This is a genomic window from Glutamicibacter sp. 0426 (assembly GCF_001906485.1).
Lineage (GTDB): Bacteria > Actinomycetota > Actinomycetes > Actinomycetales > Micrococcaceae > Glutamicibacter > Glutamicibacter nicotianae.
On sequence record NZ_MPBI01000008.1, the window covers coordinates 1 to 55,669 of the forward strand.

A 55,669-nucleotide genomic window follows, 5' to 3' on the forward strand; every position below is an offset into this window, starting at 1 on the left:
GGGAGAGTAGGTCACCGCCGGACTTAACCTAGAAGAGGTTTGAGGCTCTAGCCAGTGATGGTTGGAGCCTCACCTGTTTAACCAGAGTATTTAAGCCGTGCGCGCATCGGCATCCCTCGCTCTTCTTATCTTCATGGAAGTGGATAAGGTGTGTAGTAGACATAACAAGATCTTCTACGCGAGGGGCTTTCCTTGACCACCGAGACCACGAGTCCACTGACATACCGTGACGATTCAATTCGTCCCCAGGACGATCTCTACCGCCATAGCAATGGCAAGTGGTTCGAGACAGCCACCATTCCAGGAGATCAGGGAATCTACGGTTCCTTCATGGAGCTTCGCGACCAGGCCGAAGCCGCCGTTCATGGAATCATTACCGAAGCTGTTCAGAAGGTTGCTTCCGGTGCAGAAACGGACGATGCTACCCGCCGCATTGCCCACCTCTACAGCTCGTTCATGAATGAAGCCGTGATCGAAGAACGTGGTGCTGCTCCGGTAGCTGTCTTCCTGAACACCATTGCGGATATCCAGAGCACCGAGCAGCTGCTCGAGGTTTGCGGTTTCTTCCAGCGCAAGGGCATCAGCGGCTTCATGGATGTCGGCGCGATGAACGATGCCGGCAATCCTGATCGGAACCTGCTGACCTTCCTGCAAGGTGGTCTGGGCCTGCCTGACGAGTCCTACTACCGCGAAGAGCAGTTCGCTGAAACCGTAGCCGACTACCAAGAGCACCTCGGCCGGCTGCTGGGTCTTGGCAGCATTGCCGGCGCTGAAGCAGCCGCAGCCAGCGTCGTGGAGCTCGAGAAGGCGATCGCCTCTCACCACTGGGACCGGGTCAAGGTCCGCGACGCCCAGGCACGCTACAACCTGCTGTCCGGAGAAGAGCTCGCCACGCTGTTCCCAGGGGTGACCACCTGGCTGGCGGGAGCCGGTATCGAGCAGAAGTACTACAACGAGGTTGTCGTGTGGCAGCCAAGCTACCTTCAAGGGCTGGCGGGTCTGATCGACTCCCAGCCGTTGGATGCCTGGAAGAACTGGCTGCGGATACAGGTCCTGCGCTCGTTCGCACCCTACCTGTCCAGCGCCTTCGTCAACGAGAACTTCTCCTTCTATTCCGCAAAGCTCGGTGGCGTAGAGCAGCTCAAGGAACGCTGGAAGCGCGGTGTCGCATTCACCGAGGGTGCAGTAGGCGAAGACATCGGCCAGCTGTACGTGGCCCAGCATTTCCCGGCAGAGGCCAAGGACGCCATGGACGCGCTGGTCCAGCGGCTCATCGAGGCGTACCGCATTTCGATCAGCGAACTGTCCTGGATGGGACCGGAGACAATCGAGAAGGCACTGGACAAGCTCTCCAAGTTCCGCCCGAAGATCGGCTACCCGAACCAATGGATCGACTACTCCGCGATCAGCACCGACGAGCTGGATGTCATCGCCAATCTTGCCTCGGCGAACGAATTCGAGTTCGCTCGTGAACTGAAGAAGATCGATGACGGGGTGGATCGCGAACTGTGGTTCATGTTCCCCCAGACGGTGAACGCCTACTACCACCCGCTGCTGAACGAAATCGCGTTCCCGGCTGCCATCCTGCGCCCGCCATTCTTCGACGTGAACCGCGACATCGCCTCGAACTTCGGCGGCATCGGCGCGGTCATCGGCCACGAAATCGGCCACGGCTTCGATGACCAGGGCTCGCAGTTCGATGGCACTGGCCAGCTGACCAATTGGTGGACCGATGAGGACCGGGCTTCCTTCGAGAAGCTGACCGCCAAGCTGGTGGACCAGTACAACGCGCTGTCCCCTTCAGAAGCCCCGGAACACAACGTCAACGGTGCACTGACCTTGGGCGAGAACATCGGCGACCTCGGTGGATTGGGCATTGCCTACAAGGCCTACAAGCTCGAGCTGGCGGCCCGCGGCATCCAGGAAGATGAAGTGATCGACGGTATCACCGGCGACCAGCGCTTCTTCTACTCCTGGGCCGAATGCTGGCGCACGCTGATCCGTCCGGAAACCGCGGTGGTGCGCGTGACCACGGACCCTCACGCACCCGGCGAATTCCGTTGCAACCAGGTGCCGAAGAACCTGGATTCCTTCCACGAGGCCTTCGGCACCAAGCCGGGCGATGGCATGTGGCTGGATCCGGCCGACCGCGTGGAAATCTGGTAAACCGCATCACCTAATGGATGGGGCAGGGGCAAAGCAGGCTTTGCCGCTGCCCCATCCTGCGTTGCGGGCCAAGATCACTGTGTAAGGCTGATCATGAAGGGCTTCAACTGCGCGCCATGACACGTAGAATGGACTATTGTGACTTCCGAAAATAATTCCGCACCGGCCCCAAATCCAAACGACCAGCGACAGGTGCGCACCGATAAGCGCAACCAGCTGCTGGCCAAGGGCGAGGAAGCCTACCCGGTAGGCATTGCCCGCACCCACTCGTTGCAGGAAATCCGCGACAAGTACGAGCACCTCGAAGCCGGCGAGGAGACCGAAGACGTCGTCGGCGTCGTCGGACGCATCGTCTTCATGCGCAACACCGGCAAGCTGTGCTTCGCCACCTTGCAGGAGGGCGGCCAGAAGGGCGAAGGAGTTCGCCTGCAGGTCATGCTCTCGCTGGCCAACGTCGGCGAAGAGCGCCTGGCGCAGTGGAAGTCGCTCGTCGATTTGGGCGACCACGTATTCGTGACCGGCAAGGTCATCTCATCGCGCCGCGGCGAGCTGTCCATCATGGCCGATGCCTGGGAGATGGCTTCCAAGGCCTTGCGCCCGCTGCCGGTGCTGCATGCCGATCTGAACGAAGAGACCCGCGTGCGCCAGCGCTACGCCGATTTGATCGTGCGCGACGAAGCCCGCGAGATGGTCTACAAGCGTGCCGCGATCATCCGCGCCGTGCGCAATACCCTGGAGAACCGCGGCTACGTCGAGGTTGAGACCCCGATGCTGCAGCTGGTTCACGGCGGCGCATCGGCCCGCCCGTTCAAGACCCACCTGAACGCGTTCGACCAGGAAATGACCCTGCGCATCGCCACCGAGCTGTACCTCAAGCGCTGCGTCGTCGGCGGCGTCGACCGCGTCTTCGAGGTGGGACGCATCTTCCGCAACGAGGGCGTCGACTCGACCCACTCGCCGGAATTCACCACCCTGGAATCCTACGAAGCCTATGCCGACCAGTACGTCATGGCCGACCGCATCAAGGAAATCATTCTCAATGCAGCTGACGCCATCGGCGCTGGCCGCACCATCGAAACTCCCAAGGGCACTGTCAACCTGGACGGCGAATGGCGCTGGGTCAGCGTCTACCCGGGCTTGTCCGAGGCTGTCGGCGTCGAGATCACGCCGGAAACGGACGCATCGGTGCTGCGCGAGATCGCCGCGAAGCACGAAGTGAAGATCGACCCGGCCTGGGGAGCCCAGAAGCTGGTCATCGAGCTGTTCGGCGAAATCGTCGAGCCGACCTTGATCGACCCGACCTTCGTGTGCGACTACCCGCCCCTGGCACAGCCGCTGGCGCGTCCGCACCGCTCGAAGCCGGGCGTTATCGAAGCATGGGACCTGATCATCGGCGGCATGGAGCGCGGCACCGCATTCTCCGAGCTGATCGACCCGGTAATCCAGCGCGAGCGCCTGACCGAGCAGTCCCTGATGGCTGCCGGCGGAGACCCAGAGGCAATGCAGCTTGATGAAGACTTCCTGCGTGCCCTGGAATACGGTGCACCGCCAATGGGCGGCATCGGTTTGGGCATCGACCGTCTGGTTATGCTTTTCACCAACGTCGGTATTCGTGAAACTATTCTGTTCCCACTGCTAAAGCCGGAGGCATAAGAATGCCATATATTGAGGCGATCGTCCCGACAATCTGCCTGGCGCTGCTTTTCTGGTACGTGATGAAAGCTATTACAAACGCGGATCGAAAAGAACGCCAAGCTGAAGCTGAAGCTGATGCGCTAATTCAAAATGGCTCGGATTCAAATAATCCAGTAAACGGGAATTAGTCGTTCCTGATAGAACCTTGTGAATTCTGATGATAATTAGAATTTAGCGTGCCTATTTGTATATGCTTGTTGTTTGAAATGGACTGATGGCTGAATGCCGATCTGTCCAGTACATTCAAGCTCGGAGGAACCCCTAAATGGCACGTCAGGTTCAAATTGCCCTGATCGACGATATTGATGGTAGCGAGGCAACTGAATCAATCGCATTCAGCGTCGCTGGTCAGCATTTTGAAATCGACCTGAACGACGAGCACGCTGCTCAGTTCCATGCAGCCATCGAGCCGTACATCGAAGCGGCTCGTTCGTCGAAGCAGACTGCAGCGAGCGAAGCTCCAGCAATCCGCGCATGGGCGAAGGAAAACAACATTAGGGTCAACGCACGCGGACGCCTTAATGCAGAGGTTGTAGATGCCTACAACGCTGCAATGCGAAAGGGTGGTCGAGGCCGCGCGAAGTAATTCGCGAGGTTTTGCACAAGTCTCAAATATGAGCCGGCACGCAATGCGTGCCGGCTCATATTCTTATAACGATGTTCGTTATTCACGATGCATTTTCATTGAAGATCGCAATATTGGTGAACCAAGTAATTCTCATTATGAATTGCACGCCTATTACTGATTCCCGGTAACGGGGAGCCGTTTCGGTTATCCCTGTGGCGAACAAGGGAGCATTGCGGGCGCATGGTGCGTAGCATCGAATTATTGGTAAGCAAGGAGTGTGCCGAAGATGTTTGAGAGATTTACCGACCGTGCCCGCCGAGTTGTCGTGCTCGCCCAAGAAGAGGCGCGCATGCTCAACCACAACTACATCGGCACCGAGCACCTGTTGCTCGGTCTAATCCACGAAGGCGATGGCGTCGCCGCAAAGGCGCTCGAGTCGCTGAACATTTCGCTGGGTGCCGTTCGTGAGCAGGTTCAGGAGATTATCGGCAAGGGCCAGCAGGCGCCTTCCGGTCATATCCCGTTCACTCCTCGCGCCAAGAAGGTCTTGGAGCTCTCGCTGCGCGAAGCGCTGCAGCTGGGACACAACTACATTGGTACCGAGCACATCCTGCTCGGCCTGATCCGCGAGGGCGAGGGCGTCGCAGCCCAGGTTCTGGTGAAGCTTGGCGCCGACCTCGGTCGCGTGCGCCAGCAGGTCATCCAGCTGCTCTCGGGCTACCAGGGCGGCAAGGAGACCGCGTCCGCTGGCGTCAGCTCGGGCGGACAGCAGGAAGGTACCCCTGCAGGCTCGGCAGTGCTCGACCAGTTCGGCCGCAACCTGACCGCAGCCGCCCGCGAAGGCAAGCTCGACCCGGTGATCGGCCGCGAGCATGAGATGGAACGCGTCATGCAGGTCCTCTCGCGCCGCACCAAGAACAACCCGGTACTCATCGGCGAGCCCGGCGTCGGCAAGACCGCCGTAGTCGAGGGCCTGGCCCAGGCCATCGTGCGCGGCGACGTGCCGGAAACCATCAAGGACAAGCAGCTGTACACCCTGGACCTCGGTTCGCTGGTGGCCGGCTCCCGCTATCGCGGCGACTTCGAGGAACGCCTGAAGAAGGTCCTGAAGGAAATCCGCACCCGTGGCGACATCATCCTGTTCATCGACGAGATCCACACCCTGGTCGGCGCCGGTGCCGCCGAAGGCGCCATCGATGCCGCGTCGATCCTCAAGCCGATGCTGGCCCGTGGCGAACTGCAGACCATCGGTGCCACCACCTTGGACGAGTACCGCAAGAACATCGAGAAGGACGCCGCGCTCGAGCGCCGCTTCCAGCCGATCCAGGTCAAGGAACCGTCCGTCGAGCTGACCACGCAGATCCTGCGTGGCCTGCGCGACCGCTACGAGGCGCACCACCGCGTGACCATCACCGACGGTGCGCTGCAGGCTGCCGCCCAGCTGGCCCACCGCTACATTTCCGACCGCTTCCTGCCGGACAAGGCAGTTGACCTGATCGACGAGGCCGGTGCACGACTGCGCATCCAGCGCATGACCGCGCCACCGGCACTGAAGGAAATGGACGAGGAAATCGCCACCGTGCGCCTGGAGAAGGAAGCCGCGATTGACGCGCAGGACTTCGAAGGTGCAGCCTCGCTGCGCGATAAGGAATCCAAGCTGATCGAGGCCCGCAACGAGAAGGAGAAGTCCTGGCGCAATGGCGACATGGACGAAATCTCCGAGGTGACCGAGGACCTCATTGCCGAGGTGCTTGCCAACTCGACCGGCATCCCGGTAGTGAAGCTGACCGAGGAAGAGTCCTCGCGCCTGCTCAACATGGAAGAAGAGCTTCACAAGCGCGTTATCGGCCAGGATTCGGCCATCAAGGCCATCTCGCAGGCGATCCGCCGCACCCGTGCCGGCCTGAAGGACCCGAACCGCCCAGGCGGCTCGTTCATCTTCGCCGGCCCGACCGGCGTGGGCAAGACCGAGCTGGCCAAGGCGCTGGCGGAGTTCCTCTTCGGCGAAGAAGACGCGCTGATCACCCTGGACATGTCCGAATACTCGGAGAAGCACACCGTTTCGCGCCTGTTCGGTGCCCCTCCAGGATACGTCGGCTACGAAGAGGGCGGTCAGCTGACCGAAAAGGTCCGCCGCCGTCCGTTCTCCGTGGTGCTCTTCGACGAGGTGGAGAAGGCCCACGCGGACCTGTTCAACTCGCTGCTGCAGATCCTGGAAGACGGCCGCCTGACCGACTCCCAGGGCCGTGTGGTGGACTTCAAGAACACCATCATCATCATGACCACGAACCTCGGTACCCGTGACATCTCCAAGGGTGTGATGACCGGCTTCCAGTCGGCCGCGGATACCAAGACCGGTTATGAGCGGATGCAGGCCAAGGTCCAGGAAGAACTGCGCCAGCATTTCCGCCCTGAGTTCCTGAACCGTGTTGACGACACCGTGGTCTTCCCGCAGCTGAACCAGGAGGAGATCGAGGAGATCGTCGACCTGTTCATCGCACGCCTGGCCAAGCGCCTGAAGGAACGCGATATCACCATCGAGCTGACCCAGGCTGCACGCAGCCTGCTGGCCCAGCGCGGCTACGATCCTGCAATGGGTGCCCGTCCGCTGCGCCGCACCATCCAGCGCGACATCGAGGACCAGCTCTCCGAGCGCATCCTCTTCAGCCAGATCGTGTCCGGCCAGAAGGTCACCGTGGACGTCGAGGGCGAAGGCGAGAGCCGCAAGTTCGTCTTCCACGCCGAAGGTGGCAACGGCCAGCTGGAAGGCGAGCCGGCACCGGCAGCCCTGGAAAGCTGAGCCGTTAGCGGAATCACCACTAGCCGTGGAACTGGGAAATCCAGTTCCACGGCTATTGGCTTTAATCCGTCCATGTCGCAGGCTCAACACATGAAGATGCGAAGCAAGGGGCAGCAGATGATTGCCGCATCCTGCCTCGCCGTCATGGCCTATTTGGCCCTGTACCTTTTCCTGCGGCCCGAGCTTCCTGAGCGGCTGGTGCGCCACGCAGGAGCCGATGGTGCCGGATACAGCCCGACATGGCTGGTGGTGCTCGTAATCGGCGCTGCGGCCACGCTCAGCATTGCCATCGGCATCATCGCGTACCGCGACTTCACCTCACTGGGGCACTGGAATCCCGGGCCGAAATCCATTGTGGTCTGCTTCGTGGCAGCTGGCTTCGGAATCCTCGGACTCGGTGCCGCCATGCTGTTCACCGTCTTAGGTCAAGACGCCGCCCAGCTGGGATCCTTGCCTGTCGGCATGGGGCTGATCGGCTTGCTCGGGGTCTTCGCGCTTTCTGCCGGGTTGCTGGCCAGGGCCCTGCCCAGGGCAGAGCAAGAGGCCCTCGACGCCTGAGAGGCGATCGAGGGCCGCCTTGCCAGCCGGACTTAGCGGCCTACCGCCTTGGCGACCAGCGCGGCAAGCTTTTCCTCCAGCTGCTCATCAAGCGCGGTAATGGCGAATGACGTGGGCCAGAGCGTGCCCTCATCGAGCTGCGCGACATCGTTGAACCCGAAGGTCAGGTAGCGGGTGCCGAACTTCTTGGCATCCTGCATGAAGCACAAGATCTTGCCGTCCAGGGCGTAGGCGGGCATGCCGTACCAGGTTTTCGGTTCCAGTCCAGGAGCCGTGGAGGTGACGATCCGGTGCAGCTTCTCGGCGAGAACCTTATCGTTCCCCTCGAAGGAAGCAATCTTCTCTTCAACTTCCCTGCGCGCCTGCTCGGCCTTCTCGGCCTTGGTCATGCGCTTCTTCGGAGCTCGCACCTCGGCTGCGCGCTCTTTCATCGCGGCCTTCTCAGCGGCCGAAAAACCCTCTTGTTCCGTACTGCTCATGCTTCGGCTCCCTATGCTGATTGGTTGATGCGGACCATATTTCCCGAAGGGTCGCGGAATGCGCAATCGCGCGGACCCCACGGCTGGTCCATCGGCTCCTGCAGGACTTCAGCGCCCGAGGCGCTCACGGTCTCGAACACCTGGTCCAGGTCGGTAGTGGAAAGCACCAGCGGACCGATGGTTCCCTTGGCTACCAGCTCGGCCAGGGTCTGCGCATCGGCGTCGGAGCGGCCGGCGCCCGGAGCCGAAAGCACCAAGCTGGTGCCGGTGCCATCGGAGCCCGCAAGCGAGACCCAGCGGAAGCCGCCGTTGGCGACATCTGAAATTACCGTGAAGCCCAGCGCATCGCGGTAGAACGCGAGCGCCTCATCTACATCGAGCACGGTCAACGGGACATGATTGATTGAAATATTTGCCATGGCTCCAGCCTAGGCAGTGCCGCGCAGCGCGCGCTTCTTCAAAACTGCTCAGAATCTCTCGGGACGCAAAAGGATCTTGGCAATGCAGGCAGGGATCTGCTCCGTGGCAGAATGATCCCGTTCCCGGTAGGCGGACGGGGTTTCCCCCACCACTTCGGTGAAGCGTGTGCTGAAGGAACCCAGCGAAGTCCAGCCCACTTGCATGCAGGCATCAGTGACCGAGACTGACGCGCGCAGCAGATGCATGGCACGCTCAATGCGGCGGGTAAGCAAATAGGAATGCGGCGTCTCGCCATAGGCCCGCTTGAACTCCCTGGAAAAGTGCGCAGGAGACATGGACGCCCGCTGGGCCAATGCCGGCACATCCAAAGGCTCGGCATAGTTCCGATCCATCAGGTCCTTGGCACGGCGCAAATGCGCCAGTGCCTTCAGCGCTTCGGCATCCACTGGCTAACCTCGATTCCTGGCCCGCAGCACCAGGATTGCACCGAGCGCGGTCGAGCACAGGTAGATCCCGATGACCGCGATCCAGCCCGCGGTGAATCCACCGGCCGATCCCACCAGCAGGCCCATGGCCAGCGGCCCGACGGTGAATCCGCCGAACTGGCCTGCCGAGACGATTCCGCTGGCGCTGCCCAAGCGGCTTGCCGGGATCGCACGCAACAGGCCCGCCATGAGCACCACCGAAACTCCCAGGGCCGAGGCGCCATGCAGGGCAACCGCCAGCCAGAGCAGCGCCACCGAATGCATTTGCTGGGCCAGAAGGAAGCTGGCTCCGCCCGCAGTGGCCAGCGATGCCAACAGCAGCAGGAGCTTGGGCGCTGAAACCCCGCGGGCCATCATCTGCCCCCAGCCGACGCGGGCACTGACCCCAATGACTCCGGCCACCGCAGCGGTCAGGCCGCCGGCCACCAAGGAGAAATCCAGTTCGCGGACCGCAAAGAGCGCCAGATAGACATTGGTTGCCTGCACTCCGACGCCGTTGATGAAACCGAACAGGGCCAGCGCGAAAATGACGAACTTCGTCGAGGGGGCTGCCGCGGCGATCGGCTTGTCCGCATCCGTCTTCGGCTTTTTCGGTGCAGGCACGCTGAGCATGGGGGTGGTGCGGACAACTCGTACGGCGATGAGCGCGAGCACTGCGGCGAGTACCGCGCCAGCCAGCGACGCGCCATGCCAGCCGATGAACGCCGCCAGCAACGGGAACCCCACGCTGCCTACGAGCTGTGAAACCTGCACGCCTGACTGCTTGATGCCGGTCCACGTAATGCGCTGGGCGCTGGGAACCCGCTGGGCAAGAATGCGGTTGGTGACGCCGTTGGGGAATGACTGGGCCAAACCGGCAAGCCCGGATGCCACCAACAGCAGGACGTAGCCGGCGGGAATTGCCGCCAGGCCCAGCGCAACCGCGGTGGTGCCAAAAATCAGCAGCATCAGCCTGGTATCCGGTTGCCTGTCCGAGAACTTCCCGAAGACGGCGTTGCCCAGTGCGGCGCAGCCAAAGCAGACCGTCGCCAGCAGGCCGAACTGGGATTCGGTGATTCCCAAATCCCTGATGACCAGGTCGCTGGTGGCGCTCAACCCGTAATTAAGCAGGGGAGCGATGCCCACTGCGGAGAGCAGGATGGCAAGCAACCCGAATCCGGGGCGTGCTGTTCTAGCTGTCATCCGCATCCTTGCTCCCGGGGGCTTCAATGTTCAAGCTTATTGTGGCAGTTCTGCGTGCAGGATGTTCCTTCCATGACATATCCAGCGACTTCTTCGAATCTGCAAACTGGGAGGCATAGGATCTAAACGTGAACTCTTTTACCGTCCGCCCAGCCAAGACCAGTGATGTCAACGCAATCCGCAATCTGGTGCGCCCCCTGGCCGAGGAACGAATCCTGCTGGATAAGGAAGCGGTCACCTACTACGAGTCCATCCAGGAATTCCTGGTAGCCGAGGATCCGGAGGGCAGCGTTGTCGGCTGCGGCGGCTTGCACGTCATCTGGGAGGACATCGCCGAAATCCGCACCCTCGCCACCTCCGATACGGTCCGCGGCATGGGGGTCGGGCACCTTTTGCTGGGAGAACTGCTCAAACGCGCCAAGGCTGTCGGGGTGTCGCGTGTTTTCTGCCTGACTTTCGAAGTTGCATTCTTCGAACGCCAAGGCTTCAAGGTGATGGCTGACCAGAGCGCCGTGGACCCCGCGGTGTACCAGGAGATCCTGCTCTCCCGGGATGAAGGCGTCGCTGAATTCTTGGACCTTGCACGGGTGAAGCCGAATACCCTGGGCAATACCCGCATGATCATTACGCTGGACTGATATTCCTACTCCATCCGGTCATAGCGGGCGCGGAACATCAGGAAGACCGCGTAGCAAACCAGGCCAGCACCGATGGCAATCAAGGCAACGGGCCCGAAGGGCTGGTCCTGGATGGCCTTCAACGCGCCATCGATGCCGCTGGCCTCTTCCGGGTCGCGCTGCACCGTGGCCACGATGAACAACAGGCCAACTGCACCCAGGACTGCGCCCTTGGCCGGGTAGCCGAGCATGCCTGAGAACTTCACCGCGCGGGAAACCTCCTTGTTTCCAGAACCCCGCAGATCCTCCAGGAACTTCTTGGCGGCTCCCTTGTAGATGTAATAGCCGGCCATGACCAGCATGCCGAGGCCGATGGCGATCAGCAAGGCCCGGCCAAGGCCTGTCTGCATCAGTTCGCCGCTGAAGCTGCTGGCGGTCTTTCCCGAATCGCTGGGATTCCCCGCGGCGAATCGTCCAAAGGTGAATCCGACAGCCAAGAACGATATCGAAGTAGCCGCGGACTTGAGCCTTTCCTTCAGCTTCTTCTCGGGCAAGAAGGCCTGCGCCATGGACCACAGGCCCAGCAGCAGGGCGCCGATTGCGCAGATCCACAGCAGAACCATGCCGAAGGGCTGGTTTGCCAGTGCGCCCATGGCTCCGCCCTGGTCGGCTTCCGCCTTGCGGCCGGCGGCGACAACAACTGCAAGGACTCCCAGGGTCGCATGGAGAATCCCGTTGGCGACGAATCCCAAGCGGGCGGCGCCCTCGAACCATGGATGCTCGGCTACGTGGCGAACCGTGCCGGCAGGGTCAACTGAAGCGTTCATGGGCTAAGCATAGGTACGCGCTGGCAGAGAAAGCCAGCAGGTACCCGCGTGTTCTTTGCCGGTCTCAGGAAGGCAGGCGGATGCGGTTATCCTCGGCGATCGCCAGGCCATCTTTCAGCAGCCCGGCCAGCGCGCGTTCACGCTGATCCAGCGGAGACTGCAACCGTGCAAGTGCCACATATCCTGCGTGCGATTCCTGGGCCAGATCGGCCAGGAATGACTGCTGCGGCACCGCCTCCTCATGTTCGCGCAGAATCGCCATGATGGCCCCGCGGACCTGGCGATCGGTACCCTTCCAAGCTTGGCCTTTCGGGGTGTAGTGCGGTGCCGGCTGCCCGCCGGCAACCCATGCGCACTGCTCGAACACCGGGCATTGCCCGCACTTCGGGCTGCGTGCAGTGCATACCAGCGCGCCGAGCTCCATCACGGAGACATTCCACAGATTCGCCGTCCGGTCATCTTCGGGCTGGACTTCCCTGGCCCGGGCGAACTCGCTGGCGCGCGGGCTTGGTTCGGGCAATGCCGTGCCGCCAAAGAGCCGGGCATGCACGCGGCGGATATTCGTGTCCACGACGACGGTGCGCTCGCCGAAGGCGAAGCAGGCAATGGCGGCTGCGGTGTAGTCGCCGATGCCGGGCAAGGCCAACAGCTGCGCTTCGGTGCGCGGGACTTCGCCGTTGTATTCGGTGGTGATCTCCACGGCGGCGGCATGCAAGCGCTGCGCGCGCCGCGGATAGCCAAGCCGTCCCCAGGCCTTCAAAGCCTCGGACAGCGGTTCCGCGGCCAGATCCTGCGGCCGCGGCCAGCGGCGCATCCATTCTTCCCACACCGGCAGGACACGAACCACGGGGGTCTGCTGGAGCATGAACTCGCTGACCATGACTTCCCATCCGCTCACGCCAGGACGGCGCCAAGGCAGGTCGCGGGCGTTCTCTAGGTACCAGTCGTTGATGGTGTCGTGGATTTGCTGCACCCCACCACTCTAGGCCAGCGCACGGAAGACCCGGAATCCGAGGGAAAGCAGTGGGGAACGCGATGCACCCCGGATCCTACGCCATTACCGGGTTCGGGCAGTGCAATGAATTAGCCTTAATCCATGAGCAACGCATCAGGGGGGAAACCATCGGCCAGCGTCTACCGGCGCCGGCGGATTACCGTGGCAGTACTTGCCCTGGTGCTCATCGGCCTGATCGTCTGGGGCGTCGTTGCCCTGGTGGGGGTCTTTGCCCCCGATGAGCAGGAAACTGCGGGCAATGAACCGACCGCCCAGCAGACACAGCCGGTCCCTTCGCCATCGTCCGAACCGGAAGAGGATGAAGATTCGGGCAAGATGTGCAGCGGCGACGAGATCGAGGTTACCGCGACGACCGATGCGAAAAGCTACGCCTCGGACAAGAAGCCGACATTGATTCTCGGCATCGAGAATGTCTCCAAGCGCGAATGCGAGGTGAACGTCGGAAGCACGCAGCAGGAGTTCCTGGTTTCCAGCGGTTCTGACCGCATCTTCTCCACCGTCGACTGCCTCGAGAACGCAGAGGACGTAATCCTGGCCTTCAAGCCAGGGCAGAAGGAGAACTCGCGCTTCACCTGGAACCGCGAGCGTTCGGCTCCCGGCTGCAAAGCTGTCAGCGTGCAGCCGCGTCCGGGAACCTACAAGTTCACCGCGGCTGTCGGCGACTTCGTCTCCGAGCCGGTGACCTTCACCCTGGAGTGAGCGCCTAAATGTAGCGGTCCAGCAGCGAGGACTCGGCCATGCGTGCGAGCCCTTCGCGGATGGAGCGTGCACGCTGCTCGCCGACGCCTTCAATTTCCATAAGCTGGCTGGTGGACGCGGACATCAGCAGCTGCAAGTTGTCGAATGCCGCCACCAGGCGATCTCCCACCACCTTGGGAACAGTGCGGATCTGCGAGAGCAGGCGGTATCCCTTGGGGGTCAGCTGGTCGTCCTGGCCAATGCTGGAGTGCGGGAACAGGATCTTGGTCAGCCCGTCGAGCTCGACCAGCTGCGCGTCGGACACTTCATGCAGGGTCTCCAAGGCGTGCTCGATATCCAGCTCCTGGCCCTCGGCGTCGGAATAGTCCCGCAGCAGCAGCTCGTTATCTGCCTGGATGCCGGAGAGCAATTCGGCATGCTGGGCTGCCAGCAGGCGCCCGTCGATGCCCAGCTCCAGCACGTAGCGGGAGATTTCCTCGCTGGTGCGGCGCAGCATCTCGGTGCGCTGCAGCACTGCCAGCACCTCCCGCGCAGTGGCGACATCCTCGATCTCCGCCGCTGACAGGGCGCTGGTGACCTGGTCCAAGCGGTGGCGGTAGCGTTCCAGGGTGGCAATGGCCTGGTTGCCGCGGGCCAGCAGGCGCTCGGCAGGCTCGAGCACATGGCGCTCGCCGTCGGCATAGAGGGTGATGGTCTGCATCGACTGCGACACCGAAATCGTCGGGAACCCGGATTGCGCGGCCACGCGTTCCGCGGTGCGGTGGCGGGTGCCGGATTCCTGGGTTTCAATCTGCGCATCCGGCATCAGCTGCACGCCTGCCTGCAGGATCTGGCGGCCGGTTCCGTCCAGGATGATCGCACCGTCCATCTTGGCCAGTTCGCGGATGCGGGTCGGCGTGTATTCGGTGTTGATCCGGAAGCCGCCGGAGCTGATCGACTCGACGAGCTTGTCGTGGCCGAGCACGATGAGGGCGCCGGTGCGGCCGCGCTGGATCCGCTCCAGGCCCTGGGCGAGTTCGGTACCCGGGGCAATCTGGGCCAGAACGGCAAGGAATCCGGGGGTGGGGTGCGCTTTCAACTGGCGTCCTTTCGGCGGGCGGCAATAATCAAGTTTATCGCGTTGGCTTCTGCCGCTGGTTGAAGGCGATATCCAGGGCCTGGGCGATATTCTCCACCTGGAACACGCGGATGCCCTCGGGGATGTTCTTCAACGGTTCCGGGGTAGCCGGGGCCATTGCGAAGGAGAATCCCAGGCGCTGGGCTTCGATGATGCGCCGCGAGATCTCGGGCACTTGCCTCACCTCGCCGGCCAAGCCTACCTCGCCGAAGGCCACGAAGTCCTGCGGCAGCGGGAACTCGTTCATCGACGAGGCCAGGGCCAGCGCGCAGGCCAGATCCGATGCCGGTTCGGCGATCTTGACGCCGCCCACCGTGGCAATATAGGAGTCCATGGACGACAGATCCATATGCGCGCGGGCCTGCAGCACCGCCACGACCATCTGCGCCCGTGCCGCATCCAGGCCGCTGGTGGCCCTGCGGGCGGCCGGGGCATTGCTGCGGGAGAGCAGGGTCTGCACCTCGGCCACCAACGGCCGGCGGCCTTCGAGGGTGACGGTGATGCAGGTGCCCGGAACCGGGTTGCGGGTTCGCGTGACGAACAGCTTGGAAGGATCGGTCAGCGATTCGATGCCGTCCTCATTCAGGTCGAAGCAGCCCACCTCATCGGTGGCGCCATAGCGGTTCTTCAGCGCGCGCAGGATGCGCAGCCGCGAATGCTTCTCGCCATCGAACTGGCAGACCACATCCACCAGGTGCTCGAGCAGCCGCGGGCCGGCGACCGACCCTTCCTTGGTGACGTGGCCGACCATGATGGTGGACATGGCCCGGGTCTTGGCCGCGTTGATGATCGACGCGGCGACCTCGCGCACCTGGGACACGCCGCCGGCCGCGCCGTCCACCTCTGCCGAGGAGAAGGTCTGCACCGAGTCCAGGATCAGCAGCTGCGGATCGATCTCCTGGATCTGCCCCAGCGCCAGGGCCAGGTCGGTTTCGGCGGCCAGGAACAGCGTATCGGCGATGGCGTTGATGCGTTCGGCGCGGGACTTGACCTGCGCGGCCGATTCCTCGCCGGTCAGGTAGAGCACGCGCAGGCCGGTCTGCGCCGCTTTCGCTGCGACGTCCAGGAGCAGCGTGGACTTGCCTACGCCGGGTTCTCCGGCGAGCAGGATCGCGGCTGCCGGGACCAGTCCGCCACCGAGCACGCGGTCCAGCTCGGACACCCCGCTGGGGCGGAAGGCGGCTTCGGAGCCGTCGATCTGCGCGATCGGCTTGGCCGGGTGGGCGACTTTGGCCGCGGCCACGGTGCGGGCGGAAACGACACCCACTTCTTCGACGGTGCCCCAGGCCTGGCATTCGCCGCAGCGGCCCACCCATTTGATCGTGGTCCATCCGCATTCGGAGCATTTGAACGATGCGCTGGATTTGCTGCGGGTGGAAGTTTTGGCCATGGCTCAATGCTATCGAGCCATGCGGACATTTTTGTTCAGGAGAGCTTGGGCAGCACTTCGATGGCTTCCTCGTGCACGCGGCCGGCTGCCTCGAGCAGATCCACCACCATCGGGCGCAGCAGCAGGACAAGGCCTTCGCCCTGGAGCCCTTCGACTCCCAGTGCGCGCGGATCCAGCTGGGCGGCGACTCCTTCCAGCTGCAGCTGTGCGGACTTCTCGTATTTGCGCTGGCCCGCCACCGTTGTCTCGCGCACCGAGTGCGCCAAGGTGTTGACCGCTTCGGACAGCTCGCGGATCAGCGGAGCCAGGGTTTGCGCGCCTTCCGGGGTCAGCGCGCTGTTACTGAGCACGGAAGCCAGCCGCCGGGCGAAAACCCGCGAGTTGCGGGCGGCCCAGTCGTAGTGGTTGAAGCGCTTGGACAGCCGGTTCAGCTCGTGGCGGTGGCGCCGCCCGGCGGGGGAAATCGTGGCGATTTCCTTGGACGCGCGGAAGGCGGCTGGCAGCTTGTCCAGATGCTTCTGGGTGCCGCGTGCCTTGATCAGCGCGTGGAATGCGGAGCGCCGGTCATCGTCGCGGATGGCCCAGGAGCATTCCAAAAGCGCTTCGGAAAGCTCCTTGAACAAATCCGATAATGCGGAAACCGGACTGCGCCTCGGGTCGGTGGGCCAGAAAATAATGACCAGCAGGGCGAGCAGGGAACCGGTCAGGGCATCGATGGAACGGGCAAATGGGCCGTCGGCGCTGATCGGCAGCAGCACCACCAGTGCCGATTGCATACCCAGCTGGGTGGAGAAGATTGCACCTGAATCCAGGTAGCGGGCTATGACCAGGCTGAGCGACATCACCAGCGCGGCCTGCCAGATACCCTGCCCGAACCAGTGCATGAGGGTATCGCCCAGGGCCACGCCCAGGGTGCATCCCAGGGCGACCTCGGCGGTTTTGCGCACCGTGGTGGAGGCGCCGAAGCCCAGCGAAACCAGCGCGCTGGTGGCCGCGAAAATCGGCTGGGAGTGCCCCCAGATGCTTTCGGCGATCCAGAATGCGCCAATGGCGCCCAGGGTCATGCGCAGGATTCTGGGCAGGGAATTGCGCGAGCGTATCAGCCCGGCGCGATTGCGCTGCGCCAAGAATCCGAATAGTTGCGCTGGCATGCGCTTCACTTTCCGCCCAGTTGCCATGGCTTCAGTCTTCCATGGGTTGGGCGGGCGGCGGCAGAAGCTGCCGGGATATTGCGCTGGTGAGCAGGATCACCTGCCTGTGGACAAGTTGTTAACCTTCTGTTCACCTTCGCCGGGGGAGCTGGTTACTTTCGATCTTTAACGTCGTAGATGAAGCGGAGAGAAGCCGCTGAAAGTTTTACATCGATCTACCAACATGGGGAGTAAATCTCGTGAAGCTCAACCGCTTTGGCAGCGCAGCTGCCGTTCTTTCCGTCGCAGCACTCGCACTGACCGCCTGCGGCTCGGATAACCCAACCGCCGCTGCCGGTTCCGAAGGCGCAGAGACCTCTGCTGCATCCGGTGTCACCGGTACACTGACCGGCATCGGCGCATCCAGCCAGAACTCGGCCATGGAAGCATGGGCCACCGGCTTCAAGGCTGCCAACCCGGACGCCAACGTGCAGTACTCGCCAGACGGCTCCGGCGCAGGCCGCGAAGCATTCCTGGCAGGCGGCGCGCAGTTCGCCGGCTCGGATGCCTACCTGAAGGAAGACGAGGCCGCCAAGGCCAAGGAAGTTTGCGGCCCAGAAGGCGCATTCAACATCCCGGCTTACGTCTCGCCGATCGCGATCGCCTTCAACCTCGAAGGCGTTGAAGAGATCAACATGGACGCAGCCACCATCGCCAAGGTGTTCAAGAAGGAAATCACCAAGTGGAACGATGAGGCCATTGCCAAGCAGAACCCGGACGTGGAGCTGCCTGATACCGCAATCACCGTTGTGCACCGCAACGACGAGTCCGGCACCACCGAGAACTTCGTCGAGTACCTGAAGGCCGCAGCGGCTGATGTCTGGACCTACGATGTCTCCGGCGACTGGCCAAGCGACATCCAGTCGGAGAACGCCAAGGGCACCTCCGGCGTGGTTTCGACCACCACTTCGACCAACGGCGCCATCACCTACGCTGACTTCTCCGCAGTGGGCAACCTGTCCACCGTGAACGTCAAGGTTGGCGATGAGTACACCAAGATCTCCGCCGAGGCAGCTGCCAAGGCCCTCGAGACCGCAACCCCGGTTGAAGGTGCGGCCGAGAACGACCTGGCCCTGGATCTGGAGCGCGACACCACCGAAGCGGGCACTTACCCAATCGTCCTGGTTTCGTACCACATCTTCTGCAGCAGCTACAAGGACCAGGCAACCGCTGATCTGGTCAAGGCCTTCGGCAACTACGTCATCTCCGAAGACGGCCAGAAGACCGCCCAGGCTTCGGCAGGCAACGCCCCAATCTCGGCATCCATCGCCGAGAAGGCCAAGAAGTCGATCGACGGCATCACCGTCGCCGAGTAGTACCCCGCCGGGCAACCGGCAACAGGTGCGGGTGGCCGAACTCAACCACCCGCACCAGCAGTACCCCTCCACCCCCGCAGTGAAAACTGCATCACCCCCCGTTTCGTAAAGGCTCTAGCCATGACTACCAATGCTTTGACAAGCAAGTCATCGACTTCCGGCCGCGCTGGTGACAAGGTCTTCTCCGGCGCCGCACTGGCTGCCGGTGTCCTGATCCTGATCACGCTCTTCGCGGTCGCGGTCTTCTTGCTGATCCAAGCCCTGCCGACGTTCTTAGCCGATCCGGCTGAGATTTCCGGTGGCGAAGGATTCTTCGCCTACATCTGGCCGATTGTCATCGGCACCGTTATCGCAGCGGCTATCGCGCTGCTGATCGCCACCCCGATCGGCATCGGCGTGGCACTGTTCATCTCGCACTTCGCTCCACGCAAGGTCGCCGGCCCGCTGGGCTACCTGATCGATCTGCTCGCCGCGATCCCCTCGGTGATCTACGGCGCATGGGGCTACATGGTGCTCGCTCCGGCTCTGGTTCCAGGCTACGAATGGCTGGCCAAGAACCTGGGCTTCATCCCGCTCTTCGAAGGCCCGGCCAGCCAGACCGGCAAGACCATGCTCACCGCCGGCATCGTGCTGGCAGTGATGGTCCTGCCGATCATCACCTCGCTGAGCCGCGAAATCTTCCTGCAGACTCCGAAGCTGCACGAAGAGGCCGCCCTCGCCCTGGGTGCAACCCGCTGGGAAATGATCACCACCGCGGTGATACCCTTCGCCCGCCCGGGCATTATCTCCGCCGTCATGCTGGGCCTGGGCCGCGCCCTGGGTGAAACCATGGCCGTCGCGCTGGTGCTGTCCACCGGCAACCTGATCCCGTCGCTGATCAAGACCGGCAACCAGACGATCGCCGCGGAAATCGCCTTGAACTTCCCTGAGGCCTTCGGCCTGCGCCTGGCAGAGCTGATCGCCGCCGGCCTGGTCCTGTTCCTGATCACCCTGGTCGTGAACATGATCGCTCGTGGAATCATCGCCCGCCACAAGGAATTCTCGGGAGCCAACTGATGAGCACCATGACAACCAACCAGAACAGCACCTCGGGCAACCTGACTCCTCCGGTGCGCAAGCGCAACTCCCTGGCCAAGGGCAAGCTGCCGAAATGGGCCATCTGGGCCATCGCCGCAGGCTCCATCATCATCGGCGCGGCAGCGTCCACGCTGACCGGCTTCAACGTGGCCTCCTTCGCCATCTACTCCGCGATCATTTTCCTGGTGGCCGCCTCGGTAATCACCACCGTTGCCGAAGGCAAGCGCCGCGGCAAGAACGCGATGTGGACCTACCTGATCTACGCCGCCTTCATCGTGGCAGTGATCCCGCTGGTATCCGTGCTCTACACGGTGCTGGAAAAGGGCATGCCGGGCATGAACAGCCACTTCCTGTTCAGCTCCATGAACGGTGTGACCGGCGCGGTGGACAACGAAACCGTCGCCAATGGCACCCCGGTGGTCGGCGGCGCGTACCACGCGGTGATGGGCACCTTGCTGATCACCCTGTGGGCTACCCTGATCTCCGTTCCGGTTGGCATGCTGACCGCTGTCTACCTGGTGGAATACGGCCAGGGCAAGGCGCTGTCCAAGGCGATCACCTTCTTCGTCGACGTGATGACCGGCATTCCCTCGATCGTCGCCGGCCTGTTCGCGGCGGCCTTCTTCGGCATGATCCTGGGCCCGAACGCCCGCATGGGCATTGTCGCAGCGGTCGCGTTGAGCGTGCTGATGATCCCGACGGTGGTCCGCTCCACCGAGGAAATGCTCAAGATCGTCCCGAACGAGCTGCGCGAGGCATCCTACGCACTGGGCGTGCGCCGCTGGCGCACCATCTTGAAGGTGGTCATCCCGACCGCGATCTCCGGTATCGCCTCCGGTGTCACTCTGGCCATCGCCCGCGTGATCGGCGAGACCGCACCGATCCTGGTCACCGCCGGCATCGCAAGCAACATCAACCTGAACGTCTTCGCGAACTGGATGTCCACGCTGCCGACCTTCATCTACTACCAGATCCTGACCCCGACCAGCCCGACGAACATCGACCCGTCGGTGCAGCGTGCCTGGGCCGCAGCCCTGCTGCTGATCCTCATGGTGATGGCGTTGAACCTCCTCGCCCGCCTGGTCGCTTCGATCTTCGCCCCAAAGAAGGGCCGTTGAGCCTAGGCTCCGGTCCGGACAAACCCAAACTTTTTCAAGGATTACATCATGGCAAAACGCATCGACGTCAATGACCTGAACGTCTACTACTCCAAGTTCCTCGCCGTTGAAGGCGTCTCGATCAACATCGAGCCGAAGTCGGTTACCGCATTCATCGGCCCATCGGGTTGCGGCAAGTCCACCTTCCTGCGCACCCTGAACCGCATGCACGAGGTCATCCCCGGAGGCCGCGTCGAGGGCCAGGTCCTGCTGGACGGCGACGACCTGTACGGCGCGGGCGTGGACCCGGTGACCGTGCGCAGCCAGATCGGCATGGTCTTCCAGCGCCCCAACCCGTTCCCGACCATGTCCATCAAGGACAACGTGCTGGCCGGCGTGAAGCTGAACGGCAAGAAGATCTCCAAGTCCGACGCCGACGCGCTGGTGGAGAAGTCGCTGCGCGGCGCAAACCTCTGGAATGAGGTCAAGGACCGCCTGGACAAGCCGGGCTCGGGCCTTTCCGGCGGCCAGCAGCAGCGCCTGTGCATTGCCCGCACCATTGCGGTCAAGCCCGACGTGATCCTGATGGACGAGCCGTGCTCCGCACTGGACCCGATCTCCACCCTGGCCATCGAGGACCTGATCAACGAGCTGAAGAACGACTACACCGTGGTGATCGTGACCCACAACATGCAGCAGGCCGCCCGCGTGAGCGACAAGACCGCGTTCTTCAACATCGCCGGCACCGGCAAGCCGGGCAAGCTCATCGAGTACAACGACACCGCAGCCATCTTCTCCAACCCGGAGCAGAAGGCCACCGAGGATTACGTCTCCGGACGCTTCGGATAAAGATTTCGGCTACCGCCGCTCCTTGAGCGGATGGTAGACGGACCGGAAGGGGGGTCTTCCGGGGATCCTGGAGGGGATCACCGCCAGCGGCGCACCGATTGCGGTGCGCCGCTGCACTTTAACCATTCACGTAAAGCTCCCTTGACTGTAAAGCGACCTTGTCAGTAAAGTGAGGTTTACATTTATTGGAAAGGGGGCAGTGGTGGATTCAAAAGAGTCAGTTGGCCAAAGCAAATGGGGTCGTTCGCGATTCGGCGGATCGACAGCCCTGCTGATCATCCTGTCACTGCTCGGGGGGCTGGTGCTCTGCGCTGCCATGGCGCTGATCTGGTGGACATTCGGCCCCGAAGCCGATCAGCAGCGCAAGATGCTGTCCGGACTGGTCTTTGCACTGCTGATGCTGCCCGCTGCGTCCGCCTTGTGCTGGGTATTCATGCTGGACAGGGATACTCTGGCCGGAGCCGTGCGGGATCCGGAATCATCCATCGAGGGAAAATGGTACGAGAAGGCGGTTTTCGGAGCATTTCATGATCTGATCGCCCTGTGCGGATTGGGCGCCATGGCGCTGGGTTTGCTGCGCATTGACGTAGAACCGGTGATGCTGCTTGTCGGGGTCGTTCTGCTGGCTGCCGTAGACGTGCTCGTGCGCTACCTGGTGATCAAGAAGGTGGAAGGCTGATGCACAAGCGCGATTCCGATTCCCGCGCCGTAGCATCGGCCCGCTCGCGCTTCGTGCAACCGAGTAAGCGAGCCGAAAGCTAATGGAGAACAATCTCAGTGAATACCGCAGGGAACGCGGGTTCTCCCAGCAGGCATTGGCGGACCTGCTCGGCGTCTCGCGCCAAACTGTCATCTCGCTCGAAAAGGGCCGCTACGATCCGTCATTGCCGCTGGCCTTCAAGCTATCTGCGGTCTTCGGCTGCAGGATCGAAGACCTCTTCGTTCCGGGCGAAAACTAGGCGTTGCCCAGCAGCGGATGCACCGCCAGCGTGAGGATCGCGCCGCAGGCAACGCAGACCACCGGGGTCAGCACCCAGTGCAGCAGCACCTTGGTGACATTGCGCCACACCACCGATTCGAAAGCCTGGTTATTGCCGGCGCCGACGATGCCGCTGGTGACCGCCTGCGTGGTGGACAGCGGCAGGTGCAGGACCAGCGAGCCGAGGAACAGCATGGCCGCGGCCACGCCTTGGGCGATCATGCCGCGCAGCGGATCGAAGTTCACCAGCCGGCGGCCGAGCGTGTAGGTGATGCGCCATCCGCCTAGGAGCACGCCGAGGCCCAGCGACGTGCCGGCGGCCAGCTGGATGGCCCAGGTCACGGGTCCCGGGTCCATCGCATGCCCGGTGATCAGCACCAGTGCGATCATCGCGCCGGTGCGCTGGCCATCTTGCAGCCCCAGCCCCAGCGCTACCGCACAGGCGGCAATGGCTTGGCCTGCGCGCGAGCCGTTGTTGACCGAACCCGAGGAATTATGGCGCATCAGCCAGGTCGCCGGAATCACCAGCACGTAGGACAGCAGGTAGGCAATCACCGGGGTGATCAGCAACGGCAGAAGCACCGAGCCGAGCAGCAGCCCCCAGGCACCGGACATCGGCAGGTCGCCCATGAAGGCCGAGGCGCCGCTGGCGCCCACCAGTCCGGAGAACAACGCGTGGGTGGAACTGACCGGCAAGCCGCGCCACCAGCAATACAGTCCCCAGGCGCCGGCGGTCAGCAGGCCGCAGATCAGCAGCTTCAAGCCGACGACGCCATCGGGGACGTTGAAGTTCAGCTTGTCCACCAGCGCCACGCTCAGCCCCGAGGTGGCTAGGGTGCCGAGGAAGGCGAATACTGCCGCCACGGAGACCGCTATGGCCGGGCGCAGCGCCCTGGTGCGCACCGAGGCCGCAACCGCGGTGGAGGCATCCCTGAAGCCGTTGAGCACGCCATAGCCCAGCGTGAGGACGATCGCGATTCCGGTGAGGACCGAAAGGATGGTCATGTCCCTAGGACTCCTTCACCAGCACGCGACCGAGGTGGTCGGCAAACTGGCGCAGGGTGTTGGCCGTGAGCATCAGGTGGTCGGCCACGCGCTGGTGGCGGTGGATCGTGCCTGCCTTGGCGAACTTCGAGATCTCGTTGACCCACACCAGGTGGGTGCGCGCCGCGCGCTTGGAGAACTGCAGCATCTGCAGCCAGTTGTCTTCCAGGTCATCGAGGTTGTGCAGGCGCTGGACCGAATCGGAGGCCAGTTCGGCCAGCTGCGAAATGAGTTCAAGCTGTTCCGAGGAACGCTCGGAGAGCGGGGTGGAGCCAACGGTCATGATCAGCTCGCCGGTGCCGCGCAGGTGTTCCATGGTCTCGTGCAGCAAACGCGAGAGGGTGTACATGTCTTCGCGGGGAAGCGGGCTGATATAGCTGGTGCGCAGGTGGGTGAGCACCGCGTGCACCAGGTCGGAGGCCTCGGCTTCCGCGGCAGCCAAATCCCGCAGCTGATCTGCACGGGTGTCGGGTGAGCCGATCATCTCGGCGACATTGGCAACGGAGGAGCGAATGGTCGTGGCCAACCCGCACAGCAACTCGATGCCGCGCGAGGCGGAGGGAAAGATCTGGAACTTCACTTTTCGGCGCACCATTCGATTCGACTGTTATTGGTACCAACGCAGAACAGTTTACGACGCGGAAGTTAACGCCGGTTACTTGATGGTGCCGGACCGGGAACGCCTCTCGGCGGAAGGCCGCTCGAAGCGGCAGAATTTTGGAGCCCGGGGTTACCAGCAGCCCGGCACCGTTATCTAGTGTTCTCGCCTGACCGGTGCGCTGTCAACCGCCGGGGTGGTGCTCGTGCGGTTTCTCACGCTACCGGCGCAGGCCCTTTTCCGCTCCGCTCAAGCAGAGCAGTGCGCAGCAGAACCAGATCGCGCCCGCAGGACCCAAGCCGGCGGCGACAGTACTTGAGATAACCGGCAAAGCTACTTGTCCGACGCGGTTTCCCATGAGCCTGACGGCCAATGCCGCGCCGCGGTCCACCGCCGGCACCGACGTGGAAATCATCGTCATGGTCATCGGCTGGCCCAGGCCCAGGAAGAAGCCGCCGACCAGCAGCGCCGCACCGGCAGCCCAGAGCGAATCGATGAACGCCGGAGCCAGGGCGATGGCGATGCCCGAAACCCACAAGCTGGTGACCAGCAGGTGATTGCGCTCGAAGTGGGCCGAGAGCTTCGGAATGAACAGCCGCGAAATAACCGAAGCGAAACCTCGAATGGCCAAAAGCACACCAACATTTTCCGGTGTGACGCCATGTTTCTCCGCCACCAGCGGCAAGAATGCGGTGAGGATGTCCAGCATCGCCAGCAGGGTCATCGAGGCGAACATGTGCGAGGCCATGCCCCTGATGCGCAGCACCGAGGGAATGGAGGCCTTGGACTTCGGCGGACGGGTCTGCGACGCCGATTTGGAGATCTTCGGCTGCCAGCTCGGAAGCAGGAAGGGGACAGCCAGCAGCGAGCACCCGGCGGCAATCCACAGCGACAGGCTGATATCGGCAACACGCTCGGCGGAGAGCGCGTCGGTGCCGGAGCCGAGCACCATTCCGCCGATCAGCGGCCCGATAAATTGCCCAGCGGCATACGCCGCAGTGAACCAGCCGAACCCCTTGTCCAGATCGCTGTCGGGGAAGAACCGGGCAATCGACGATTGCCCTCCAATGGTGAACATCAAGTGCCCAAGCCCCAGCACGGCGCTGGCCAGCGCCACGGTCAGCGCATTCGGCGAGAAATTGATGCCGATGCCGCCGGCGGCCAGAAGAGCGACGCCGGCAACCATCAGGAAGCGGATCCTGCGGATGCGCGAACTGACCCGGCCCAGCATCATCGCGGTGAACAGTGGAAGGATCGCATAGGCGGCAGTCACCACGCCGACGGTAAACGCGCCGGAGCCGAAGGAGATGAGCTTGTAGGTGGTGACCGGCCGGATGAGGTTCAGCGCTGTTTGGGATAGCAGCGCCGTCGCGATCAAGATCAGCAACCAGCGTACGAGTCCTGAAGAGTTGGTCCTCGATGCGGCGCCCACACCCACCTGCCTAGAATTGAGGGGTAACTTCCTCAATCCATCCTAATGGCGCGGGAGCGCCTTTCAGTCCAATGCGTCCTGGCGCCACAACCGGGCGCAGACTTCCAGATCAGCGGCCGTAGCCGTCAGCGCCTTGGCCTGCTGCGTCAGCTTCGTTCCCCGGTCGCTGTTGGAGAAATCTGCGGCATCGGCATGCTCGGTCATGCCCAGGGCCACGACCCGGCAATAGGCGGCAGTGCGTTCCAGGGCGTGGGCGAAGTCTCCGTTGAAGGCGCCGGAGAGAATCGACCCGGTCATCTTCTTCATTTCTTCGGCGGTCGGCGGTTCGGCCACCCCGGCGACGATGCGTTCGACCTGGGCACGGTGGGCTCCGGCCTGGAACCGTGCCGCGTGCACTTCCGGCTTGCCCATGGTGGCCGCGCGTACCGCATACAGGCGCCACAGCGCGCCGGGCAGGGAGTGGGCGGGAGCTTCGCTCCACAGCTCAGCGAGCACCTCCAAGCCCTCTTCCTCGGCAACGGCGATCAGCCGGCGTGAAACTTCGGGGTCGTTGTTGGCAATGCCTCGTTGCACGAAAGCCTGGGCAGACAGATGAGCGGCCTCGGAGACGCGCGCCGGGTCAGCGCCTCCTTCATAGGGCTCGAAATCTGCCGGGGCGAAGGGGCGTGGCTTGTGATGGCGGAACCCCGCATCCTGGGCTACTTTTGATCCTGCACGTGCACCTCTCATGCGCTCCAGAATACTCGCTGAACCTGAGTTCTCCGCCAACAGGTGATTTAGCTTGCAAACCCCAAGATCAAGCGGGAATTACGGGCTGCCACGGTGCGGATTACGCCGATTAATGATCATGCCGGTCCATCGGGTAGTATGGATTTTGGCCTTGTGCCGTGCGCCTTTAGCTCAGCTGGTAGAGCACTGGACTTTTAATCCATTGGTCGCGGGTTCGATCCCCGCAGGGCGCACAGAGTGAACCGGACCCGGCTTGCAGACGCAAGCCGGGTCCGGTTTTTCAATTCATTGTCCAGCATGGAACCGCCGGGCTGCCCCTCCTGCTAAAGTAGCGCTCCAGGAATTTGATGATGCGCTCCATCACCAATGCGCGAGCTTCCGGGGCATGCGAGCGCAGCGAGCTGTCGGTGAACAGGTGCTTGTCGCCAGGGTAGGTGAACAGCTCGGCGAGCCCTGCGCCCTCATTGCTGACGAAGCGCTGCGCTGCTTCCAGATCGCCTTCCTTCGCGAAGAACGGATCCTGGTCCATGCCGTGGATCTGCACCGGCACGCCTTCCGGCCACGGCCCGAAGCTCCACTCGGCTTCCAAGTCCACAAAGGATTCCAGCAGGACCGCGGCGACGGCGCCGGGGCGTTGCTGCGCGCACTGCTGGGCCAGCGCGGCACCCCACGAAGTGCCGATGTATACCAGCTCTTCGGGCAGCTTGGCGAAGAGCTTGTCGACGCGTTCCTGGATCTTGTCCTCGGTCATCTTGCCCGCCATGCGCATGCCCGTGTCGAAATCCTTGGGCAGCTTGCCGGCGTACAGGTCCACCGGGTGCACCGTGTGGCCGGCCGCGCGCAATTCAGCGGCCATCTGCTGCACCCCAGGGGTCAGGCCCTGGACGTGATGGAAAAGAACGATCGTAGCCATGGGTGCTCCTATTGGTTGCTAGCGTTCGTCGACCAGGTTCTCAATGCGCCGCGGCAGGTGCTCAATGGCCACGTCCCAACCGGGCATCTGGCTATTGATTTCCACGCTGTAACCCTCAACCAGCATGAATTCTGCGCAGGTGAGCGCCTCCTGGCCGGAACCCGTTTCATAGATGAAGGCTCGTTTGATGTCCTGCCAGAGCAGGGTCGCGGACTGGTCGATCACGAGGCCGGTGTTGACGACTTCGACGGTGCGCTGGGGATAGGACATGTTCAACTTGCTTTCGGGGTCCTTGGCGGTGTGCTTTGAACAAGTCTAGACCGGCAGCGCACCGCCGTGGGGTTATCAAACCGGATCCGGATAGGATTTCGCCAAGGTTCCCCCGGGGCCGGTTTCCAGCAAATAGTCCAGATCCAGCTGCGACAGGAAATGCTGATCGTGGCTGACTACAAGCAACGCACCCTTGTAGGCGCCCAGTGCCTCGCTGAGCTGGCGCACGCTGTCCACATCCAGATTATTCGTGGGCTCGTCGAGGATCAGCAGCTGCGGTGTGGGTTCGGCCAGCAGCAGCGTCGCCAGGTAGACCCTGAAGCGCTCGCCGCCGGAGAGCGCCGCCAAGGGACGGTCGGCGCTGGCACCGCGCAGCAGCAGCCGGGCAAGCATCTGGCGCACGTCGTTTGCGGTTGCCGTTGGAGCCACCGACGCCACATTCTCCATGGCGCTCAGCTGGCCGTCCAGGCCTTCCAGGCGCTGTGGCAGATACCCGACCCGGTCCACGAAAACCTTTCCGCCCAAACCGCTGCCCGGAGCAACGCCTGCGAGCATCTGCCTGAGCAGCGTGGTTTTCCCCGAACCGTTGGGTCCGACAAGTCCTACGCGTTCGGCTCCCTGGATGATGAACGGGTCTTGCGCTGAACCCAGCACGGCAACCTGCTTGCCGGCGGGCAGCTTCGGATCTGGCAACTCGATATTGATGTGCTCGACCTGGCGTACCCGCTGATCGGCTTCGTCGAGCCGTGCTTGGGCGGAATCGACCTTGCCATCCAGGTGCGATCGCATTTTCCCGGCGTTTGCCTCGGATTTCTGGCGAAGATGGTTCGCCAGGATCTTCGGCATGCCCCCGGAAAGCTGGGTGGCCCGCCCCTTGCGCTTGGCACGGGCCAACTTGGTTTCGGCTTCGAAGCGCTGGCGCTTTTCCACCTTCAGCGAGGCCTGGGCGGTTCTGGCTGCCTGCTCGGCTGCCAGCTGCTCGGTTTCCAGCTGCTCGCGATATGCGCTGTAGGGCCCTCCGTAAACGCTGAGCGTCCCATCGTAGAGCTCCACAGTGTGCTCCATGAGCTCGAGCAGCTCGATATCGTGGCTCACCACGACCAGCGTGCCCTTCCACGTGCGGACCAGCTCGTAGAGCAATTCGCGGGTGGGACGATCGAGGTTATTCGTCGGCTCGTCGAGCAAGGTGATGGGTGAATCGGCGATGCGCAGCCCGGTCACTGCCAGCAGCATCGCTTCGCCGCCCGATAGCGTGGATGCCTTCCGGCCCAGATCCAGGCCGCCGAAACCCAGCGGCTCCAGCTCGGCGCGGACCCGGGCTTCCACATCCCAGTTGGCACCCACCGCGTCGAAATGCGCTGGGTCCACACTGCCGGATTCGATAGCCTCCAAGGCTGCCAGGATCCGCTGTATCCCCAGCAGTTCGGCGACGGTTGGGTCCTGGTCCAGAGCCAGCGTTTGCGGAAGGTAGCTCAGCGCTGCGCTCGTTTCCGCCGTTCCGCTGGTTGGGTGCAGCTGCCCGGCGATCAGTTTCAGCAACGTCGATTTGCCGCTGCCATTGGCGCCGATCAGCCCGGTCCGCCCGGAGGGAAAAGTGCCGTCCAAGTTGGCCAGGGCGATTTCTCCCGAGGGCCAGGCGAAGCTGAGATGGTTCAGGATAATGGGTGGTGTCAAAGGCATGCAGGTTCCTCCCGCTAATGCGAAGGGGCTGCCGACTTGGGGGATCACAGAAATGGCTCAACCTCGAAGAGGGGCCGGAAAAGAAAAGGATACCGAAGCCGGTAGCCGAAATGAACAAGTTGCACCGTACAGAATCGGTGCAGGGTCATCGGCTGACTTAGTAGGTATCCATGCCAAAGAGTGTAGCAGGGAGGAAAACAGGAATTAACCCCTCAGCGCAAGAAGACTGGCATCCACTCCCGGTTGTGCGCGTGGACCAGCGTTAGGAACAGGGCAAGGTCGACGGTAGGGAACAGGCCCCAAAGTTCTAGATCTCAAACGTTCGGATCACCCTGTCGCTGAGCAAGACCTGGTAGGGCATCTGCTTCAATCTTGCAGCATCAATATCGATACCACGTCGTTGGGCCGCAGCGGCAATTTCATCCCACGGATGATCCCCGGACCTTTCCGGGTCATCGATCCGCACCAAATCAAGAATCTCGGCAATCAGCTCATCTGACGACCGCCTCCACCTGGCGGGCCCGGGCCCATGGGATATGGCTGTGAAGCCACGATCCAGATCCAAACTGATCATCGACCCATCGCTCATCAAAATGCATTGCGTGATTTTCACGCTGATGCTTGGCCTCAAATTGTCCGTCAGGGTCTCATCCATGTCGCAGACCGCTGCAATCGACATTGCATTCAGAGTGCTAACCATCGTATGCGGCAGCACGGGAAAAGTTCCAGACTCGTACTCGCCGTGCAGCGGCGCGTAGTGGAATCCCTTTTCGTCGAAATCACTCATAGCCGATCCGCCCTTAGAGGTCCTGGGCGCCTATTGGCGGGCAGCAGTTTCCCGTGGATCGTGCAACGCGGCGATCCGCTCGTGGTCTGGCTCACGGTCGCAGGGGAGCCGGAATAAGGATACCGAAGCCGGTAGACGAAATGAACAAGCTGCGCCGTTCAGAATCGGTGCAGGGGCATTGGCTGGCTTGGCAGGTGTCCATGCCAATGCGGGTAGCAGGGCGGAAAACAGGAATTAGCCCCTCAGTACATGAAGACCGGGAGCCATTCCCGGTTGTGCGCGTGGACCAGCGCGAGGAACAGGACAAGGTCGAAGATCAGATGCACACTTACGACATAGGACAAGGACTTCGTCAGCTTGAAGGTATAGCCCTGCAGCAGGGCGAAGGGGAAGGTCAGCAACGGGCCCCAGGATTGGTAGCCGATCTCCCACAGGAAAGAGGAGAAGATCACCGCTTGCAGGATATTGGCCTGCCAGTCGGGAAAGTGCTTGCGCAGCAAGGCGAATGCCGTGCAGATGAAGAACAGCTCGTCCCAGATGCCCACTGAGTTGACTCCGATGAAGAGCCGCCAGAAGATCGCTGGGTCCGAGGCGTCTGGCCAGTTCTGATAGACGCCGGTGCTGATCAGATACACCGGCAGAACGAGGAAGCCCAGCGCCACCACTGCCAGCAGATACAGTTTCGCTGCCAACGGCCACTTGCGACCGGTGTTCACAGGGAACTTGATAATTTGCTCCCGCAAGGCGAATCGCGAAATCAGCCAGGGCAGCAGGACCGCCGCTGCCAGCGCCGTGCCCATCTGCGCCATGTGGCCCAGGCTCAGGTCCGCGTTGAGCGGAACCAGGCTGATGATCACCAGCCCTGCCGCGATCATTGACAGATGCTGGGCGAGCCTGCGGTCGATGAGAGCTGCGCACAGCAGGCTCAGCGCCAGCAAGCCGTAGCCCGCAGGGCCGTTGCCGGCGCCGAAGAGCAGCGCTGCGGAGGCCGAGAGCAAGGCGGCGGGCAGCAGCTTCCAGCTCATCGCGCAATGCCGCGATTCGGTCGAGGTCCGGCTCACGGACTCAAGCATGCCAGCTGGACTGGAAGAATAACACCACCCGCGTTCGCGGGTCAGGCACTTAAAGGCTTTTGGCCCGCATCCGGTGGATGCGGACCAAGAAGAAATTCTGCGGAAGCCCTACTTCCAGGCGCGGTGAACGGCGACGATGCCGCCGGTCAGGTTCCGGTATTCCACGTTCTTCCAGCCGACGTTGACGAACTTGGCGCCCAGCTTTTCCTGGTCTGGCCAGGCGGCAATGGACTCAGCCAAGTAGGCATAGGCGGAAGGGTTAGGCGACACCAGGTAGCCCAGCGCAGGGATGACGCGCGGCAGGAACTGCTGGTAGGCCACCTTGACCGGGGTGACGGTCGGGGTGGAGAACTCGGCGACGACGATTCGGCCGCCGGGCTTGGTCACGCGGCGCATTTCCGACAGCGCCTTCTCGGTGTCATCGATATTGCGCAGGCCATAGGAAATGGTCACCGCGTCAAAGGTGTCATCTTCGAAAGGAAGCTCATGGGCGTCGCCGTACACGAAGTCCAGCTGCGGGTAGCGCTTGCGGCCCTCGGCGAGCATGCCGTTGGACATGTCGCAGGCGGTCACCTTTGCGCCGGCTTCGGCCAGCGGGACCGAGGAAGTCCCGGTACCTGCAGCCAGGTCGAGAATGCGCTCGCCGGGCTTCGGCGCGATCGCCTCGGTGGTGATCTTGCGCCAGTAGTTCACGATGCCGCCGGTCATCAAGGTATTGAGCAAGTCGTAGCGAGGAGCCAGCTTGTCAAACATGTCCTGAACCTGATCGGCCTGCTTATCCAGGCCTGCGCGCGCATTCTGAGAACTCATGGGTCTAAGTCTTTCATATATGCGCGCGCCAAGGCGCCGGATGTGGGGCGAATCGCTTAGAGAATCGATTCCAGCCGGGCGTAGCTGGCTTCCATGCCATCGGCCATTCCGGTGGCGAGCATCGCGTCGCGAGCGGCCTTGTCGCGGTAGGTGACCAACGTGGTCACCAAGGTGCCGCCGGTGGTGCTGGTGAACGTCAGCTGGTTGACGGATCCGGGCACGCCGGAACCGAGCATTTCCTCTCCGCCTTCGAGCTGCTCGGTGCTCGCTTCATAGTGGCCCTCAACGCGTTCGAGGATCTTTCCGCTGAATCCGAATCCCTTGCCGCCATCGTCAGGGGCCCACCACAGCAGGTAGCTCTCGCCGACGCCGGCGGCCAATTCGCATTTGGTCATCTTCCAGCCATCGGGACCGTATTGCCAGCGCTTGACCAGTTCCGGGTCGTGGTGGGCGTCCCAGACCTGCTGGCGGGTGCCGCGGACCAGGCGGCTGACGCGAACCTGCGTGTCGTTGAGCAGTTCGGCTTCGGTGGCAAAGTTCTGCGCGTAGTCCCGCAGGTCGATGAGCACCTGCTCGATCTGGCTCATGGCCGAGCGTGTTCCGTCGATCATTCCCATTGCGACGACCTGTTCCAGGTCCGCCGCCGAAGCGTAGGTTCCGGTGACCGTGAGCTTCGTGCCTTCGGGCAGCGGGTCGAAGGTGAAGACCAGCCGCGAGGTGGGCAACTCAGCGTTCGGGCTGCCGTCATTGTTCGCGAAACCATCGATGACCTCGAAGAATTTCTGGTCGACCACTTCCTGCCAGTGCCAGTATCCGTGGAACTGTTCGCCTTCGGGCGAGGTCATGTGATAGTTCGAGTAGCCTCCGGCGGCGGCGTCGTGGCGAGTGAAGGTGGCCGGGTACTCTACCGGGCCCCAGAACTTCTCAATCTGGCGCGGGTCGAGGTAGGCGTCCCAGAGCCGGGCCACGCTGACCGGGAATTCTGCGTGGACGGTGAGCGTCAAGGACTGGACATCTTTATCAATGGACGTGACGGGCATGGGAATGCTCCTTAGGTGTCCTCGGAGGCAAGGAAATCGTCGAGCCGGCTGATGCGCTGGCGCCAGATTTCCTCCAAGGAAGAAAGTAGTTCTTGTGCGTGCCGGATGGTGTCCGGCTGGCCGCGGACTATGCGTTCGCGGCCACGTGCGATTTTCCTGACCAGGCCTGCGGCTTCCAGGGCGGCAACGTGCTTCTGCACTGCTGCAAAAGACATGTCGTAGCTTGCCGCCAGATCCGAAATGCTGATCTCGGCGTGAAGCGTCCGCCGCACGATGTCCCTTCGTGTGGCATCTGCCAAGGCGCGGAAGACCTTGTTTACCTGTTCTTCGCTCAGCTCATATACAACCATTTGGTTGTATATTACTCTCTCCCTCGCAGCAGGTAAAGGGGCATTCGGGAAAAGATGGAAAACATTCTGGTTGACTTTTCACCCCCTTTTCCAGTCAATAAGGTGAATTGTCCACTATCAATCTTTGTGCGGCAGCGGGGACTCTTCTCAAGGCACCGCCCGTCGCCTAGGCTTGTGGGAACGGCGGAAATCGAGCCTTGCTAGCGAGGAGATTGCATGAGTGGGTTCTCCATTGATTGGCCTGGCGCATCGCGTCGCGCCCAGCATGCTCATGAGCTCTTGGGCTCCAGCGGAGCCGGCGTTGCCGATCTCCCATTGCGTCAGGATGTGCGGGATTCCTGGAAGCGATCATTGGAAAGCTCCGCTGACCTGCGTGTCCCGTCGGTACTGAGCGATGACCATTTGCGTCTGGCGCGCGAACGAAGCGAACTCCAGCGGATCTGGCCAGTTTTCGAAAAACTCCTGGTCCCGTCCGCCATGGACGCCAATCTCCTGGTGGCCCTTGCTGATGCAGGCGGAACCTTGCTGTGGGTAGCGGGTGGAAATGGCGCCATGAGCCAAGCCGAAGGCGTGGGATTCATGGCAGGTGCCGACTGGGCCGAGAAGAGCGTGGGCACGTCCGCGCCGGGGATGGCGCTGGCAACGGGCGCCGGTTCGCAAGTCTCTGGTGCTGAGCACCTCTACGAGCAGGCCCACCGCTTCAGCTGCTCTGCGGTGCCGATTCGCGATCCGCGCACGGGTCAGGTCATTGGCGCAATAGACCTGACCGGCGGCCCGGAGGCCATTGCCACGCACTCGCTGCCGCTGCTGCAAGCCGCGGTCATGGCCGCGGAAACGCAGCTGCTCCTGCCCGGCGCCGGCGTCGTGGCCGACCCCGACTACCTGGACTTGGGGCGCAGTGACGGGGCCCACCTCGGCTCGACGCCCGTATCCCTGCGCCATGCGGAGATCCTGACGCTGCTGGCGCATTACCGCGAAGGCCTGAGCACCGCGCAGCTGGTCGAGGAGCTGTTCGAGCGCCCGGATGCCGCGGCCGAAGGCACCGTCCGCGCCGAAATCGTCAGGCTGCGCAAGGTGCTTGCGGGTTCCCCGGGCCGCAACCTGACCTCGCGCCCCTACCGCCTGCAATGGGACCTGCAGACGACCTTCGGCCGGCTCAGGCAAGCACTGGAAGCCGGCGAACTCGAAGCCGCCCTGCCGTTGTACTCGCCGGGACTGCTGGCCCGCTCCCAAGCACCTGGCATCGTGGCACTGCTGCACCGGATGGAAGCGGCGCTGCGCGAAATGGCGCTGGACCGCGGCACCGCCCGGCAGCTGCTGAACCTGGGCCGCCAGCTGGCCGACTCGGACCTGTTGCGGGCAGCCCTGCGCGAGCTTCCTGCGCAGTCGCCGGCGCGCTCGTTGATCGTTGCCGAGGTCCAGGAACTCGAATCCTGAGGTCCCGGATTATCGCAGTTCGCGCATCTTCTGCAGCACCAGGGCCAGTGCCGGCCACGCGCTGCGTCCGGCACGCGTCCGGGCGAAGGCCCGCAGCCGCAAATCTGGCCGGTGCAGCGGCAGGATCGACAGCCCTTCGCGTGCGGGACGGTTCTCGGGCAGCAGCCCTACCCCCATCCCGGCGAGGACCAGGTCCTCGACCAGGTCGAGGCTGTCGGCGTGGTGGCGCACCCGCGGGCTGAAGCCGGTCATCGAAGACAGCAGGCGCAGCACCGCCTCGTCGGCGATATTGCGCGAGTTGCCGATCCAATCCCGTTCCCGGAAGGCTGCCAGCACGCCAGCCGCTTCCGGCAGCGCTCCCGCGCCCAGGCGCGCTGCATCGGCCGCGGGAACACCCAGTCCCCAGGGGGTGCTCCACAGCTGAAGGCTGTCGACTTCCGGGCCGATCGTGTCCGGGGCCAGGTTGTAGTCGTAGGTCAGGGCCAGGTCGATGTCGTCGGCGGCCAGCCGTTGGAGCGCCTCGGCAGGTTCCAGCTCAAGCACCACGATCTGCACCGCCGGGTGGTCGCTGGCCAGCTGCTGGATGATCGGCATCAAGGTGGTGCGGATGGCCGTGGCGAAACCCGCAACCCGCACCGTGCCCGACGGCGCAGCCTCGGGATCCAGATCCAGCCGGGCGGCATCCACTGCACTGAGGATGCCGCGGGCATGCTCGGCGAGCCGGCGGCCGGCTGGTGTCAACCGCACCCCGCGGCCGTCGGGTGCCAGCAGCTTGACGCCGACCTCCCGTGAGAGCTGTGCGATTTGCTGGGAGACCGTTGAGGTGGTGGTGCCCAGCACGTCTGCCACCGCCCGCATCGAACCGGTGCGGGACAGCTCGTACAGGTATTGCAGGCGGCGGGTTTCCATGGAGAACATTGTCCATGAATCTTGAACGATATGTCGATAATTCTCGCGTGGACATGGATGGCCTGGGTGGTCTCTACTGGATCCATGACTTCAACCCCTGTGCGCGCCGTGAATTCAGCTGGTGCCGGATCACTGATGGCCGTGGCCTCGATGAGCTGCGTCCAGCTCGGGCTGGCTGCCTCCATCGGCCTGGCCGCAACTCTGGGCTCCGACGGCGTGGCATGGCTGCGGCTGGCCTGGGCTGCGGTGATCCTCGTGGCCTTCGCCCGGCCCTGGCGGCTGCGCTTCAGCCGCTCCACGCTGGTGATGTGCGCGCTGCTGGGGCTGGCTACCGCAGGCATGACGCTCTCCTTCATGCGTGCCGTCGAGACGATCCCGCTGGGCACCGCCAGCGCCCTGGAATTCACCGGGCCGCTGGCCGTGGCGCTGGTCCAGGGGAGGGGTGCCGGGCGCTGGTGGGCCTTGGCCGCGGCGGCCGGGGTGCTGGGCCTGACCGAACCCTGGAGCGGATCGGCCGACCTGGTCGGCGTGCTCTATGCCCTGGGCGGGGCCGTCTGCTGGGCGGCATATGTGCTGCTGACCCAGCGCGCCGGAGATGCGGTGGACGGGGTCGGGGCCCTGTCGGTATCGATGCCAGTCGCGGCCCTGGCCGCCACGCTGGTGGTTGGCCCAGGGGTAGCGGGGCGGCTGGATCTGCCGGTGCTGGCCATCGGCCTGGGCTTGGCCCTGCTGCTTCCCGTCGTGCCCTTCTGCCTGGAGCTGCTGGCCCTGCGCCGCCTGGCCGCCTCGGCTTTCGGCACCCTGATGTGCCTGGAACCGGCAATCGCCGCCACCGTCGGCGTGGTCTTCCTGCACCAAGTGCCCAGCATGGCGGCCCTGGCCGGGCTTGTGCTGGTGATCGCCGCAGGCATCGGAGCGGCGCGGACCGGGCGGCGCGATCCGGCTGGCGCCGAGCGCGAACTGCAGCCGGCAGCGCCGGCTCGCCAGCCCGGCTGAGGCCCGTTCCGCCGGCCCGGAACGCTGCAACCTTCCTGCAACCTTTGGGTGACTAGAGTCACATTCAAGGTTCCGCGATGAGGCAATCGCGGCCAGGACATCCGATGAAGGAGACGTGGAGCAATGGCGGTTTACGCAAATCCGAATACCGATGGGGCGCTGGTAGATTTCAAGCCACGCTACGAGAACTACATCGGCGGCGAATGGGTGGCCCCGGTCAAGGGCATGTACTTCGAGAACATCACCCCGGTCACCGGCAAGGTCTTCTGCGAGGTGGCCCGATCCACCGCAGAAGATGTCGAAGTCGCGCTGGACGCGGCGCATGCGGCGGCACCGGCCTGGGGCAAGACCAGCCCGGCAGAACGCGCAGTCATCCTGAACAAGATCGCCGACCGCATCGAGGAAAACCTCGAAATGCTCTCCGTGGCCGAGACCTGGGATAACGGCAAGGCGATCCGCGAGTGCCTGAACGCCGACCTCCCGCTGGCGGTGGACCACTTCCGCTACTTCGCCGGTGCTATCCGCGCACAGGAAGGCAGCCTCTCCCAGCTCGATGAGGACACCACCGCGTACCACTACCACGAGCCGCTGGGCGTGGTCGGCCAGATCATCCCGTGGAACTTCCCGCTGCTCATGGCCGTCTGGAAGCTCGCCCCGGCCCTGGCCGCCGGCAACGCGATCGTGCTCAAGCCAGCCGAGCAGACCCCGGTCTCGATCCTGGTGCTGATGGAGCTGATCGGCGACCTGCTGCCGGCCGGCGTGCTGAACGTCATCAACGGCTTCGGCGTGGAATGCGGCAAGCCGCTGGCATCCAACAAGCGCATCCGCAAGATCGCCTTCACCGGCGAAACCACCACCGGCCGGCTGATCATGCAGTACGCGTCGGAGAACCTGATCCCGGTCACCCTGGAGCTGGGCGGCAAGTCCCCGAACATCTTCTTCGAGGACATCGCCGCCAAGGACGACGCCTTCTACGACAAAGCGCAGGAAGGATTTACCCTGTTCGCGCTGAACCAGGGCGAAGTCTGCACCTGCCCATCGCGTGCGCTGGTCCAGGAAAGCATCTACGACCGATTCATGGGCGACGTCGTGGCCCGCACCAAGGCCATCAAGCAGGGCCACCCGCTGGATACCGAGACCATGATGGGTGCCCAGGCATCCAACGACCAGCTGGAGAAGATCCTCTCCTACATGGACATCGGCAAGTCCGAGGGGGCCAAGGTGCTGCTCGGCGGCGGGCGCGCAGATCTGGGCGGGGAACTCTCGGGCGGCTACTATGTGCAGCCGACCATCTTCGAAGGCACCAACGACATGCGCATCTTCCAGGAGGAGATCTTCGGGCCGGTGGTCGCGGTGACCAAGTTCAAGGACTACGACGACGCGATCTCCATCGCCAATGACACGCTGTACGGCCTGGGATCGGGCGTGTGGAGCCGCAACGGCAACGTGGCCTACCGCGCCGGCCGAGCCATCCAGGCAGGCCGCGTGTGGGTCAACCAGTACCACGCCTACCCGGCGCACTCCGCCTTCGGCGGATACAAGTCCTCGGGCATCGGACGGGAAAACCACCTGATGATGCTGGACCACTACCAGCAAACCAAGAACCTGCTGGTCTCCTACTCGGAGGACAAGCTCGGCTTCTTCTAAGCCGGGGAAGCACCATTCCACCCGAACCGCCCGGTTCGGAAATCCATCCCACGAACTTCAAAGGCGCGCGGTCCGCCCAGGACCGCGTCCGGGGCACGATTGGCCTCATTTCCCGGACCCGCAAGGGTGTCGCGCGCCTTTGAAGCCATGCAAAGGACAACGTACATGAGTACCATGAAAGCCGCAATAGTCGAGAACTTCAGCGATGAACTGACGGTCGGGGATACCCCGATCCCGCAGCCCGGACCGGGCCAGGCCCTGGTCAAGCTCATCGCCTCCGGCGTCTGCCACACCGACCTGCACGCCGCAGAGGGCGACTGGCCGGTCAAGCCGAAGCTTCCGCTGATCCCCGGGCACGAGGGCGTGGGCACCGTCGTCGCCGTCGGCGAGGGCGTCACCGAGGTCGAAGAGGGCGATGTGGTCGGCAACGCCTGGCTGGCCAGCGCCTGCGGCAGCTGCGAATACTGCCGCACCGGCTGGGAGACGCTGTGCGAATCCCAGTCCAACGGCGGCTACTCGATGGACGGCTCCTTCGGCCAGTACATGCTGGTGGACGCGAAATTCGCCGCCCGCATTCCCGAGGGCTCCGACCCGCACGAGATCGCCCCGGTGCTCTGCGCGGGGGTGACCGTCTACAAGGGGTTAAAGATGACCGGGGTGCGCCCGGGCCAGTGGGTCGCGATCTCCGGCATCGGCGGGCTGGGGCACATCGCGGTGCAGTATGCGGTGGCCATGGGCATGCGCGTGGTCGCGATCGACGTGGCCGACGACAAGCTCGCGCTGGCCACCAAGCACGGGGCGGAGCTGACGGTGAACGCGTTCGCGCAGGACCCTGCCGCGGTGATCCAGGAGAAGATCGGCGGGACCCACGGGGTGCTGGTCACAGCGGTGCACCCGGCAGCATTCGGGCAGGCCATTGGCATGACCCGGCGCGGGGGAACGATCGTGTTCAACGGCCTTCCCGCCGGCGACTTCCCGGCACCGATCTTCGACATCGTGCTCAAGGGCCTGACCATCCGCGGCTCGATCGTCGGCACCCGCCAGGACATGATCGAGGCACTGGACTTCTATGCGGCCGGCAAGATCAAGCCGACCTTCCACACCCGTCCGCTGGAGGACATCAACGCCGTATTCGACGAGATGCGCCACGCCAAGATCGACGGGCGCGTCGTCATCGACTACACTGCATAGCCCGGTGCGCGGCCCGGCAGGAGCTTCCTGCCGGGCCGCGCGCAGCGGCCCACCATGAACAGGAGCAGGCCATGAGCACCGTCACCGAAACGCGCGCCGCCATCGAGGGAGAGGATTTCTCCCGGGTGGCTTTCACCTCCGACGCCCTTCAGCTGCTGCGCAAGCTGTGGCGGATCCATGGCCCGCTGATGTTCCACCAGTCCGGCGGCTGCTGCGACGGGTCCTCGCCGATGTGCTATCCGGCCGGCGAATTCCGCACCGGCGGATCGGACATTCTGCTCGGCGTGCTCTCCCTGGACGATGCCGAGGGCGCCGCTTTGGGCGAGATCGACTTCTGGATGTCCAAGGAGCAGTTCGAATACTGGAAGCACACCAAGCTGACCGTCGACGTGGTCAACGGCCGGGGCTCCGGCTTCTCCGTGGAGGCACCGGAAGGCAAGCGCTTCTTGATCCGCAGCGAGATCATCGAATTCCCTGCCGGCTAGCACTGGCACTAGTCTGGGCCTATGCGCCTCTGGTCCCTGCACCCCTCACTGCTCGACGCCAAAGGGCTCGTCGCCTGCTGGCGTGAAACCCTGCTGGCGCAGAAGGCGCTGGCGGGCCAGACCAAGGGGTACACGGAGCACCCGCAGCTGCTGCGGTTCAAGGCGCAGCCCGCTCCGCTGGTGCATCTGGGCGGCTACCTGCAGGGCATGCTAGACGAGGCCGATGCCCGGGGCTATCGCTTCGACGCCGCCAAGATCCTGCATCCGGCAGCCCCCGCGCAGCTGCAGAAGATCCCGGTCACCGGCGGGCAGGTGCGCTTCGAGCGCGAACACCTGCTGCGCAAGCTGGCCGTCCGGGATCCTGCGCGCATCGTCCGCCTGGAACCAGCCGGCCAGCTGGCCCTGCATCCGCTGTTCGTGCAGGTCCCGGGACCGGTGGAGTCCTGGGAGAAGGACCCGCTGGCCGCTTCCTAGAGCAGTTCCGCGCGCAGCTGCGCCGCCGACTTCGGCGAGAGCAGCCCCGGGGCCACATCGTAGACGGTCTGCGCGCCGGTGATCCCGGCCTGGTTCATGCGGTGCACGGCGCGGGCGTAGGCCACCAGCACGCTGGAAGTGAACTCGGGGTTCGAGCCCAGCGCCAGCGAATACTCGATGACCTGCTTCTGCGCATCGCTGGTGTTGCCCGAGCGGATCACGAAACCGCCGTGCGGCATCGCCGAATGCTCGGCCGCCAGGGTCTGCTCGTCGATGATTTCAACCGTGGTGTCGTACTGGTCGAAGTAGTGCTCCATGGTGACGATCGCTTCGCGCACCGCCTCGGCGTCCGCGCCGTCCTCGAGTACCACGAAGCATTCGCGCTGGTGCTTTTCGCGGGTGCCCAGGGCCGGGCGCTCGCCGGCCCGCACGCGGTCGATCGATTCCTGGCTGGGTATCGTGTACTGCACGCCGGCGGCGACACCCGGCACGCGGCGCACCGCGTCCGAGTGCCCCTGGCTCAGGCCGCGGCCCCAGAAGGTGTAGGTCTCCCCGTCGGGCAGCAGCGCCTCGCCGTACACGCGGTTGATCGAGAACATTCCCGGATCCCAGCCCGCGGAAATCAGCGCGGTCTTGCCGGCGGCCTTGGCCGGGACGTCCACGGTTTCGAAGTACTCGGGGATGCGCGCGTGGGTGTCGAAGCTGTCCACCGTGTTGTACAGCGCCGCGTACTTCGGGCCCTGCTCCGGCAGGTCCGACTTCGAGCCGCCGCACAGGATGAGGACGTCGATCTGGCCGGTGTGCTGCTGAAGATCGGCGATGGCGAAACGCGGTGCCGGGCTGGCCAGCTGCAGGTCCTGCGGGTCGCGTCGGGTGTAGACGCCGACCAGCTCCATGTCCGGGTTCTTCGCGATCGCGGCCTGCACGCCGCGGCCGAGGTTGCCGTAGCCGGCAATGCCAATACGGATTTTAGAGGTCATGATGATGGGATTCCTTTGGGGTCAGCCGGAGCGCGGTGCCGGATGCCTCGCTGACCCGCGGAGCATCCGATCTGCAGCACGCGCATGGTCATTACCTCGGATTATTCCAAAGAACTCTGACACTAGGTAAATGCGAGCTGACTATGTCGCCTGGGTATCCTGAACGGGCAGGCAACTGCCACGGCTCATCGTTGCCACAATGGTTGGCTTATCGGAACCATTGTGTGAACAACGCGAGCTGCTGCGGCCCCCGCACAGGCATCTGTGGTGGATGGGCGGGGGACGAAGGCAGGTTCTAGCGGCCGAACAGGCGGCTGAAGAAGCCGGTTTTCTGCTCGTTCTCGTGGCCCTGGCAGCGGTCGCGGGCGGGAACGCCGCGCATGACCGAATCAACGTGCTGGCCGCACCCGGCCCATGTGGTCTTGCCGCATTTCTTGCAGGAAACCTGTCGGCACATCGGGTGCCTCCTTTTCTGGCGTGATAGCCGTAGATCTATGAAAGTGAAAGGAAGAGCTTTTCCAGCTCCTCGATGGTCAAGCCGTCTTCGGCTTCGGCGGTCTGCTCCGGATCAACCAGGCAGTGCTGCATGGCCGAGGAAACGATGGCGAATCCTGCGCGGTCCAGCGCGGTGGATACGGCGGAAAGCTGGGTCACCACATCGCGGCATTTGCCGTCGCCCTCCACCGAGTTGATGACAGCATCAAGCTGGCCGCGGGCCCGCTTCAGGCGGTTCAGGATTCGCTTGCGTGTGGCTTCATCCGCATTGCGCATGATGTGCTCCATTTCGAAAAGACCGTGGGGCGGACCCCGGGGTTATGGCTCGGACGTCTGCGCGGCGGCCAGTTCGGCGTGCACGGCGTCCATGTCCAGGTTCTTCAGCGAGACGACCAATTCTTCCAGGCCTCGGGAATCCAGTGCGCCGGGCTGGGAGTAAACCAGCACGCCGTCCTTGAATGCCATCAGCGTCGGGATGGAAGTGATCTGGGCGGCGGCCGCCAAGTCCTGCTGCGTCTCGGTGTTGACCTTGCCGAAGACCACGTCCTCGTGCAGGCCGGCCGCGGTGTCGAAGACGGGCGCGAAGTTGCGGCACGGGCCGCACCAGGCTGCCCAGAAGTCGACCAGCAGCATCTGGGAGGACTTGACGGTTTCAGCGAAGTTCGTCTCGGTCAATTCTAGCGGTTTCATGGGTATTCCTATGGGTAGATGCGAGCTAGCCCGCAGTCGGGGCCGGGCCAGCGGGGGCTTTGCGCCAGGGACAGATGGCGGCCACTGCCGGGACCTTGGTGCAGAGCACCCAGGCAACGGCGACGACCGTGGCGGCACTGGCAAGGACGAGTCCTGCCGGATTCGGCAGTTCCTGGGACAGGACGAAGATGCCCATGGCCAGGACGAAATAGCCGAATCCCCGGCGCAGCTTCTGCTCCGGAACCCGGGCGGTCAGCCGTGCCCCGACCAGCGAGCCGATGATCGCCGCCGCGGTAATGGACAGCGCCAACGGCCAGTTGACCGAAGTGGAATTCAGGTGCCCCAGCATTCCGGAGGCCGAATTCAGCGAGATGACCAGCAAGGACGTGCCGACCGCGTGCTTCATCTGCACCCCTGCCAGCAGCACCAGGGCCGGAACGATGAGGAATCCGCCGCCGGCCCCCACCAATCCGGTAACCATGCCGACTGCCAGTCCGACGGGAATGTACAGCAGTAGCGACCGCCCCTTGGCCGCGGCATCGTTGTCCTTCTTCCGTCCGCGGATCATGTTCCGTGCGCTGGCCATCATGATGATGGCGAAGGCCGCCATCAGAACGCCACCGGGAATGGCGGCGCTGGCCAGGCCGCCGAGCAGCGCGCCGCTCATGCTCGAAGCGGCGAAGACCAGGCCTGCGGCCCAGCGGACATTGCGGGCCCGCGCATGCGGCAGCAGGCTGGCCAGCGAGGTCGCGCCCACCACGAACAGCGACGTGGTGATGGCCTCTTTGGCTTCCATGCCCGCCACATAAGTGAGCAGTGGAACCATCAGGATGGAACCGCCGCCACCGAGCAGGCCCAGGGCAAGGCCGACGACGACTGACAGGGCCAGGACCAGTATCAAAAGTGGTTCCACTGCCCGCGCCTACTTGCCGTGCGGGTTCAGCTGCTGCCCGGCGTCGGGGATCTGCGCCAGCGGGTTGGCCTTGCCATTGGTGCTTGCCTTGTTCCACGGCATCTTGGACAGCACGCTGGCCATGGCGCAGGAGTTGCTGGCCGCGGAGTAGACCAGGCCCGCTCCGATGCCCGCGGACAGGTAGCCGAGCTTGGGGCTGGCCAGCTTGGAGCCGATGAAGCCCAGCAGCACCAGCGAGCCTGCGGTCATGCGAACCTGGCGGTCCATGGCCCAGCGCTGGGTGCCGCGCACCACCTCGCCGCCGGACTTCTCCCAGGCGGAGATGCCGCCATCCAGCACGCTGCCGGATTCGATCTGGAGGTCGGCCAGCTTCTGCTGCGCCTGCCCTGCGCGGGTGCCGGACTGGCAGACCAGCACGATCTGCTTGGCCAGCTTGCGGGTCACGTCGTGGGCGTGTTCCGCTACCAGGTCCAGCGGCAGGTTGTACGAGCCGGGGATGTGCACGGATTCGAATTCCGCGGGGGTGCGCACATCCAGGACTGCGACGGCCGAATCCTCGGCGGCCAGCAGGTTCTCCAGGGTCGCGGGGTCCATGACGTTGATGGGGGTGCTCATATTTCGGGTGCTTCCTTGGGGTTCGGGATGGGTCAGGCGTTGGTCTTGTGCATGGCTGCGGCCCAGCCGGCATAGCTTCCGGCCAGCTCGATTACGTCGTAGCCGGCATCGCGCAGGGCGCTGGCGACGATCGAGTTGCGCAGTCCGCTCTGGCAGTAGGTGACGATCTTGCCGTCGGCCGGCAGTACGTCGAGGGACCACAGGGCGCGCCCGCCCGAGATGTGCTTGGCGTTCGGGATGGCGCCGGCGGCGAACTCGCTGCGGTTGCGCACGTCCAACAGCAGTGCGTGCTCGAAGTGCTCCAGCTCGGCCGGGGCCACGCTTGGCGGGGTGAAGGCCGGCAGCCCCTCGAGGCTGGTCGCGTAGCCGGACACCGCGTCGATGCCCACGCGCATCAGGTGATCGCGCATCTGCTGCGCGGCTTGGAGGTCCTCGGCGAACAGGATCAGCTGGCGGTCATCGGCTTCCGGGTCGAAGGCCCAAGCTCCGAAGTTCGCCATCTTGGCGATGGCGGGGATGGCCAGCGCGCCGGCGACGGTGCCCTCGGCCACTGCCAGGTGTCCGCGGGTGTCGACGAAGACCGCGTCATTCGAGGCAGTCTGCTCGATGATCTGCTCCGCCGTGAACTCGACGAGCTCGGGCAGGGGGCCGAGCACCTTGGCGCCATCGCGGTTCTGGCGCTTCATGCGGGCGAAGTAGGCGTGGGCGTCGGGCTGGCCGTCGAGCAGCTCGGCGATGAAGCCTGCCTCGTCGTTGCTCGCCAGGTAGCTGCCCCACCAGGCGAAGTTGCGTTCGTAGCCCACGGTGGTGGAGGGCACGGCGCCCAGCGCCTTGCCGCAGGCGCTGCCCGAACCGTGGCCCGGGTAGACCTGGATGTGGTCGGGCAGCTGCAGGAAGACGTTCTTCAGCGAGGCGAAGAGCTCCTTGGCCCCGGCGAAGCGGGTGTCCACGCCGCCGGCCGCCTCGTCCAGCAGGTCCGGGCGGCCCAGATCGCCGGCGAAGATGAAGTCGCCGGAGAGCATGTAGCCGGGCTGGTCGCTGAAGGCGCCGTCGGTGATGAGGAACGAGAGGTGCTCCGGGGTGTGGCCCGGGGTGTGGCGCGCGGTCACGGTGATATTGCCCAGGGCGATGGTGTCCTTGTCCATCAGGCGTTCGGCCTCGAAACCGTACTGCCAGTCGGCCCCGCCCTCGCCCGAGACGTAGGTGGCCGCTCCGGTGGCGGCGGCCAGTTCGCGGGTGCCGGAGAGGTAGTCGGCGTGGATGTGCGTTTCGGTCACCGCAACAATGCGCATCCCGTGCTTGGCGGCCAGCGCCAGGTACTCGGAGATGTCGCGGCGGGCATCGACGACGATCGCCTCGCCCTTGGCCTGGCAGCCGATGAAGTAGCTGGCCTGCGCCAGGTCTTCGTCGTAGAAGCGTTCCAGAAGCATGGGATGTCCTTTCGTCGGGGGAGTCTGGAACTACCATAAACTATACCCCCGGGGGTATGTCAAAAAATAGGGGTGGGGGTATGCGTGAAGGCGTGTCGAATGACTGTGCTGATGGTGGTGGAATCTGGTGGAAAATGCCGCGTCAGGAGGTGGTATGCAGAGCGGAGCCTTCCTGCGGGCCGGGGAAGGGCGCTACAGCCTCGGGAAGGTGCGCATCCACCGGTCCAGCTGCCCCAGCTGCACCGGGTCCAGGGTGGCAAGAAGCTGAAGATTTCCGTCATCGCCGGGATGCAGGATGCCTGCATGGTCTTCGGGAACGCCGGCCAGCGCTCCGCCGGCTGCGGAATCCGCCGGAGCGCTCGCCGGGGTGGAGATGAAGAACAGTGCGGGCGAGCCGGTCCAGGTTTCATGCACCGACAGCGTGCCCTCGGTGAAGCGCAGGGTTTCTTCAAGCTCCAGCCAGCCGGTCAGCCCGCACGTAGTCAGGTCGATGCCCGGTTTGGGAGTGGTCTTCCTCCAGCCGGCTGCGAGCGTGTGCGCCGAGAACTTCACCGCGCCCAGTTGCAGATCCGGGATCCGCGACAGGAGCGAGTCGATCTGATCGAAGCTGACCTGCGGCTTCCGGCTGAACAATCCCCCCATGCCTACAGGCTCTCCAAATGCTCGGCCAGCTTGTTGCTGGCGGTGCGCAGGTGTTCTTCCAGCACCTTCGCGGCGGCGGCCGCCTCGCCCTCGGAGATCAGCTGCAGCAGCCGTGCGTGCTCGGAGGCAATGTCCTTGGTGGACAGCAGCGTGGCATCCTGCACGTGGGTCATGCACAGGCGGATCTCGTCGGTCAGCTGCGCGTAGATTGCGCTGGTGCGCCGCGAGCCGAGCGCCTGGACCAGGGCGGCATGGAAGCGGATGTCGGGATCGATGATGTCGATCGGCGAGGCGCCGACCAGTTCGGTGATTTCCGCATTGGCTTCCCGCGCCTCGGACGGGACCTCGCGTAGGGCGGCCAGCAGGCGCACGGCCTCTGCTTCGATGATGGCGCGGGTGCGGTAGATATCGAGCGCATCGCGCGCGGAGAGCAGCGTGACCCTTGCGGTCTGGTGCGCATTGCGGGTCAGCAGGCCGCTTGCGACAAGGTTCTCCAGTGCGGCCTTGGCGGTTGGACGGGCAACTTCGTATTGCGCGGCGACATCGACCTCGGCCAGCGGGGTGCCGGGTGCCAGTTCGCCGCTGAAAATCCGGGCGCGCAGTGACCGGATGACCGCCTGGACTACGGAAACGACACCTAAACGGGCTGCCACAAGGGTCCTTTCGAGCCGCGAAAAATATCCCTAACAAGTATCCCACGAATCGTACTACTATGGCATGTGTACTTGTAAGACAATTTCCGTATTCGGCAAGCTCTGCTTGCCAACTGCACAGGAGCGCACCATGGCATTGAGCACGCCAGCACTCGGAGAAACGACGGTTTCATCCGGAATCCTCGACTTGGTCGGCGACCAGGACCGTGTCAAGACCCGATCCATCGATCGCGTCGCCTATGCCTCGGATGCCTCGCACTACCTGTACACCCCGGAAGCTGTCGTGCTGGCCAAGGATGCCGCGGAAGTCTCCGCGCTGCTTGCAGCGGCCGCGCGGGACAACCAGCCGGTCACCCTGCGCTCCGGCGGCACCTCATTGGCCGGACAGGCCAGCGGCGACGGCCTGATGATCGACGTGCGCCGCAACTTCCGCGGCATTACCGTGCTCGACAACGGAGCACGCGTGCGCGTGCAGCCAGGCGCCACCGTCCGCCAGGTCAACGCCCGCCTGGCCGTCTATGGCAGCAAGCTCGGGCCGGATCCGGCCAGCGAGGCGGCCTGCACCATCGGCGGCGTGATCGCGAACAACTCCTCGGGCATGGCCTGCGGAACCGAGTTCAACACCTACCGCACCCTGGAATCCATGACGTTCGTCCTGCCTTCGGGCACCATGATCGACACCGCGGATCCCGAGGCCGACCGCAAGCTGGCCGCCGCCGAGCCGCAGCTGGTCGCCACCCTGGACAAGCTTGTCAAGCGCGTGCGCAGCAACCCTGCATCGGTGGCCAAGATCGAGAAGCACTTCGGGTTGAAGAACACCATGGGCTACGGCATCAACGCCTTCCTGGACTACGACACCCCGGCCGAGCTGCTGGCCCACCTGATCATCGGCTCCGAGGGCACCCTGGCCTTCGTTGCGGAGGCGGTTTTCCGCACCGTGCCAATCCGCAAGCTGGCCATCGCCACCCTGGCGGTCTTCGACAACCTGGATCTGGCCACCCGCGCACTGCCCGAACTCGTGGATTCCGGCGCAGCTACGCTGGAGCTGATGGACTCCACCTCGCTGCGCGTGGGCCAGTCGCTGCCCGGCGTGCCCGAAGCCATCATGGGCTTCGAGGTCGACCAGCAGGCCGCCTTGCTGGTCGAATACCATGCGGACTCAGAAGAGGAGCTGGCAGGGCTGCGCACAGCTGGCCAGTCGCTGCTGGACGCAGCCGCATTGCGCGCCCCGGCGATCCTGTCCCCGGATGCCAAGAACCGCCAGGCCGCCTGGAAATTCCGCAAGGGACTGTATGCATCGGTGGCCGGCGCCCGCGCCACCGGTACCACCGCGCTGCTCGAAGACGTCGTCGTCCCGGTCGAGACCTTGGCTGAAGCCTGCGGCAGCCTGCAGGAGCTGTTCACCGAGTACGGCTACGAGGATTCGGTGATCTTCGGCCACGCCAAGGATGGCAACATCCACTTCATGCTGACCGACCGCTTCGAAGGCGATACAGCGCTGAACCGCTACAACTCCTTCAACGACAAGATGGTCCAGCTGATCCTGGACAAGGACGGCAACCTCAAGGCGGAGCACGGTACCGGTCGCGCCATGGCGCCATTCGTCCGCGCGCAGTACGGCGATGAGCTCTACGAGGTGCACCTGGAACTGAAGGCAGCCTGCGATCCGCGCCTGATGATGAACCCCGGGGTGATCATCGACGAGGACCATGCCGCGCACATCCGCAATATCAAGCTCAACGAGACCATCGAGGTCGAGGCCGACCATTGCGTGGAATGCGGCTACTGCGAGCCGGTCTGCCCGTCCAAAGACCTGACCTTGACCCCGCGCCAGCGCATCGTCGTGCGCCGCGCCATCGCCAAGGCCGAAGCCGAGGGCAACACCGAGCTGGCTGCCGAGCTTGAGCGCGACTACGCGTACAACGGCGTGCAGACCTGCGCCGTTGACGGCATGTGCGTCACCGCTTGCCCGGTCGGCATCAACACCGGCCTGCTGGTCAAGCGCCTGCGCCGCGAAGACGCGCACCCTGTGCTGGAAGCCGGCTTCAAGGCCGCGGCCAAAGGCTGGGGCGGGGCCACCCGGGCTGGTTCGCTGGCCCTGAGCGTCGCCGACAAGTTCCCGACGTCGCTGGTCCGCGGCGTTACCGATGTTGCCCGCAAGGTGGTCAGCACCGACGTCATGCCGCGCTACGACGCTGAACTGCCTGCCGGCGGCAAAGCGCGCAAGCCGATGGCCGGGAACCTGGGGGCCGCGGGCACCGAGCCGCTGGCCATTTACCTGCCTGCCTGCGTGAACTCGATGTTCGGCCCGGCCGGCGACGGGGAAGGTGTTGCATCGTCGTTCACCAAGCTGCTGCACGCCGCCGGAGTCTCGGTTTATGTTCCGGAGGGCATCGAATCCACCTGCTGCGGCACTCCATGGACTTCCAAGGGCTACGCGCAGGGCCATGAAGTCATGGGCCAGCGCGTGCTGGAAGAAGTCCGCGCCGCCATGCCTGGCAAGAACCTGCCAATCATCTCGGACGCCTCCAGCTGCACCGAAGGGTTTGCGCATACCCTGGCCGAGCACGGCTATGACGTGGTTGACCTGCTGGCATTCACTTCGCAGCACCTGCTGGACAAGCTGCCAGAGCTGCACAAGATCTCCTCGGTCACCTTGCACCCGACCTGCTCCTCCACGCAGATGGGCCTGAATCCGGACATGCAGAAGATTGCCGAGGCTGTGGCAGATACCGTGAACACCCCGGTGAACTGGGGCTGCTGCGGTTATGCTGGCGACCGTGGAATGCTGCATCCGGAGCTGACCGAGTCGGCTACCGCTCGCGAGGCAGCTGAGGTCCGTGAACTGGATGCGCAGGAACACGCTTCATGCAACCGCACCTGCGAACTGGGCATGACCCGGGCGACGGGCAAGGAATACCGCCACATCGTTGAACTGCTGGCAGAAGCCGCCGGCAAGTAGAGTCCGGAACCAAGCCGCCTGGGAGGCAGCTTCCAGGCGGCTTCGCCATATCCTGCGGCCCGAAGCCAGCGGTTTCAACCGGATTGCTAGCCAAGAGAGTGCGCAGTAGTTGCCTGCCGCCTATCAGGCGGCGACACATTCGGGGTCATCAGGCGGCCTCAGCCGTTCTTTGAGTTTTTGCAGCCAGGTGCCGTCGCGCATCAGTTGCGGGAATGGCTTGTGCGCGTACCCGGTGGCTGGTGGTGCGGTGGATTTGTAGGACATGGCCGAGCCGGGGCAAATGGTGATGCTGTGCCCGTTGCCGTAGGTGGTGTATTCGTACCATCCGGCGGCTTGCTTGGCCTTGTTGCAGGCCGCGCATCGGCCATCGCCGTTGGACACGGTGGTTTTGCCGCCGCGGGCGTATTGCTTGACGTGGTCTATTTCTTCCACGATGCCGTCGCAGAACGGGGTTCGGCAGTGCCGGTCGCGTACGGCGATGAACTTCTTGAGCTTCTCCGGGAAGAGCCGCGCCTTGGAGTCCATGGAAATGAGTTCCTGGTCGCCCGGCGCGGTGTAGAAGCGGGCGAGTTCGGTGCGCACTTCGATTTGCTCGATGTTTTCGCGGGTGACTTTCGCTTCCATCTGCTCGAAGGTCAGGTCATTGGGGATCTGGTGCCCGCCGATCCATTCACGCACGCTCTGGGCAGGGATGTAGCCGTAGCCTTCCAATAGCGCTGGTTCGCGTTCGCCGGCGAACAGGGACCGATCGGTCATGATCACCCCGATGTTCAGGGCGACGGGCATTTTGGAGGGTTCGCCGATCATCATGTAGCTGAAGAGCAAATCGGCGCGGATCTGGGTGCGGGTGCGCGGGTCGCCTTTCTTGCGCAGGGTCTTGGATTCCTCGTCCAGGTAGCGCTTGAGGCACATGCCGGGCAGCAGGGGGTACTCGCCGCGAATCTTGATGCAGCCGCGCTGCTGGTCAATTTCCAGGGTGAGGTTGCGGTCTTCCTCGACGGTTTTCTGCTTGATGGATTCCTGATCAGAGGTGTAGGAAAGGACGAATTTGCGCACGGTTTGCGTGATTTGGCGGGTGCCCATGGACTCGAACATGTCGGGGTTCTGGGCAAAATACTGGTCGAATTCGGTGCGGCGCTGGGCTCTGAGGTCTTGGAGCGGGGTCAGGATGGCCTGGGCTTGCGCTTCGGTGAATTCTCCGCGGGAACAGGCGGCGGCCAGGTGAGGGGTGTCTTCGAAGAGGATGCGGCAGTTGACCAGGTAGTTGCGCATGCCGTGCGGGGATTGCTTGCGGGCCAGTGCAACGCAGGCGGCGGCGCCACGGGTTTGGTCATCCATGTGGACGCCGCGTTCCTCGTGGTCGCGCACGAAGTCCTTCTCGATCTGGTGGGAGAGGCAGGCCTGCCGGTAGCGGATATAGGAGGCTAGTGCTTCGAGGCCTTCGATGGCGTGGGCGCATTCGGCTTTGGTGCCGTGTTCTTCGAGCTGGACGAGGTCGTCGTTCAGCTGGTCCAGATGCAGGTCGAAGGCATCTGGGGGTGCTGGTGGGGTCAGGCCGTTTCCGTGCGCCTTTGCTTCGGACATGTTCTAATTGTACTTCTATTGCTCGAATATGTCTTCTAATATTGTGGAAAACCTCGGTGGTTTTCGATGTGCGCAGGGAGGATCGGGGCGCCTGCGGTGCGGGTGGCGTGCGGCGATTTGTGCATAATTATGCACTCCAGATAATGAATTCCATCTCAGTGCACGGATTCCGCATGGACCAAGATTTCGGTTAAACCCCAAGAAGAGGGCACAATTGGCGAAAAATTGTTGGATTCTGGAACAGCTGGGACGGATCGGGCCGTGACATGATATTCCAGTTCAGAACTTCCACGCGCAGCGCCCGTCCGCATCCTGGGACGGGGCGCGGCGGCAATACCACCCCATTGAGGATCCGCGATGAATCGCAAACCATCCGTGAGCGCCGGCCCGGCCACCTTGCTGGGCGCGCAGCTGCGCCGCCGCAAGTCGATCACGAATATGATCGCCGAGGCAGAAACCAATGCAGGAGCAGGCCAACTGCGCCGCACCCTGGGCATGTGGCAGCTGACCATGATCAGCGTCGGCGCCACCATGGGCACCGGAATCCTGGTGATCCTTGGCGATACCGTGCCGATCGCCGGTCCGGCCATCTGGATCTCGTTCGTGATCGCCGGCATCACCGCGCTGCTTTCGGCGATGTCCTACGCCGAAATGGCCGGCATGGTCCCGGTGTCCGGCTCCAGCTACTCCTATTCCTATGCGACCATGGGCGAAGGCATCGCCTGGATCTGCGGCTGGTGCCTGGTGCTCGAATACGCCGTGTCCGTGGCCGCGGTGGCCGTCGGCGCGGGCCAGTACGTGAATGAAACGCTGCGCACCTTCGGCATGGAGCTGCCTGCGGCGCTGGCTGGCGGCCCGGCCGAGGGCGGGGTGGTGAACCTGCCGGCGCTGATCGTCGTCGTGCTGGCCACCGTGCTGCTGGTGCGCGGGGCGCGCGAATCGGCCATCGTGAACTCGATCGTCGTGGCCATCAAGGCAGGCATCCTGATCTTCTTCTCGGTCGTCGCCTTCAGCGCCTTCAACGCGGGCAACTTCGAGCCGCTGCTGCCGATGGGCGCGGCCGGCGTGACCGCGGCGGCATCGAGCGTGTTCTTCTCCTATATCGGCTTCGACGCCGCCTCGACGGCCGGCGAGGAAGCGAAGAACCCGAAGCGCGATCTGCCCCGGGCCATCATGCTCTCGATGCTGATCGTGACCATCACCTACGTGCTGGTGGCAGTTTCGGCGATCGGCGCGCGCGAATGGAACTGGTTCGAAGGCGCCCAGGCGCCGCTGGTGCAGATCGTCGGCGAACTGACCGGCCAGCCGATCTTCGTGCTGGCCTTCGCCGTGGCCGCCGTGCTGGCCATCGCCTCGGTGGTGCTGACCGTGCTCTACGGCCAGACCCGCATCCTCCTGGCCATGTCGCGCGACGGGCTGGTGCCGCCGGTGTTCGGCAAGGTATCGCGCCGCACCGGCACCCCGGTCGCCGGCACCTGGATCACCGGCATCCTGGTGGCGATCACCGCCGGGTTCATCCCGCTGGGCGCGCTGGCCGACGCCACCAGCATCGGCACGCTGTTCGCTTTCGCGCTGGTCGGCGCCTCGGTGATCTACCTGCGCCGCAAGCAGCCGCAGGCCCCGCGGACGTTCAAGCTGCCGCTGTATCCGGTCACCCCGATCCTGGGCATCTTCGCCTGCCTGTTCCTGATGAGCCAGCTGGGCTGGCACACCTGGCTGGTGTTCATCATCTGGATGATCGTCGGCGTGGCGCTCTACCTGGGCTACGGCCGGCGCCGTTCGCGCCTGGGGCAGCTCAGTGCGCAGGACTATGCGGCCAGCCACGCAAGCGCGCAGTAGCCGCGCAGCCTGCGGCAAGCGGGCGGAACCCGGCATGCAAACAGCATGCCGGGTCCCGCCCGCTTCGTTACCTAGTAGCCGAGCCCGAAGCCGTATTCGAACAGCGCGCCGTCGGCGTTGGAAGGCCGGCACTCTCGGACACTCCTGTTCAGGACATGGCCGAATTTGAGGGATGCCCTTGAAGTCGTCGAATCTGAATCAACTCTGCGTCGCCCATCTGAACCCGCTAGCAAAAGTCGTGCAGCGCATCCTCTTCGTCGACTGCTTGGCCGTAAAAGATCAGCAGCTGCGAGTGCATCGGCACCGTCATCAATTAGAAGTGCCGCTATGTTTGAGTGGTGTGGGGTTCTTCTCTGCCGTCAATCAGGAAGCCCAGTACTGGAAGACCTTCTGCACCACTGTGTGCCAAGGCCGGGCGCCATCAGTCCACCCACTACCCGGTGCACCCGTGTCCTTATTGACGATGAGTGCTGCCAGCGAAGGCTCTCCGCGGTTGATGCAGTCATCCGAAAGGTCGTCCAGGACGTGCCGCAATTCGTAGAAGACGCCCACTCCTTCGATGCCGATTGCCTTGCCCAGTTCGCCGTAGGTAACGATAGTGCGCCGCATAGCAGCCATAATCAATGCCGCTCGGGCCTGAGCGACTTCTGCAGTCCTGTCTTTTCTAGCCATGAGCTAATCATGCCCCAGCACGACGGCGAAGCTATCAACGGCGCCGTCAAAGAATGCCCATGCTCCATCTACCTTTGATGGACAGGTGGCGGTTGGTGGCCGAACGTACAACGCGTATGGCCCACCGGTCGCCACCCCGTACGGGTGATGACCGGTGGGCCATGGGGTGCAGTGCGGCTAGTAGCTCAGCCCGAAGCCGTACTCGAACAGCGCGCCGTCAGCGGTTTCCGCATAGCCCGGCAGGTCGCTGAACTGCTCGGTGATCGCCTCGCGGGTGCCGGCCAGCGCGAACGGCATGCGTCCCTGCGGGGCGAACTTGCCCGAGAGGATGTCCATCAGCGCGGTGTCGGACATGCCGAAGCCGGCGACGATGGCGCCTGCATCGCGCAGGCCGCTGGCCTCGTCCATGACGAATGGCTGGCGGAAGTACACGTGCAGCACGACCTTGCTCGGGTCATCGACCTCGCTCATGACCTGCTTGATGGTATCCAGCGAGGGGCTGATTTCCCAGGACTCGGACTCGGCCATCCCGGTGAAGTCCAGGGTGCTCGATTCCCAAGGCAGCGAGCCGCCGAAGCGCAGGCCGTCATCGGTGCATTTCTCCCCGCCCTGTGTCACGCAGGCATCGGCCGCTCCGAACGGGCTGTTCCCGTCCAGGCCTTCTACTCCGTCCATGGTGATCGGGTTGATGTGCTCCGGGTTCATGCCGGATTGAGGGTCATCGGACTTGTAGGAGCTGGTGTTCTTGTTGTTCACCGACACCGAGATCAGCGCGTAGTCGCTGCCTTCGGCGCTCGGGCGCTGCGCTGGGTCCTCGGTGTTGCCATTGATGACGCCGTAGCCGTAGCTGGCTACGGTTTCTTCGGTGAAATCGCCCAGGATGTAGACATCCGAGTTCTCCTTCAGCGGCAGCACCTTGCCGCCATCGGCAGCTTCCTTGTTCTGCAGCAGCACCGCGGACTTGCGCTGCAGGTCCAGGCCTACCTCTCGGTGCTCTGCACTCCCGACGATCCCGCCGGCCGCTTCGGCATCCACATAGGGATTCTCGAACAGGCCCATCTGGAACATCGGGGTGGTCAGCCGCGTGGCCGCCAGATCGACGCGTTCCTCGGTGATCAGCCCGGAGGCGACCAGATCGGTGATGGTGGCAACATCGTGGAACCCGGAGAGGGTGTCGGTGCCGCCGTTGATTGCCGCGGCCACGCGCTCGGGCACCGTCTTGTCCTCCAGGCCCCATGCGCGATCGGTGATGATGCCGGTGTCGGAGTTGACGTAGCCGTCGAAGCCGAGTTCGCCACGCAGCAGGTCGTTGACGATCTGCTTGGAGAAGGCCATGCCGCTCGAATCATAGGTGACGCCGTTGTGGGTGACCTCCATCGGTGCGCCGTAGTACGGCATGATCGAGGAAACCCCGGCCTCGATGGCAGCTTCGAAAGGCTTGAGGTGCTCGCCGAACGCGCCACCCGGGTAGACCTGGGTCTTGCCGAAGGAGTAGTGCGGATCCAGTCCGAGCTCCTGCGGTCCGCCGCCGGGGAAGTGCTTCATGGTCAGCGCCACGGAGGTTTCTTCGCTCAGCGATACCCCGTCCTGGTCCACAGGCCCCTGCAGGCCCTGGACCAGGGAGGTCATGATGTTCGAGTTGAGGTCCGCGTTCTCGGTGAAGGTCTCATGGGCGCGGTACCAGCGCGGCTCGGTGGACAGGTCGGCCATGTAGCCGTACATGCCGCGCAGGCCGATGGACTCCCACTCGGCGCCCATCACCGAGGTGAAGTCCTCGATCACCGACATGTCGCCGTCGGTAGG

General features: G+C 63.8%; 56 protein-coding genes and 1 tRNA gene (1 of these 57 cut by a window edge). 23 read left to right on the plus strand and 34 right to left on the minus strand.

Annotation, left to right across the window (positions count from 1 at the left end; all coding sequences use genetic code 11):
* Window positions 1-192 precede the first annotated feature (192 nt).
* The 6 genes from BKX98_RS15610 to BKX98_RS15630 all read left to right on the plus strand — a co-directional run bounded on the left by BKX98_RS15610 (window position 193) and on the right by BKX98_RS15630 (window position 7,787).
* Window positions 193-2,166, plus strand: a complete 1,974-nt coding sequence (locus BKX98_RS15610) for a M13 family metallopeptidase (RefSeq protein ID WP_083586988.1) — start codon at window positions 193-195, stop codon at window positions 2,164-2,166.
* Window positions 2,167-2,304: 138 nt separating this feature from the next.
* Window positions 2,305-3,819 (plus strand): lysine--tRNA ligase, encoded by a 1,515-nt coding sequence (gene lysS / locus BKX98_RS15615; RefSeq protein WP_038993580.1) that lies wholly within the window; start codon window positions 2,305-2,307, stop codon window positions 3,817-3,819.
* A 2-nt stretch (window positions 3,820-3,821) separates the two neighbouring features.
* Complete coding sequence (locus tag BKX98_RS17160) at window positions 3,822-3,989, plus strand: hypothetical protein (RefSeq protein ID WP_170214662.1); 168 nt, start codon at window positions 3,822-3,824, stop codon at window positions 3,987-3,989.
* Between the two features lie 137 nt (window positions 3,990-4,126).
* Window positions 4,127-4,447: an Lsr2 family protein gene (locus BKX98_RS15620; RefSeq protein ID WP_073707947.1), complete on the plus strand. Its 321-nt coding sequence runs from the start codon at window positions 4,127-4,129 to the stop codon at window positions 4,445-4,447.
* 268 nt (window positions 4,448-4,715) lie between these two features.
* Complete coding sequence (locus BKX98_RS15625) at window positions 4,716-7,229, plus strand: ATP-dependent Clp protease ATP-binding subunit (protein WP_073707948.1); 2,514 nt, start codon at window positions 4,716-4,718, stop codon at window positions 7,227-7,229.
* A 90-nt stretch (window positions 7,230-7,319) separates the two neighbouring features.
* Entirely contained in the window at window positions 7,320-7,787 is a 468-nt protein-coding gene (locus BKX98_RS15630; protein WP_073707949.1) for a hypothetical protein, read from the plus strand.
* Window positions 7,788-7,819: 32 nt separating this feature from the next.
* Here the strand turns inward: BKX98_RS15630 and BKX98_RS15635 are convergent, their stop codons facing one another.
* From BKX98_RS15635 to BKX98_RS15650, 4 genes are read right to left on the minus strand one after another with little or no spacing between them, the layout of a single operon-like run.
* Entirely contained in the window at window positions 7,820-8,266 is a 447-nt protein-coding gene (locus BKX98_RS15635) for an iron chaperone (protein WP_066144536.1), read from the minus strand.
* Window positions 8,267-8,277: 11 nt separating this feature from the next.
* A complete protein-coding gene (locus BKX98_RS15640) occupies window positions 8,278-8,685 on the minus strand; it encodes a VOC family protein (protein ID WP_073707950.1) in 408 nt (135 codons plus the stop codon).
* A 48-nt stretch (window positions 8,686-8,733) separates the two neighbouring features.
* On the minus strand, window positions 8,734-9,078 hold the full coding sequence (locus tag BKX98_RS15645) for a helix-turn-helix domain-containing protein (protein WP_052254094.1): 345 nt from the start codon (window positions 9,076-9,078) through the stop codon (window positions 8,734-8,736).
* Window positions 9,079-9,135: 57 nt separating this feature from the next.
* Entirely contained in the window at window positions 9,136-10,353 is a 1,218-nt protein-coding gene (locus tag BKX98_RS15650) for an MFS transporter (protein WP_073707951.1), read from the minus strand.
* A gap of 128 nt (window positions 10,354-10,481) precedes the next feature.
* Here BKX98_RS15650 and BKX98_RS15655 point away from each other — a divergent pair, with 128 nt between their 5' ends.
* A complete protein-coding gene (locus BKX98_RS15655) occupies window positions 10,482-10,991 on the plus strand; it encodes an amino-acid N-acetyltransferase (RefSeq protein WP_073707952.1) in 510 nt (169 codons plus the stop codon).
* A 5-nt stretch (window positions 10,992-10,996) separates the two neighbouring features.
* On the opposite strand, the gene BKX98_RS15660 is transcribed toward BKX98_RS15655, so the two are convergent.
* Window positions 10,997-11,797: a DUF1206 domain-containing protein gene (locus BKX98_RS15660; protein WP_038993590.1), complete on the minus strand. Its 801-nt coding sequence runs from the start codon at window positions 11,795-11,797 to the stop codon at window positions 10,997-10,999.
* A gap of 64 nt (window positions 11,798-11,861) precedes the next feature.
* Window positions 11,862-12,770, minus strand: coding sequence for an A/G-specific adenine glycosylase (locus BKX98_RS15665; RefSeq protein WP_073707953.1), 909 nt, complete (start codon window positions 12,768-12,770; stop codon window positions 11,862-11,864).
* 123 nt (window positions 12,771-12,893) lie between these two features.
* On the opposite strand from BKX98_RS15665, the gene BKX98_RS15670 reads away from it, so the two are divergent.
* A complete protein-coding gene (locus BKX98_RS15670) occupies window positions 12,894-13,511 on the plus strand; it encodes a hypothetical protein (protein ID WP_066144550.1) in 618 nt (205 codons plus the stop codon).
* A 4-nt stretch (window positions 13,512-13,515) separates the two neighbouring features.
* Here the strand turns inward: BKX98_RS15670 and disA are convergent, their stop codons facing one another.
* From disA to BKX98_RS15685, 3 genes are read right to left on the minus strand one after another with little or no spacing between them, the layout of a single operon-like run.
* Complete coding sequence (disA, locus tag BKX98_RS15675) at window positions 13,516-14,589, minus strand: DNA integrity scanning diadenylate cyclase DisA (RefSeq protein ID WP_038993593.1); 1,074 nt, start codon at window positions 14,587-14,589, stop codon at window positions 13,516-13,518.
* Between the two features lie 34 nt (window positions 14,590-14,623).
* Window positions 14,624-16,018 carry a DNA repair protein RadA gene (gene radA, locus BKX98_RS15680; protein WP_073707954.1) on the minus strand — a complete coding sequence of 465 codons (1,395 nt, stop codon included), beginning with the start codon at window positions 16,016-16,018 and terminating at the stop codon, window positions 14,624-14,626.
* Between the two features lie 35 nt (window positions 16,019-16,053).
* The gene (locus BKX98_RS15685) at window positions 16,054-17,169 is read right to left on the minus strand and encodes an aromatic acid exporter family protein (protein ID WP_073707985.1); all 1,116 of its coding nucleotides are present in this window, start codon (window positions 17,167-17,169) and stop codon (window positions 16,054-16,056) included.
* Window positions 17,170-17,408: 239 nt separating this feature from the next.
* On the opposite strand from BKX98_RS15685, the gene pstS reads away from it, so the two are divergent.
* From pstS to BKX98_RS15715, 6 genes are all read left to right on the plus strand, one after another.
* Window positions 17,409-18,524, plus strand: coding sequence for a phosphate ABC transporter substrate-binding protein PstS (gene pstS, locus BKX98_RS15690; protein WP_038993596.1), 1,116 nt, complete (start codon window positions 17,409-17,411; stop codon window positions 18,522-18,524).
* A gap of 120 nt (window positions 18,525-18,644) precedes the next feature.
* Entirely contained in the window at window positions 18,645-19,580 is a 936-nt protein-coding gene (gene pstC / locus BKX98_RS15695) for a phosphate ABC transporter permease subunit PstC (RefSeq protein ID WP_038993597.1), read from the plus strand.
* The gene (gene pstA / locus BKX98_RS15700) at window positions 19,580-20,719 is read left to right on the plus strand and encodes a phosphate ABC transporter permease PstA (RefSeq protein ID WP_073707955.1); all 1,140 of its coding nucleotides are present in this window, start codon (window positions 19,580-19,582) and stop codon (window positions 20,717-20,719) included. The genes pstC and pstA overlap by 1 nt, the downstream gene beginning before the upstream one ends.
* Window positions 20,720-20,767: 48 nt before the next feature.
* Window positions 20,768-21,547, plus strand: a complete 780-nt coding sequence (pstB, locus tag BKX98_RS15705) for a phosphate ABC transporter ATP-binding protein PstB (RefSeq protein ID WP_038993599.1) — start codon at window positions 20,768-20,770, stop codon at window positions 21,545-21,547.
* Between the two features lie 202 nt (window positions 21,548-21,749).
* The gene (locus BKX98_RS15710) at window positions 21,750-22,226 is read left to right on the plus strand and encodes a hypothetical protein (RefSeq protein WP_073707986.1); all 477 of its coding nucleotides are present in this window, start codon (window positions 21,750-21,752) and stop codon (window positions 22,224-22,226) included.
* Window positions 22,227-22,308: 82 nt separating this feature from the next.
* Window positions 22,309-22,506, plus strand: a complete 198-nt coding sequence (locus BKX98_RS15715) for a helix-turn-helix transcriptional regulator (RefSeq protein WP_038993600.1) — start codon at window positions 22,309-22,311, stop codon at window positions 22,504-22,506.
* On the opposite strand, the gene BKX98_RS15720 is transcribed toward BKX98_RS15715, so the two are convergent.
* From BKX98_RS15720 to BKX98_RS15735, 4 genes are all read right to left on the minus strand, one after another.
* The gene (locus BKX98_RS15720; protein ID WP_073707956.1) at window positions 22,503-23,531 is read right to left on the minus strand and encodes an inorganic phosphate transporter; all 1,029 of its coding nucleotides are present in this window, start codon (window positions 23,529-23,531) and stop codon (window positions 22,503-22,505) included. The two genes, BKX98_RS15715 and BKX98_RS15720, sit on opposite strands and share 4 nt — an antisense overlap.
* Before the next feature lie 4 nt (window positions 23,532-23,535).
* Complete coding sequence (locus BKX98_RS15725; RefSeq protein ID WP_038993652.1) at window positions 23,536-24,150, minus strand: hypothetical protein; 615 nt, start codon at window positions 24,148-24,150, stop codon at window positions 23,536-23,538.
* 238 nt (window positions 24,151-24,388) lie between these two features.
* Window positions 24,389-25,555 carry an MFS transporter gene (locus BKX98_RS15730; protein WP_233125406.1) on the minus strand — a complete coding sequence of 389 codons (1,167 nt, stop codon included), beginning with the start codon at window positions 25,553-25,555 and terminating at the stop codon, window positions 24,389-24,391.
* Window positions 25,556-25,663: 108 nt separating this feature from the next.
* Entirely contained in the window at window positions 25,664-26,329 is a 666-nt protein-coding gene (locus BKX98_RS15735; protein ID WP_073707958.1) for a hypothetical protein, read from the minus strand.
* 160 nt (window positions 26,330-26,489) lie between these two features.
* Between BKX98_RS15735 and BKX98_RS15740 the strand changes: the two genes are divergently transcribed.
* A tRNA-Lys gene (locus BKX98_RS15740) sits at window positions 26,490-26,562 on the plus strand.
* A 47-nt stretch (window positions 26,563-26,609) separates the two neighbouring features.
* Here BKX98_RS15740 and BKX98_RS15745 read toward each other — a convergent pair.
* From BKX98_RS15745 to BKX98_RS15780, 8 genes are all read right to left on the minus strand, one after another.
* Complete coding sequence (locus tag BKX98_RS15745; RefSeq protein ID WP_073707959.1) at window positions 26,610-27,242, minus strand: dienelactone hydrolase family protein; 633 nt, start codon at window positions 27,240-27,242, stop codon at window positions 26,610-26,612.
* Between the two features lie 18 nt (window positions 27,243-27,260).
* Window positions 27,261-27,512, minus strand: a complete 252-nt coding sequence (locus BKX98_RS15750; protein ID WP_038993609.1) for a hypothetical protein — start codon at window positions 27,510-27,512, stop codon at window positions 27,261-27,263.
* 75 nt (window positions 27,513-27,587) lie between these two features.
* Entirely contained in the window at window positions 27,588-29,192 is a 1,605-nt protein-coding gene (locus BKX98_RS15755) for an ABC-F family ATP-binding cassette domain-containing protein (protein ID WP_073707960.1), read from the minus strand.
* Between the two features lie 307 nt (window positions 29,193-29,499).
* Window positions 29,500-29,979, minus strand: a complete 480-nt coding sequence (locus BKX98_RS15760; protein ID WP_073707961.1) for a hypothetical protein — start codon at window positions 29,977-29,979, stop codon at window positions 29,500-29,502.
* 242 nt (window positions 29,980-30,221) lie between these two features.
* Window positions 30,222-31,004 carry a CPBP family intramembrane glutamic endopeptidase gene (locus tag BKX98_RS15765; protein ID WP_052254090.1) on the minus strand — a complete coding sequence of 261 codons (783 nt, stop codon included), beginning with the start codon at window positions 31,002-31,004 and terminating at the stop codon, window positions 30,222-30,224.
* A 156-nt stretch (window positions 31,005-31,160) separates the two neighbouring features.
* Window positions 31,161-31,862, minus strand: coding sequence for a demethylmenaquinone methyltransferase (locus BKX98_RS15770; RefSeq protein WP_038993613.1), 702 nt, complete (start codon window positions 31,860-31,862; stop codon window positions 31,161-31,163).
* Between the two features lie 56 nt (window positions 31,863-31,918).
* Window positions 31,919-32,902 (minus strand): SRPBCC family protein, encoded by a 984-nt coding sequence (locus tag BKX98_RS15775; protein WP_073707962.1) that lies wholly within the window; start codon window positions 32,900-32,902, stop codon window positions 31,919-31,921.
* 11 nt (window positions 32,903-32,913) lie between these two features.
* Complete coding sequence (locus BKX98_RS15780; protein WP_038993615.1) at window positions 32,914-33,252, minus strand: helix-turn-helix transcriptional regulator; 339 nt, start codon at window positions 33,250-33,252, stop codon at window positions 32,914-32,916.
* 216 nt (window positions 33,253-33,468) lie between these two features.
* On the opposite strand from BKX98_RS15780, the gene BKX98_RS15785 reads away from it, so the two are divergent.
* Entirely contained in the window at window positions 33,469-34,689 is a 1,221-nt protein-coding gene (locus tag BKX98_RS15785; protein ID WP_052254091.1) for a GAF domain-containing protein, read from the plus strand.
* 9 nt (window positions 34,690-34,698) lie between these two features.
* Here BKX98_RS15785 and BKX98_RS15790 read toward each other — a convergent pair whose 3' ends face one another.
* Window positions 34,699-35,598, minus strand: coding sequence for a LysR family transcriptional regulator (locus BKX98_RS15790; protein WP_073707987.1), 900 nt, complete (start codon window positions 35,596-35,598; stop codon window positions 34,699-34,701).
* Window positions 35,599-35,682: 84 nt separating this feature from the next.
* Here BKX98_RS15790 and BKX98_RS15795 point away from each other — a divergent pair, with 84 nt between their 5' ends.
* The 5 genes from BKX98_RS15795 (at window position 35,683) to BKX98_RS15815 (ending at window position 40,391) form a co-directional block, all read left to right on the plus strand.
* A complete protein-coding gene (locus BKX98_RS15795; RefSeq protein ID WP_073707988.1) occupies window positions 35,683-36,594 on the plus strand; it encodes a DMT family transporter in 912 nt (303 codons plus the stop codon).
* A gap of 123 nt (window positions 36,595-36,717) precedes the next feature.
* Window positions 36,718-38,241 carry an aldehyde dehydrogenase gene (adh, locus tag BKX98_RS15800; protein ID WP_073707963.1) on the plus strand — a complete coding sequence of 508 codons (1,524 nt, stop codon included), beginning with the start codon at window positions 36,718-36,720 and terminating at the stop codon, window positions 38,239-38,241.
* 165 nt (window positions 38,242-38,406) lie between these two features.
* Complete coding sequence (gene adhP / locus BKX98_RS15805; RefSeq protein ID WP_066144596.1) at window positions 38,407-39,432, plus strand: alcohol dehydrogenase AdhP; 1,026 nt, start codon at window positions 38,407-38,409, stop codon at window positions 39,430-39,432.
* 71 nt (window positions 39,433-39,503) lie between these two features.
* Complete coding sequence (locus tag BKX98_RS15810) at window positions 39,504-39,917, plus strand: DUF779 domain-containing protein (protein ID WP_073707964.1); 414 nt, start codon at window positions 39,504-39,506, stop codon at window positions 39,915-39,917.
* 21 nt (window positions 39,918-39,938) lie between these two features.
* The gene (locus tag BKX98_RS15815; protein WP_073707965.1) at window positions 39,939-40,391 is read left to right on the plus strand and encodes a pyrimidine dimer DNA glycosylase/endonuclease V; all 453 of its coding nucleotides are present in this window, start codon (window positions 39,939-39,941) and stop codon (window positions 40,389-40,391) included.
* Here the strand turns inward: BKX98_RS15815 and BKX98_RS15820 are convergent.
* The 9 genes from BKX98_RS15820 to BKX98_RS15855 all read right to left on the minus strand — a co-directional run bounded on the left by BKX98_RS15820 (window position 40,388) and on the right by BKX98_RS15855 (window position 46,809).
* Complete coding sequence (locus BKX98_RS15820; RefSeq protein WP_073707966.1) at window positions 40,388-41,371, minus strand: diaminopimelate dehydrogenase; 984 nt, start codon at window positions 41,369-41,371, stop codon at window positions 40,388-40,390. The two genes, BKX98_RS15815 and BKX98_RS15820, sit on opposite strands and share 4 nt — an antisense overlap.
* A 295-nt stretch (window positions 41,372-41,666) precedes the next feature.
* Entirely contained in the window at window positions 41,667-41,828 is a 162-nt protein-coding gene (locus tag BKX98_RS17165) for a hypothetical protein (RefSeq protein WP_162989147.1), read from the minus strand.
* Between the two features lie 35 nt (window positions 41,829-41,863).
* A complete protein-coding gene (locus BKX98_RS15825) occupies window positions 41,864-42,142 on the minus strand; it encodes a metal-sensitive transcriptional regulator (RefSeq protein WP_038993621.1) in 279 nt (92 codons plus the stop codon).
* A gap of 42 nt (window positions 42,143-42,184) precedes the next feature.
* Complete coding sequence (trxA, locus tag BKX98_RS15830) at window positions 42,185-42,556, minus strand: thioredoxin (RefSeq protein WP_038993623.1); 372 nt, start codon at window positions 42,554-42,556, stop codon at window positions 42,185-42,187.
* Window positions 42,557-42,581: 25 nt separating this feature from the next.
* Window positions 42,582-43,469 carry a sulfite exporter TauE/SafE family protein gene (locus BKX98_RS15835; protein WP_073707967.1) on the minus strand — a complete coding sequence of 296 codons (888 nt, stop codon included), beginning with the start codon at window positions 43,467-43,469 and terminating at the stop codon, window positions 42,582-42,584.
* Between the two features lie 9 nt (window positions 43,470-43,478).
* Window positions 43,479-44,084: a rhodanese-like domain-containing protein gene (locus BKX98_RS15840; protein ID WP_073707968.1), complete on the minus strand. Its 606-nt coding sequence runs from the start codon at window positions 44,082-44,084 to the stop codon at window positions 43,479-43,481.
* A 32-nt stretch (window positions 44,085-44,116) separates the two neighbouring features.
* Entirely contained in the window at window positions 44,117-45,514 is a 1,398-nt protein-coding gene (locus tag BKX98_RS15845; RefSeq protein ID WP_073707969.1) for a rhodanese-like domain-containing protein, read from the minus strand.
* A gap of 192 nt (window positions 45,515-45,706) precedes the next feature.
* On the minus strand, window positions 45,707-46,156 hold the full coding sequence (locus BKX98_RS15850) for a hypothetical protein (RefSeq protein ID WP_038993627.1): 450 nt from the start codon (window positions 46,154-46,156) through the stop codon (window positions 45,707-45,709).
* A 2-nt stretch (window positions 46,157-46,158) separates the two neighbouring features.
* Window positions 46,159-46,809: a GntR family transcriptional regulator gene (locus tag BKX98_RS15855; protein ID WP_073707970.1), complete on the minus strand. Its 651-nt coding sequence runs from the start codon at window positions 46,807-46,809 to the stop codon at window positions 46,159-46,161.
* Window positions 46,810-46,939: 130 nt separating this feature from the next.
* On the opposite strand from BKX98_RS15855, the gene BKX98_RS15860 reads away from it, so the two are divergent.
* Window positions 46,940-49,771 carry an FAD-binding and (Fe-S)-binding domain-containing protein gene (locus BKX98_RS15860; RefSeq protein WP_073707971.1) on the plus strand — a complete coding sequence of 944 codons (2,832 nt, stop codon included), beginning with the start codon at window positions 46,940-46,942 and terminating at the stop codon, window positions 49,769-49,771.
* A 123-nt stretch (window positions 49,772-49,894) separates the two neighbouring features.
* Here the strand turns inward: BKX98_RS15860 and BKX98_RS15865 are convergent, their stop codons facing one another.
* Window positions 49,895-51,355 (minus strand): HNH endonuclease, encoded by a 1,461-nt coding sequence (locus BKX98_RS15865; RefSeq protein ID WP_038993629.1) that lies wholly within the window; start codon window positions 51,353-51,355, stop codon window positions 49,895-49,897.
* 357 nt (window positions 51,356-51,712) lie between these two features.
* Between BKX98_RS15865 and BKX98_RS15870 the strand changes: the two genes are divergently transcribed.
* The gene (locus BKX98_RS15870) at window positions 51,713-53,194 is read left to right on the plus strand and encodes an amino acid permease (RefSeq protein WP_073707972.1); all 1,482 of its coding nucleotides are present in this window, start codon (window positions 51,713-51,715) and stop codon (window positions 53,192-53,194) included.
* A 363-nt stretch (window positions 53,195-53,557) separates the two neighbouring features.
* On the opposite strand, the gene BKX98_RS15875 is transcribed toward BKX98_RS15870, so the two are convergent.
* Both BKX98_RS15875 and BKX98_RS15880 read right to left on the minus strand, forming a co-directional pair.
* Window positions 53,558-53,866: a hypothetical protein gene (locus BKX98_RS15875; RefSeq protein WP_143181160.1), complete on the minus strand. Its 309-nt coding sequence runs from the start codon at window positions 53,864-53,866 to the stop codon at window positions 53,558-53,560.
* Window positions 53,867-54,043: 177 nt separating this feature from the next.
* On the minus strand, window positions 54,044-55,669 hold the 3' portion of the coding sequence (locus BKX98_RS15880; RefSeq protein WP_073707974.1) for a glycoside hydrolase family 3 N-terminal domain-containing protein. It continues 714 nt past the right edge of the window; 1,626 of the gene's 2,340 nt are visible here — the last part of the coding sequence; the start codon falls outside the window, past its right edge; the stop codon is at window positions 54,044-54,046.

What these genes read in the sequence shown, in the direction of transcription:
- BKX98_RS17160 (WP_170214662.1), top strand. Translation starts at nt 3,822, where the DNA reads ATGCCATATATTGAGGCGATCGTCCCGACAATCTGCCTGGCGCTGCTT.
- BKX98_RS15620 (WP_073707947.1), top strand. Translation starts at nt 4,127, where the DNA reads ATGGCACGTCAGGTTCAAATTGCCCTGATCGACGATATTGATGGTAGC.
- BKX98_RS15625 (WP_073707948.1), top strand. Translation starts at nt 4,716, where the DNA reads ATGTTTGAGAGATTTACCGACCGTGCCCGCCGAGTTGTCGTGCTCGCC.
- BKX98_RS15630 (WP_073707949.1), top strand. Translation starts at nt 7,320, where the DNA reads ATGAAGATGCGAAGCAAGGGGCAGCAGATGATTGCCGCATCCTGCCTC.
- BKX98_RS15635 (WP_066144536.1), bottom strand. Translation starts at nt 8,266, where the DNA reads ATGAGCAGTACGGAACAAGAGGGTTTTTCGGCCGCTGAGAAGGCCGCG.
- BKX98_RS15640 (WP_073707950.1), bottom strand. Translation starts at nt 8,685, where the DNA reads ATGGCAAATATTTCAATCAATCATGTCCCGTTGACCGTGCTCGATGTA.
- BKX98_RS15645 (WP_052254094.1), bottom strand. Translation starts at nt 9,078, where the DNA reads ATGGATCGGAACTATGCCGAGCCTTTGGATGTGCCGGCATTGGCCCAG.
- BKX98_RS15650 (WP_073707951.1), bottom strand. Translation starts at nt 10,353, where the DNA reads ATGACAGCTAGAACAGCACGCCCCGGATTCGGGTTGCTTGCCATCCTG.
- BKX98_RS15660 (WP_038993590.1), bottom strand. Translation starts at nt 11,797, where the DNA reads ATGAACGCTTCAGTTGACCCTGCCGGCACGGTTCGCCACGTAGCCGAG.
- BKX98_RS15670 (WP_066144550.1), top strand. Translation starts at nt 12,894, where the DNA reads ATGAGCAACGCATCAGGGGGGAAACCATCGGCCAGCGTCTACCGGCGC.
- radA (WP_073707954.1), bottom strand. Translation starts at nt 16,018, where the DNA reads ATGGCCAAAACTTCCACCCGCAGCAAATCCAGCGCATCGTTCAAATGC.
- BKX98_RS15685 (WP_073707985.1), bottom strand. Translation starts at nt 17,169, where the DNA reads ATGCCAGCGCAACTATTCGGATTCTTGGCGCAGCGCAATCGCGCCGGG.
- pstC (WP_038993597.1), top strand. Translation starts at nt 18,645, where the DNA reads ATGACTACCAATGCTTTGACAAGCAAGTCATCGACTTCCGGCCGCGCT.
- pstA (WP_073707955.1), top strand. Translation starts at nt 19,580, where the DNA reads ATGAGCACCATGACAACCAACCAGAACAGCACCTCGGGCAACCTGACT.
- pstB (WP_038993599.1), top strand. Translation starts at nt 20,768, where the DNA reads ATGGCAAAACGCATCGACGTCAATGACCTGAACGTCTACTACTCCAAG.
- BKX98_RS15715 (WP_038993600.1), top strand. Translation starts at nt 22,309, where the DNA reads ATGGAGAACAATCTCAGTGAATACCGCAGGGAACGCGGGTTCTCCCAG.
- BKX98_RS15720 (WP_073707956.1), bottom strand. Translation starts at nt 23,531, where the DNA reads ATGACCATCCTTTCGGTCCTCACCGGAATCGCGATCGTCCTCACGCTG.
- BKX98_RS15735 (WP_073707958.1), bottom strand. Translation starts at nt 26,329, where the DNA reads ATGAGAGGTGCACGTGCAGGATCAAAAGTAGCCCAGGATGCGGGGTTC.
- BKX98_RS15745 (WP_073707959.1), bottom strand. Translation starts at nt 27,242, where the DNA reads ATGGCTACGATCGTTCTTTTCCATCACGTCCAGGGCCTGACCCCTGGG.
- BKX98_RS15750 (WP_038993609.1), bottom strand. Translation starts at nt 27,512, where the DNA reads ATGTCCTATCCCCAGCGCACCGTCGAAGTCGTCAACACCGGCCTCGTG.
- BKX98_RS15755 (WP_073707960.1), bottom strand. Translation starts at nt 29,192, where the DNA reads ATGCCTTTGACACCACCCATTATCCTGAACCATCTCAGCTTCGCCTGG.
- BKX98_RS15760 (WP_073707961.1), bottom strand. Translation starts at nt 29,979, where the DNA reads ATGAGTGATTTCGACGAAAAGGGATTCCACTACGCGCCGCTGCACGGC.
- BKX98_RS15765 (WP_052254090.1), bottom strand. Translation starts at nt 31,004, where the DNA reads ATGAGCTGGAAGCTGCTGCCCGCCGCCTTGCTCTCGGCCTCCGCAGCG.
- BKX98_RS15770 (WP_038993613.1), bottom strand. Translation starts at nt 31,862, where the DNA reads ATGAGTTCTCAGAATGCGCGCGCAGGCCTGGATAAGCAGGCCGATCAG.
- BKX98_RS15775 (WP_073707962.1), bottom strand. Translation starts at nt 32,902, where the DNA reads ATGCCCGTCACGTCCATTGATAAAGATGTCCAGTCCTTGACGCTCACC.
- BKX98_RS15780 (WP_038993615.1), bottom strand. Translation starts at nt 33,252, where the DNA reads ATGGTTGTATATGAGCTGAGCGAAGAACAGGTAAACAAGGTCTTCCGC.
- BKX98_RS15785 (WP_052254091.1), top strand. Translation starts at nt 33,469, where the DNA reads ATGAGTGGGTTCTCCATTGATTGGCCTGGCGCATCGCGTCGCGCCCAG.
- BKX98_RS15790 (WP_073707987.1), bottom strand. Translation starts at nt 35,598, where the DNA reads ATGGAAACCCGCCGCCTGCAATACCTGTACGAGCTGTCCCGCACCGGT.
- BKX98_RS15795 (WP_073707988.1), top strand. Translation starts at nt 35,683, where the DNA reads ATGACTTCAACCCCTGTGCGCGCCGTGAATTCAGCTGGTGCCGGATCA.
- adh (WP_073707963.1), top strand. Translation starts at nt 36,718, where the DNA reads ATGGCGGTTTACGCAAATCCGAATACCGATGGGGCGCTGGTAGATTTC.
- adhP (WP_066144596.1), top strand. Translation starts at nt 38,407, where the DNA reads ATGAGTACCATGAAAGCCGCAATAGTCGAGAACTTCAGCGATGAACTG.
- BKX98_RS15810 (WP_073707964.1), top strand. Translation starts at nt 39,504, where the DNA reads ATGAGCACCGTCACCGAAACGCGCGCCGCCATCGAGGGAGAGGATTTC.
- BKX98_RS15815 (WP_073707965.1), top strand. Translation starts at nt 39,939, where the DNA reads ATGCGCCTCTGGTCCCTGCACCCCTCACTGCTCGACGCCAAAGGGCTC.
- BKX98_RS15820 (WP_073707966.1), bottom strand. Translation starts at nt 41,371, where the DNA reads ATGACCTCTAAAATCCGTATTGGCATTGCCGGCTACGGCAACCTCGGC.
- BKX98_RS17165 (WP_162989147.1), bottom strand. Translation starts at nt 41,828, where the DNA reads ATGTGCCGACAGGTTTCCTGCAAGAAATGCGGCAAGACCACATGGGCC.
- BKX98_RS15825 (WP_038993621.1), bottom strand. Translation starts at nt 42,142, where the DNA reads ATGCGCAATGCGGATGAAGCCACACGCAAGCGAATCCTGAACCGCCTG.
- trxA (WP_038993623.1), bottom strand. Translation starts at nt 42,556, where the DNA reads ATGAAACCGCTAGAATTGACCGAGACGAACTTCGCTGAAACCGTCAAG.
- BKX98_RS15840 (WP_073707968.1), bottom strand. Translation starts at nt 44,084, where the DNA reads ATGAGCACCCCCATCAACGTCATGGACCCCGCGACCCTGGAGAACCTG.
- BKX98_RS15845 (WP_073707969.1), bottom strand. Translation starts at nt 45,514, where the DNA reads ATGCTTCTGGAACGCTTCTACGACGAAGACCTGGCGCAGGCCAGCTAC.
- BKX98_RS15850 (WP_038993627.1), bottom strand. Translation starts at nt 46,156, where the DNA reads ATGGGGGGATTGTTCAGCCGGAAGCCGCAGGTCAGCTTCGATCAGATC.
- BKX98_RS15860 (WP_073707971.1), top strand. Translation starts at nt 46,940, where the DNA reads ATGGCATTGAGCACGCCAGCACTCGGAGAAACGACGGTTTCATCCGGA.
- BKX98_RS15865 (WP_038993629.1), bottom strand. Translation starts at nt 51,355, where the DNA reads ATGTCCGAAGCAAAGGCGCACGGAAACGGCCTGACCCCACCAGCACCC.
- BKX98_RS15870 (WP_073707972.1), top strand. Translation starts at nt 51,713, where the DNA reads ATGAATCGCAAACCATCCGTGAGCGCCGGCCCGGCCACCTTGCTGGGC.
- BKX98_RS15875 (WP_143181160.1), bottom strand. Translation starts at nt 53,866, where the DNA reads ATGGCTAGAAAAGACAGGACTGCAGAAGTCGCTCAGGCCCGAGCGGCA.